53 protein-coding genes and 1 riboswitch (2 of these 54 cut by a window edge) are annotated in these 56,783 nt (G+C 61.3%); of the genes, 39 read left to right on the top strand and 14 right to left on the bottom strand.

Annotated elements, in window-relative coordinates; genetic code table 11:
- The 3 genes in view from AC0IYH_RS17990 to araH are tightly spaced (at most 9 nt apart) and all read left to right on the top strand, a layout consistent with a single transcriptional unit that may run on beyond the window.
- Positions 1 to 638, top strand: partial view of a substrate-binding domain-containing protein gene (locus AC0IYH_RS17990; RefSeq protein ID WP_116630127.1) — the 3' portion only. Its footprint begins 349 nt before the window's first position; only the last 638 of its 987 coding nucleotides appear in the window; its start codon lies off the left edge, out of view; it ends in the stop codon at positions 636 to 638.
- The gene (gene araG, locus AC0IYH_RS17985) at positions 635 to 2,137 is read left to right on the top strand and encodes an L-arabinose ABC transporter ATP-binding protein AraG (protein WP_471835527.1); all 1,503 of its coding nucleotides are present in this window, start codon (positions 635 to 637) and stop codon (positions 2,135 to 2,137) included. Before AC0IYH_RS17990 ends, araG begins: the two co-directional genes overlap by 4 nt.
- A 9-nt stretch (positions 2,138 to 2,146) precedes the next feature.
- Positions 2,147 to 3,115, top strand: coding sequence for an L-arabinose ABC transporter permease AraH (gene araH, locus AC0IYH_RS17980; protein WP_471835525.1), 969 nt, complete (start codon positions 2,147 to 2,149; stop codon positions 3,113 to 3,115).
- Between the two features lie 115 nt (positions 3,116 to 3,230).
- Here the strand turns inward: araH and AC0IYH_RS17975 are convergent, their stop codons facing one another.
- The gene (locus AC0IYH_RS17975) at positions 3,231 to 4,379 is read right to left on the bottom strand and encodes an aldose epimerase family protein (protein WP_471835523.1); all 1,149 of its coding nucleotides are present in this window, start codon (positions 4,377 to 4,379) and stop codon (positions 3,231 to 3,233) included.
- Positions 4,380 to 4,517: 138 nt separating this feature from the next.
- On the opposite strand from AC0IYH_RS17975, the gene AC0IYH_RS17970 reads away from it, so the two are divergent.
- Complete coding sequence (locus AC0IYH_RS17970; protein WP_122772690.1) at positions 4,518 to 5,285, top strand: SDR family oxidoreductase; 768 nt, start codon at positions 4,518 to 4,520, stop codon at positions 5,283 to 5,285.
- 72 nt (positions 5,286 to 5,357) lie between these two features.
- Here the strand turns inward: AC0IYH_RS17970 and AC0IYH_RS17965 are convergent, their stop codons facing one another.
- Positions 5,358 to 5,954: a glutathione S-transferase family protein gene (locus tag AC0IYH_RS17965; RefSeq protein WP_471835521.1), complete on the bottom strand. Its 597-nt coding sequence runs from the start codon at positions 5,952 to 5,954 to the stop codon at positions 5,358 to 5,360.
- 38 nt (positions 5,955 to 5,992) lie between these two features.
- A complete protein-coding gene (gene mug, locus AC0IYH_RS17960) occupies positions 5,993 to 6,505 on the bottom strand; it encodes a G/U mismatch-specific DNA glycosylase (protein ID WP_471835519.1) in 513 nt (170 codons plus the stop codon).
- Between the two features lie 79 nt (positions 6,506 to 6,584).
- On the opposite strand from mug, the gene yghU reads away from it, so the two are divergent.
- The gene (yghU, locus tag AC0IYH_RS17955; RefSeq protein WP_471835517.1) at positions 6,585 to 7,430 is read left to right on the top strand and encodes a glutathione-dependent disulfide-bond oxidoreductase; all 846 of its coding nucleotides are present in this window, start codon (positions 6,585 to 6,587) and stop codon (positions 7,428 to 7,430) included.
- Between the two features lie 333 nt (positions 7,431 to 7,763).
- Here yghU and AC0IYH_RS17950 read toward each other — a convergent pair whose 3' ends face one another.
- Genes AC0IYH_RS17950 through AC0IYH_RS17940 form a run of 3 tightly spaced genes read right to left on the bottom strand, consistent with a single transcriptional unit; the run spans position 7,764 to position 10,490 of the window.
- The gene (locus AC0IYH_RS17950; protein WP_116630135.1) at positions 7,764 to 8,690 is read right to left on the bottom strand and encodes a sugar ABC transporter substrate-binding protein; all 927 of its coding nucleotides are present in this window, start codon (positions 8,688 to 8,690) and stop codon (positions 7,764 to 7,766) included.
- A 19-nt stretch (positions 8,691 to 8,709) separates the two neighbouring features.
- Positions 8,710 to 9,489 carry a TIM barrel protein gene (locus AC0IYH_RS17945; RefSeq protein WP_471835515.1) on the bottom strand — a complete coding sequence of 260 codons (780 nt, stop codon included), beginning with the start codon at positions 9,487 to 9,489 and terminating at the stop codon, positions 8,710 to 8,712.
- Positions 9,486 to 10,490 carry a Gfo/Idh/MocA family oxidoreductase gene (locus AC0IYH_RS17940; RefSeq protein ID WP_471835513.1) on the bottom strand — a complete coding sequence of 335 codons (1,005 nt, stop codon included), beginning with the start codon at positions 10,488 to 10,490 and terminating at the stop codon, positions 9,486 to 9,488. The genes AC0IYH_RS17945 and AC0IYH_RS17940 overlap by 4 nt, the downstream gene beginning before the upstream one ends.
- A gap of 184 nt (positions 10,491 to 10,674) precedes the next feature.
- Between AC0IYH_RS17940 and AC0IYH_RS17935 the strand changes: the two genes are divergently transcribed.
- Positions 10,675 to 12,648 (top strand): sigma-54 interaction domain-containing protein, encoded by a 1,974-nt coding sequence (locus tag AC0IYH_RS17935; RefSeq protein ID WP_471835511.1) that lies wholly within the window; start codon positions 10,675 to 10,677, stop codon positions 12,646 to 12,648.
- Positions 12,649 to 12,765: 117 nt separating this feature from the next.
- On the opposite strand, the gene AC0IYH_RS17930 is transcribed toward AC0IYH_RS17935, so the two are convergent.
- Positions 12,766 to 13,815, bottom strand: a complete 1,050-nt coding sequence (locus AC0IYH_RS17930) for a LacI family DNA-binding transcriptional regulator (RefSeq protein WP_471835509.1) — start codon at positions 13,813 to 13,815, stop codon at positions 12,766 to 12,768.
- Positions 13,816 to 13,978: 163 nt separating this feature from the next.
- Between AC0IYH_RS17930 and AC0IYH_RS17925 the strand changes: the two genes are divergently transcribed.
- From AC0IYH_RS17925 to AC0IYH_RS17910, 4 genes are read left to right on the top strand one after another with little or no spacing between them, the layout of a single operon-like run.
- Positions 13,979 to 15,073, top strand: coding sequence for a fatty acid desaturase family protein (locus tag AC0IYH_RS17925; protein WP_471835507.1), 1,095 nt, complete (start codon positions 13,979 to 13,981; stop codon positions 15,071 to 15,073).
- Between the two features lie 27 nt (positions 15,074 to 15,100).
- On the top strand, positions 15,101 to 15,421 hold the full coding sequence (locus AC0IYH_RS17920) for a MocE family 2Fe-2S type ferredoxin (protein ID WP_017134582.1): 321 nt from the start codon (positions 15,101 to 15,103) through the stop codon (positions 15,419 to 15,421).
- 2 nt (positions 15,422 to 15,423) lie between these two features.
- Complete coding sequence (locus AC0IYH_RS17915) at positions 15,424 to 16,623, top strand: NAD(P)/FAD-dependent oxidoreductase (protein ID WP_471835505.1); 1,200 nt, start codon at positions 15,424 to 15,426, stop codon at positions 16,621 to 16,623.
- A 1-nt stretch (position 16,624) separates the two neighbouring features.
- Positions 16,625 to 17,446 carry a sugar phosphate isomerase/epimerase family protein gene (locus tag AC0IYH_RS17910; RefSeq protein WP_471835503.1) on the top strand — a complete coding sequence of 274 codons (822 nt, stop codon included), beginning with the start codon at positions 16,625 to 16,627 and terminating at the stop codon, positions 17,444 to 17,446.
- Positions 17,447 to 17,457: 11 nt separating this feature from the next.
- Here AC0IYH_RS17910 and AC0IYH_RS17905 read toward each other — a convergent pair whose 3' ends face one another.
- Entirely contained in the window at positions 17,458 to 18,330 is an 873-nt protein-coding gene (locus tag AC0IYH_RS17905) for an undecaprenyl-diphosphate phosphatase (RefSeq protein WP_116630143.1), read from the bottom strand.
- Between the two features lie 180 nt (positions 18,331 to 18,510).
- On the opposite strand from AC0IYH_RS17905, the gene AC0IYH_RS17900 reads away from it, so the two are divergent.
- The gene (locus AC0IYH_RS17900; RefSeq protein ID WP_116630171.1) at positions 18,511 to 19,017 is read left to right on the top strand and encodes a GNAT family N-acetyltransferase; all 507 of its coding nucleotides are present in this window, start codon (positions 18,511 to 18,513) and stop codon (positions 19,015 to 19,017) included.
- On the opposite strand, the gene AC0IYH_RS17895 is transcribed toward AC0IYH_RS17900, so the two are convergent.
- Positions 18,995 to 19,939, bottom strand: coding sequence for a GlxA family transcriptional regulator (locus AC0IYH_RS17895; protein ID WP_122772702.1), 945 nt, complete (start codon positions 19,937 to 19,939; stop codon positions 18,995 to 18,997). The genes AC0IYH_RS17900 and AC0IYH_RS17895 overlap by 23 nt on opposite strands.
- 172 nt (positions 19,940 to 20,111) lie before the next feature.
- On the opposite strand from AC0IYH_RS17895, the gene AC0IYH_RS17890 reads away from it, so the two are divergent.
- From AC0IYH_RS17890 to AC0IYH_RS17880, 3 genes are all read left to right on the top strand, one after another.
- Entirely contained in the window at positions 20,112 to 20,720 is a 609-nt protein-coding gene (locus tag AC0IYH_RS17890) for a TetR/AcrR family transcriptional regulator (RefSeq protein WP_471835501.1), read from the top strand.
- A 15-nt stretch (positions 20,721 to 20,735) separates the two neighbouring features.
- Positions 20,736 to 21,413, top strand: coding sequence for a type 1 glutamine amidotransferase domain-containing protein (locus AC0IYH_RS17885; protein ID WP_116630146.1), 678 nt, complete (start codon positions 20,736 to 20,738; stop codon positions 21,411 to 21,413).
- Between the two features lie 79 nt (positions 21,414 to 21,492).
- Positions 21,493 to 22,614 carry an alkene reductase gene (locus tag AC0IYH_RS17880; protein ID WP_122772704.1) on the top strand — a complete coding sequence of 374 codons (1,122 nt, stop codon included), beginning with the start codon at positions 21,493 to 21,495 and terminating at the stop codon, positions 22,612 to 22,614.
- 115 nt (positions 22,615 to 22,729) lie between these two features.
- Here the strand turns inward: AC0IYH_RS17880 and AC0IYH_RS17875 are convergent, their stop codons facing one another.
- Both AC0IYH_RS17875 and AC0IYH_RS17870 read right to left on the bottom strand, forming a co-directional pair.
- Positions 22,730 to 23,728: an NAD(P)H-quinone oxidoreductase gene (locus AC0IYH_RS17875; protein ID WP_122772705.1), complete on the bottom strand. Its 999-nt coding sequence runs from the start codon at positions 23,726 to 23,728 to the stop codon at positions 22,730 to 22,732.
- On the bottom strand, positions 23,725 to 24,951 hold the full coding sequence (locus tag AC0IYH_RS17870) for a YbfB/YjiJ family MFS transporter (RefSeq protein WP_471835498.1): 1,227 nt from the start codon (positions 24,949 to 24,951) through the stop codon (positions 23,725 to 23,727). Before AC0IYH_RS17870 ends, AC0IYH_RS17875 begins: the two co-directional genes overlap by 4 nt.
- A 112-nt stretch (positions 24,952 to 25,063) precedes the next feature.
- Between AC0IYH_RS17870 and AC0IYH_RS17865 the strand changes: the two genes are divergently transcribed.
- Both AC0IYH_RS17865 and AC0IYH_RS17860 read left to right on the top strand, forming a co-directional pair.
- Positions 25,064 to 25,939, top strand: a complete 876-nt coding sequence (locus AC0IYH_RS17865; protein WP_122772707.1) for a LysR family transcriptional regulator — start codon at positions 25,064 to 25,066, stop codon at positions 25,937 to 25,939.
- Positions 25,940 to 26,020: 81 nt separating this feature from the next.
- Positions 26,021 to 26,407 (top strand): DoxX family protein, encoded by a 387-nt coding sequence (locus tag AC0IYH_RS17860; protein WP_116630151.1) that lies wholly within the window; start codon positions 26,021 to 26,023, stop codon positions 26,405 to 26,407.
- Between the two features lie 56 nt (positions 26,408 to 26,463).
- On the opposite strand, the gene AC0IYH_RS17855 is transcribed toward AC0IYH_RS17860, so the two are convergent.
- Positions 26,464 to 27,282, bottom strand: coding sequence for an alpha/beta fold hydrolase (locus tag AC0IYH_RS17855; RefSeq protein WP_471835496.1), 819 nt, complete (start codon positions 27,280 to 27,282; stop codon positions 26,464 to 26,466).
- A 148-nt stretch (positions 27,283 to 27,430) separates the two neighbouring features.
- Here AC0IYH_RS17855 and AC0IYH_RS17850 point away from each other — a divergent pair, with 148 nt between their 5' ends.
- Positions 27,431 to 28,498 (top strand): NAD(P)-dependent alcohol dehydrogenase, encoded by a 1,068-nt coding sequence (locus AC0IYH_RS17850; RefSeq protein ID WP_116630153.1) that lies wholly within the window; start codon positions 27,431 to 27,433, stop codon positions 28,496 to 28,498.
- Positions 28,499 to 28,574: 76 nt separating this feature from the next.
- Here AC0IYH_RS17850 and mntP read toward each other — a convergent pair whose 3' ends face one another.
- Positions 28,575 to 29,138, bottom strand: a complete 564-nt coding sequence (mntP, locus tag AC0IYH_RS17845) for a manganese efflux pump MntP (RefSeq protein ID WP_471835494.1) — start codon at positions 29,136 to 29,138, stop codon at positions 28,575 to 28,577.
- 10 nt (positions 29,139 to 29,148) lie between these two features.
- Positions 29,149 to 29,317: riboswitch (yybP-ykoY riboswitch) on the bottom strand.
- A 39-nt stretch (positions 29,318 to 29,356) separates the two neighbouring features.
- On the bottom strand, positions 29,357 to 29,656 hold the full coding sequence (locus AC0IYH_RS17840; RefSeq protein ID WP_116630155.1) for a hypothetical protein: 300 nt from the start codon (positions 29,654 to 29,656) through the stop codon (positions 29,357 to 29,359).
- Between the two features lie 223 nt (positions 29,657 to 29,879).
- Here AC0IYH_RS17840 and AC0IYH_RS17835 point away from each other — a divergent pair, with 223 nt between their 5' ends.
- The 22 genes from AC0IYH_RS17835 to tssA form a co-directional block, all read left to right on the top strand.
- Positions 29,880 to 30,518, top strand: coding sequence for a secretin and TonB N-terminal domain-containing protein (locus tag AC0IYH_RS17835; protein ID WP_471835492.1), 639 nt, complete (start codon positions 29,880 to 29,882; stop codon positions 30,516 to 30,518).
- A complete protein-coding gene (locus AC0IYH_RS17830) occupies positions 30,515 to 31,060 on the top strand; it encodes an RNA polymerase sigma factor (protein WP_122772712.1) in 546 nt (181 codons plus the stop codon). Before AC0IYH_RS17835 ends, AC0IYH_RS17830 begins: the two co-directional genes overlap by 4 nt.
- Positions 31,061 to 31,097: 37 nt before the next feature.
- Entirely contained in the window at positions 31,098 to 32,024 is a 927-nt protein-coding gene (locus tag AC0IYH_RS17825) for a FecR family protein (RefSeq protein WP_471835490.1), read from the top strand.
- A 491-nt stretch (positions 32,025 to 32,515) separates the two neighbouring features.
- Entirely contained in the window at positions 32,516 to 33,019 is a 504-nt protein-coding gene (gene tssB / locus AC0IYH_RS17820) for a type VI secretion system contractile sheath small subunit (protein WP_471835488.1), read from the top strand.
- Positions 33,020 to 33,053: 34 nt separating this feature from the next.
- Positions 33,054 to 34,592 (top strand): type VI secretion system contractile sheath large subunit, encoded by a 1,539-nt coding sequence (gene tssC / locus AC0IYH_RS17815; protein WP_471835486.1) that lies wholly within the window; start codon positions 33,054 to 33,056, stop codon positions 34,590 to 34,592.
- A gap of 23 nt (positions 34,593 to 34,615) precedes the next feature.
- Positions 34,616 to 35,971, top strand: a complete 1,356-nt coding sequence (tssK, locus tag AC0IYH_RS17810; RefSeq protein ID WP_471835484.1) for a type VI secretion system baseplate subunit TssK — start codon at positions 34,616 to 34,618, stop codon at positions 35,969 to 35,971.
- Entirely contained in the window at positions 35,968 to 36,621 is a 654-nt protein-coding gene (tssL, locus tag AC0IYH_RS17805; protein WP_471835482.1) for a type VI secretion system protein TssL, short form, read from the top strand. Before tssK ends, tssL begins: the two co-directional genes overlap by 4 nt.
- A gap of 104 nt (positions 36,622 to 36,725) precedes the next feature.
- A complete protein-coding gene (locus AC0IYH_RS17800; protein WP_471835480.1) occupies positions 36,726 to 38,318 on the top strand; it encodes an OmpA family protein in 1,593 nt (530 codons plus the stop codon).
- A 26-nt stretch (positions 38,319 to 38,344) separates the two neighbouring features.
- The gene (locus AC0IYH_RS17795) at positions 38,345 to 38,836 is read left to right on the top strand and encodes an Hcp family type VI secretion system effector (protein WP_116630165.1); all 492 of its coding nucleotides are present in this window, start codon (positions 38,345 to 38,347) and stop codon (positions 38,834 to 38,836) included.
- An 80-nt stretch (positions 38,837 to 38,916) separates the two neighbouring features.
- Positions 38,917 to 41,559 (top strand): type VI secretion system ATPase TssH, encoded by a 2,643-nt coding sequence (gene tssH / locus AC0IYH_RS17790; protein ID WP_471835478.1) that lies wholly within the window; start codon positions 38,917 to 38,919, stop codon positions 41,557 to 41,559.
- 2 nt (positions 41,560 to 41,561) lie between these two features.
- Positions 41,562 to 44,912, top strand: a complete 3,351-nt coding sequence (locus tag AC0IYH_RS17785) for a type VI secretion system Vgr family protein (RefSeq protein ID WP_471835476.1) — start codon at positions 41,562 to 41,564, stop codon at positions 44,910 to 44,912.
- 9 nt (positions 44,913 to 44,921) lie between these two features.
- Entirely contained in the window at positions 44,922 to 45,467 is a 546-nt protein-coding gene (locus tag AC0IYH_RS17780) for a hypothetical protein (RefSeq protein WP_471835474.1), read from the top strand.
- A complete protein-coding gene (locus tag AC0IYH_RS17775; protein WP_471835473.1) occupies positions 45,464 to 47,560 on the top strand; it encodes a lipase family protein in 2,097 nt (698 codons plus the stop codon). The genes AC0IYH_RS17780 and AC0IYH_RS17775 overlap by 4 nt, the downstream gene beginning before the upstream one ends.
- Positions 47,561 to 47,682: 122 nt before the next feature.
- The gene (locus AC0IYH_RS17770; RefSeq protein WP_471835471.1) at positions 47,683 to 48,462 is read left to right on the top strand and encodes a hypothetical protein; all 780 of its coding nucleotides are present in this window, start codon (positions 47,683 to 47,685) and stop codon (positions 48,460 to 48,462) included.
- Between the two features lie 65 nt (positions 48,463 to 48,527).
- Positions 48,528 to 49,274: a hypothetical protein gene (locus AC0IYH_RS17765; protein ID WP_471835562.1), complete on the top strand. Its 747-nt coding sequence runs from the start codon at positions 48,528 to 48,530 to the stop codon at positions 49,272 to 49,274.
- Positions 49,271 to 50,086, top strand: a complete 816-nt coding sequence (locus AC0IYH_RS17760; protein WP_471835469.1) for a hypothetical protein — start codon at positions 49,271 to 49,273, stop codon at positions 50,084 to 50,086. Before AC0IYH_RS17765 ends, AC0IYH_RS17760 begins: the two co-directional genes overlap by 4 nt.
- A 65-nt stretch (positions 50,087 to 50,151) precedes the next feature.
- Positions 50,152 to 50,907 (top strand): hypothetical protein, encoded by a 756-nt coding sequence (locus tag AC0IYH_RS17755; protein WP_471835467.1) that lies wholly within the window; start codon positions 50,152 to 50,154, stop codon positions 50,905 to 50,907.
- 251 nt (positions 50,908 to 51,158) lie between these two features.
- The gene (locus tag AC0IYH_RS17750; protein ID WP_471835560.1) at positions 51,159 to 51,365 is read left to right on the top strand and encodes a YceK/YidQ family lipoprotein; all 207 of its coding nucleotides are present in this window, start codon (positions 51,159 to 51,161) and stop codon (positions 51,363 to 51,365) included.
- 125 nt (positions 51,366 to 51,490) lie between these two features.
- Positions 51,491 to 51,757, top strand: coding sequence for a PAAR domain-containing protein (locus AC0IYH_RS17745; protein WP_471835466.1), 267 nt, complete (start codon positions 51,491 to 51,493; stop codon positions 51,755 to 51,757).
- A 2-nt stretch (positions 51,758 to 51,759) separates the two neighbouring features.
- Positions 51,760 to 52,920 carry a hypothetical protein gene (locus AC0IYH_RS17740; protein WP_471835464.1) on the top strand — a complete coding sequence of 387 codons (1,161 nt, stop codon included), beginning with the start codon at positions 51,760 to 51,762 and terminating at the stop codon, positions 52,918 to 52,920.
- Between the two features lie 260 nt (positions 52,921 to 53,180).
- Complete coding sequence (locus AC0IYH_RS17735; RefSeq protein WP_471835462.1) at positions 53,181 to 56,225, top strand: ImcF-related family protein; 3,045 nt, start codon at positions 53,181 to 53,183, stop codon at positions 56,223 to 56,225.
- Positions 56,222 to 56,783 carry the start of a type VI secretion system protein TssA gene (tssA, locus tag AC0IYH_RS17730; protein ID WP_471835460.1) on the top strand. The gene runs 1,007 nt beyond the window's last position, so only the first 562 of its 1,569 coding nucleotides appear in the window; its start codon is at positions 56,222 to 56,224; its stop codon lies beyond the right edge, outside the window. Before AC0IYH_RS17735 ends, tssA begins: the two co-directional genes overlap by 4 nt.

Genomic DNA, 56,783 nt, shown 5'->3' with positions numbered 1-56,783 from the left:
ATGCCAAGGGCGCCTTCATGGAAGACGTGCCGTACCTGGGCATGGCCGCCTTTGAAGTGGGCCAGAAGCAGGGCGCGGCCATGGCTGCAGAGGCGAAAAAACGCGGCTGGGACTGGAAGGAAACCTACGCGGTGATCAACACCTTCAACGAACTCGACACCGGCAAGAAGCGCACCGACGGCTCGGTCAAATCCCTCGAAGACGCAGGCTTCCCCAAGGACCACATCCTGTTCACCGCCGCCAAGACCCTTGACGTACCGGGCAGCATGGACGCCACCAACTCGGCGCTGGTCAAGCTGCCCAGCGGCGCGAAAAACCTGATCATCGGCGGCATGAACGACAACACCGTGCTCGGCGGCGTGCGCGCTACCGAAAGCGCCGGCTTCAAGGCCGCCAACGTGATCGGCATCGGCATCAATGGCACCGACGCCATCGGCGAACTGAAAAAACCCAACAGCGGCTTCTTCGGCTCGATGCTGCCTAGCCCGCATATCGAGGGCTACAACACCGCGCTGATGATGTACGAGTGGGTCACCAAAGGCACCGAACCACCGAAGTACACCGCGATGGATGAAGTGACCCTGATCACCCGCGAGAACTTCAAGGAAGAACTGACCAAAATCGGTCTGTGGCAATGACCGCCGCCGCCCTGCGTTTTGACGGCATCGGCAAGACGTTTCCCGGGGTCAAGGCGCTGGACGGCATCAGCTTCAGCGCCCATCCGGGCCAGGTGCACGCCCTGATGGGCGAGAACGGCGCGGGCAAGTCGACGCTGCTGAAGATTCTTGGTGGCGCCTACATTCCGTCGAGTGGCAGCGTGCAGATCGGCGCGCAGACCATGGCCTTCAAATGCGCCGCCGACAGCATCGCCAGCGGCGTCGCGGTGATCCACCAGGAGCTGCACCTGGTGCCGGAGATGACGGTGGCCGAGAACCTGTTTCTCGGACACCTGCCGTCGCGCTTCGGCGTGGTCAACCGGGGGCTGCTGCGCAAGCAGGCCCTGGCGTGCCTCAAGGGCCTGGCGGATGAAATCGACCCGGACACCAAGCTCGGGCGGCTGTCCCTCGGCCAGCGCCAACTGGTCGAAATCGCCAAGGCGCTGTCCCGTGGTGCCCAGGTGATTGCCTTCGATGAGCCGACCAGTAGCCTGTCGGCGCGGGAGATCGACCGGTTGATGGCGATCATCACGCGCCTGCGCGACGAGGGCAAAGTGGTGCTGTACGTGTCTCACCGCATGGAGGAAGTGTTCCGTATCTGCGATGCGGTCACCGTGTTCAAGGACGGCCGTTATGTGCGCACCTTCGAGGACATGGGCGCGCTGACCCATGACCAGTTGGTGACCTGCATGGTCGGTCGCGATATCCAGGACATCTATGACTATCGACCGCGTGCGCATGGCGACGTCGCGCTGAAGGTGGATGGTTTGCTCGGCCCGGGCCTGCGTGAGCCGGTCAGCTTTGACGTGCGCAAGGGCGAAATCCTCGGCCTGTTCGGGCTGGTGGGGGCAGGGCGCACGGAGCTGTTTCGTCTGCTCAGTGGCTTGGAACGTGCCAGCGCCGGCAGCCTGGAATTGTGCGGTGAAAAACTGCAGTTGCGCTCACCCCGCGATGCCATCGCCGCCGGCGTACTGCTATGCCCGGAAGACCGCAAGAAAGAAGGCATCATCCCGCTGTCCAGTGTCGCCGAGAACATCAACATCAGTGCGCGTGGCGCCCACTCGGCGTTTGGCTGGCTGCTGCGCGAGGGCTGGGAGAAGGGCAACGCCGACCGGCAGATCACGGCGATGAAAGTCAAAACCCCGAACGCGGCGCAGAAAATCATGTACCTGTCCGGCGGCAATCAGCAGAAGGCCATTCTCGGCCGTTGGCTGTCGATGCCGATGAAAGTCCTGCTGCTGGACGAGCCGACCCGCGGCATCGATATCGGCGCCAAGGCCGAGATCTACCAGATCATCCATAACCTCGCGGCCCAAGGTATTGCGGTGATTGTGGTGTCCAGCGACCTGATGGAAGTGATGGGCATTTCCGACCGCATCCTGGTGCTGTGCGAAGGCGCCATGCGTGGCGAACAAGCCCGCGAACACGCGACTGAATCCAACCTGCTGCAGCTGGCCTTGCCACGCGGCCTGGCGAACTGAGAGACGACTATGAACACCCCACACAACGCGCTGGCAACCCCGCGCAAACCCCTCGATATGCGTGCATTGCTCGACAACTGGGCCATGCTGCTGGCGGCGGTGAGTATCTTTTTGCTCTGCGCCTTGCTGATCGACAACTTCCTCTCGCCCCTGAACATGCGCGGGCTCGGCCTGGCGATTTCCACGGTGGGCATCGCCGCGTGCACCATGCTGTTCTGCCTGGCCTCGGGGCACTTCGACCTGTCAGTTGGCTCGGTGATCGCCTGCGCTGGTGTGGTCGCGGCGATTGTGATGCGCGACACTGACAGCGTGATGCTCGGCATCGGCGCGGCGCTGCTGATGGGCCTGATCGTCGGGTTGATCAACGGCATCGTGATCGCCAAGCTGCGGGTCAACGCTCTGATTACTACCCTGGCGACCATGCAGATCGTGCGCGGCCTGGCCTACATCTTTGCCAACGGCAAGGCGGTGGGTGTGTCCCAGGAGCAGTTCTTCGTGTTCGGCAACGGCCAGCTACTGGGCGTGCCGGTGCCGATCCTGATCACCATTGTGTGCTTTATGTTTTTCGGCTGGCTGCTCAACTACACCACCTACGGGCGCAACACCATGGCCATCGGCGGCAACCCGGAAGCGGCGTTGCTGGCCGGGGTGAACGTGGACCGCACCAAGATCCTGATCTTCGCCGTGCACGGCGTGATCGGTGCGTTGGCCGGGGTGATCCTGGCGTCGCGCATGACCTCGGGCCAGCCGATGATCGGCCAGGGTTTTGAGCTCACGGTGATCTCGGCGTGCGTGCTGGGCGGGGTGTCGCTGAGCGGCGGGGTGGGCATGATTCGCCACGTGATCGCCGGGGTGTTGATTCTAGCGATCATCGAGAATGCGATGAACCTGAAGAACATCGATACCTTTTACCAGTACGTGATCCGGGGTTCGATCCTGCTGCTGGCCGTGGTCATCGACCGCATGAAACAACGCTAAATTCCAACCCTGCGAAAATCCAATGTGGGAGGGGGCTTGCCCCCGATAGCGGTGGGCCAGTTACAGATTTATCAACTGACACACCCTCATCGGGGGCAAGCCCCCTCCCACAATTTTAATCAGCGGTGAACTTGAAGATGGTGTTCTGGCTGTAGGTCTGTCCCGGGTTCAGGCGGGTCGATGCAAAGGAAGATTGGTTGGGCGCATCCGGAAAATGCTGGGTCTCCAGCGTAAACCCGCTCCAGTGCTGATAAGTCTTGCCAGCCTTGCCCTTCACCGTTCCATCGAGGAAGTTGCTGGTATAGAACTGCACCCCAGGCTCGGTGGTGTATAGCTGCAAACGCCGACCGGACGCCGGGTCATGTACCTCGGCGGCGAGCTGCTTGATATCGCCCTTGGTATCCAGTGCCCAGTTGAAGTCAAATCCACCTTGCTTCGGCTCGGCGAATTTAAGCTGCGGGTGATCGTCCTTGATGTGCTGGCCGATCGGCGTGGGTTTGAGGAAATCCATCGGCGTGCCCGCCACCGGCGCCAGCTCACCAGTCGGGATCAACGTGGCATTCACCGGCGTGTAATGGCTGGCATGCAAGGTGGCGACTTGCTTGAGGATGTCGCCGTTGCCTGCGCCGGCCAGGTTGAAGTAGCTGTGGTTGGTGAGGTTGAGCACCGTGGGTTTGTCGGTAGTGGCTTTGTAGTCGATGTGCAGTTCGTTGTTGTCGTTGAGGCTGTAGGTGACTTCGGTTTTCAGGTTGCCGGGGAAGCCCATCTCACCGTCCTTGGACAGGTAACTGAGCTTCACGCCGACCGAGTCCTTGGCCTTGACCGCTTCGGCTTTCCACACGTGCTTGTCGAAGCCCTGGGCGCCGCCATGCAATGAGTTGGGACCGTCGTTGAGCGGCACCTGGAAGCGTTTGCCATCGAGTTCAAACGCGCCACCGGCCAGGCGATTGCCGAAGCGCCCGATGGTCGCGCCGAAAAACGCGGTGCCGCCCTGGTAGCCCTGCACCGTGTCGAAGCCGAGTACCACGTCTTCGACCTTGCCGTTTTTATCCGGCACCTTGAGCGACTGCAACACGCCGCCGTAGGTGATCACCGTGGCTTGCATGCCGTGGCTGTTACGCAGGATGTACTGTTCGACGGCAGTGCCGTCATTGGTTTTACCGAAGGCTTTGTGCTCGCTGCTGAGCCCTGCGGCCTGGGCGCCGCCGCTGGCGATCAGCATGGACATGGCAAGGCCCGAAAGCAGGTATCGAGGGTGCTTCATGATCGAACTTCCTTTTGTTGTTATGACTGGAATAGTTCTACTAATGTGCGATATTTTGTCGATAAGACAGCAGATTTATAGCCTTTTACCGCGTGTTTGCAAAATAAAATAAGACTATTTAAGCGAGGCGAACGTTATATGACTACTCAAGCTGCCCTTTACCCGGACCTCAAGGGCAAGACCGTGCTGATCTCCGGGGGCGCTTCGGGGATTGGTGAGTTCATGGTGCGGGCCTTCGCCGCGCAGGGTGCCAAGGTCGGTTTTGTGGACCGCGCCCAAAGCCAGGGCGAACGCCTGGCGGCGCTGTTGAGTTCCCAGGGGCATACGGTCGAGTTCGGTTATTGCGACATCACCGATGAAATTGCCTACCGCGCGGCAATCGGGCGCTTTGAGCATTCGCTCGGGCCGATCACGGTGCTGGTGAACAACGCCGCCAACGACGTGCGCCATACCCTGGAAGAGGTCGACTCGGAGCTGTTCGACAAGCTGATTTCGGTCAACCTCAAGCACGCATTTCTGGCGAGTAAGGCGGTGGCGCCGATGATGAAAAGCGCCGGTGGCGGGTCGATCATCAACCTCGGCTCGGTGGGCTGGATGATGGCGTCCGCAGGCTACCCGGTGTACGCGGCTGCCAAGGCTGCGGCCCATGGCATGACCCGTGGCTTGGCCCGGGAACTGGGGCCCAGTGGTATCCGCGTCAACACGCTGGTGCCGGGCTGGGTCATGACCGAAAAACAGCTGGCAATGTGGGTGGATGATGCCGCCCGTGAACTGATCGCCCGCAGCCAGTGCCTGCCGGGCAGTGTGTTGCCGGAACACATCGCCAATATGGCGCTGTTTTTGGCCTCGGACGCGTCGGCGATGTGTTCGGCGCAGAACTTCATTGTGGATGGCGGCTGGGTCTAACCCAAAACCTCAGCCATATGAAGATCCAATGTGGGAGGGGGCTTGCCCCCTCCCACATTTGCACTGCGGTGCTTACTCGATCGGGTAACGCTTGAAGGCGGGATGCTGCTCCAGCCTTTCGGCATGCCGCTTCAGGTTGGCAAACGCATCCGCCTTCACCACCGACGCCACAGTGAGCTGGCTGAACGACCAGGCCACGGCCGCCGTGATCGACGCCTGGGTAAGTGCCTCACTGTCAGGCAGTTGCTTGTCCAGCAGCGCATACGCCGCCAGCAATTGGCCGGTCACGCGGTCGAGCCAGGGGGCGTGCAGCTTCTCGGCCGGGCGCAGGTTGTGCTCATAGACGATCTGCACGCTTTTCTCGCAGGCCGCCAGGGCCAGGCCCAGCAGTTGCAGGTCCTTGGCCAGTGCCCTGGGTTGCTGAGGCAGCAGCTTTCTATCGGCCGGGGCCAGGGCTTCGAGGTAATTCAGGATCAGGCTCGAATCCATCAGCACCGTGCCATCGTCCAGCACCAGGGTAGGGGCCTTGACCACCGGGTTGATCTGCGCAAATTCGTCGAAGGTGCGAAACACCGACAGGGGCTCATGTTCAAAATCCACCCCATACAACTCCAGGGAAATGGCCACGCGGCGCACGTAGGGCGAGTCCAGCATGCCGATCAGTTTCATGAAGCCTCCATTGCTATCAGGACGATTGGCCCCAGAGATTAAGGCGACTCGACCGCCTCGCGCAATTGCCGATAGGCCTGCACCAATTGCTCCAGGCTGAACGCCAGGTTGCGCCCGCTGGGGTTGGGCAGCACCCACACCGCCGCGCCGCAGAGCAATTGCGTCTGCAACCCCCAGGCAATTTCACGTTGGCCAGATAGCGCGCTGTAGCCCGGCTTGCCGAGGAAGGCCACAAAGCGCGGCGCACATCGGCGGATTTTCGCCTCGAAGGCGGCCGCCGCATCGGTGAATTCATGCCGCGCCAACTCGCCTGCGCTGGCGGTGGGGCGCTCCACCACGGTGGTCAGGCCGCAGTGGTAGTGCAGCAGCGTGCGGCCGTCTTCGGGTCGGAGCTCATGGGGCGTAAAACCGGCCAGGTGCAGGGTGCGCCAGAAGCGGTTGCTGCGGTTGGCAAAGTGCAGGCCGAGGGCGGCGGAACCCTTGCCGGGGTTGATGCCGCAGAACAGCACATTCAGGTGGTCGGCGAGGATGTCTTCGAGCCGGTCGGTCATGTTGGGGGTACCTGAATGTGAGCCAATCGGTAAGATGCAGGTGAATTCGTTGATCCCAAGCGCCTCAGGAGCAGTGAGCATGACCGATTCATCCAGCTATGTCCCACCCAAGGTCTGGACCTGGGACACCGAGAGCGGCGGCACTTTCGCCAGCATCAACCGGCCCATCGCCGGCGCGACTCACGATAAGCCACTGCCGGTGGGCAAGCACCCGCTGCAGCTGTATTCCCTGGCCACGCCAAATGGGCAGAAAGTCACGATCCTGCTCGAAGAGCTGCTGGCCCTGGGGCACAGCGGCGCGGAATACGATGCGTGGCTGATCAAGATCGGCGATGGCGACCAGTTCGGCAGCGGGTTTGTTGCGGTCAATCCGAACTCGAAGATTCCGGCGTTGATGGACCACAGCGGCACTACGCCAATTCGCATTTTCGAATCGGGTGCGATCTTGCATTACCTGGCGGAGAAGTTTGGCGCGTTTTTTCCCACTGAGCCGGCGGCCCGCGCGGAGTGCCTGTCGTGGTTGTTCTGGCAGATGGGCAGCGCGCCGTACCTGGGCGGTGGGTTTGGGCATTTCTATGCGTATGCGCCGAGCAAGATGGAGTACGCGATCAATCGGTTTGCCATGGAGACCAAGCGTCAGCTGGATGTGCTGAATCAGCGCCTGGCGGTGAGTGAGTACATTGCCGGGGATGAGTACACCATCGCGGATATCGCGATTTGGCCTTGGTATGGCGGGTTGGTGAAGGGCCGGTTGTATGGTGAGTCGGCGCAGTTTCTGTCGGTGCACGAGTACAAGCATGTGCTGCGTTGGGCCGAGGCGATTGAGGCGCGGCCGGCGGTGCAGCGGGGGCGGCGGGTGAACCGGGTTTCGGGTGAGGCCCATGAGCAGTTGGCCGAGCGGCATGAGGCGAGTGATTTGGACTGAGGCCGGGGGGATGGGAACTGTGTACATATCCGTTGCTGCGGTAACGGCGGCTTGGGGTTCCGCTCTTACAGCGGGTCACTTTTGGCAAACGCCCCAAAAGTAACCAAAAGGTCTTCGCCCCACCACTCGGCACCTCGCCTAGGCTCGGCATGCCCACTCCGGCTTGAATCCGTGGGCCGCCGCGATGGGCCATCCTTGGCCCAGCGCGGCTAACCCGGCGTCCTGCCGGGTTACCCACGCTCCAAAGCCTGCGTTCGGCCAGCGTGGTTGACGGGGCGCCTCAGATCAAAATCACAAGCCAGATCAAAAGCAGGCTGCGGTGCATACTTCAGTTTATTTATAGCGCTGCTCGAAGACTGCCACCTGCTCCGGCTTGATCAACTCAAACGGCACCCACACCTCCGATTCAATCGGCTCGCCCTTGATCATCCGCACCGCCGACTCCACGGCCTTGCTCGCCTGGGCCTTGGGGTCCTGGAACACTGAGGCGGTGAGCAGGCCACGCTTGATCGCTGCCAACCCGTCCGGCAAGCCGTCGATGCCGACAATCGCCACTTCACCCTTGGCCTTGCCCGACTGCTGCAACGCCATGGCCGCGCCAATCGCCATTTCGTCGTTATTCGCCACGATCGCATCAAACTGCGTCCCCGCCAGCAGCCAGTTGCTGGTCAGGTCCATGCCTTTGCTGCGCTGCCACTCGGCACTTTGCTGCTCGACGATCTTGATCCCCGGGAAATCCTTGAGCACCTGCTTGGCGCCCTCGGTGCGGTCATGGGTGGCGTTCTGCGCAAGGTCGCCCATGATGATCGCCACGTTGCCTTTGCCTCCGAGTTTCTCGGCGAGGTAGCGCATCTGCAATTGCCCGGCCTCGATGTCGTTGGACGCCACGGTGACCACGCCTTTGGGCAAGGTGCGCTCATCCGGATGACGGTTGACGTACACCAGCGGGATTTTGCTGGCGACGGCCGCGCGGGTCATGTTGGCGGTGGCGGAGGTGTCCACCGGCAACACAATCACTGCGTCGACTTTCTGGTTGAGGAAGCCTTCGACCTGGTTGAGCTGGCGCACCACATCACCCTGGGCGTCTTCGAACTGGATCTGCACGTCCTGTTGCTTGGCGGCGGCTTCCAGGCCGCTGCGCACGTAGGTCATGAAGTTGTCGTCGACCCGCGCGATGCTCACGCCGATGCGGTAAGTGGCGAAACTCCATTGGCTGAACAGCAGTAAAAAAGCAGCAACGATCAATGATTGGCGATGCATAGGGAGGTTCCTTTTATTGTTATAGGGTGAACGCTTGGCGGAAACGCTGCAGCGCCAGCTCACTGTCGCCGCTGGCCCAGCCTTCGAGGCCGACCACGCCGCTGTAGCCCATGGCGTGCAAGGCCCGGGCAATGGCCGGGTAGTGGATTTCGCCGGTGCCGGGCTCCTTGCGCCCGGGCACGTCGGCCACCTGGATTTCGCCGATGGCGGAACCGGCGCGCTGTATCAATTCGATCAGGTTGCCTTCGCCGATTTGCGCGTGGTACAGGTCCAGGTTCATCTTCAAATGCGGGCTGCCCACGGCTTCGATCAACGCCAGGGTGTCGTCGGCACGGGCGAACGGCACGCCGGGATGGTCGACCTCGGTGTTGAGGTTTTCCAGCAGGAAGACGCGGCCGGCGTCTTCCCCCAGGCGGGCGATTTTTTCCAGGGTCTTGCACGCGCTCAGCCACATGCGTCCGGTGGTCTGGCTGACCGGCTGCACTGGCAGGCCGCCGTCGCCCAGGCCGGTGCCGTGCAGGTTGAGGCTGGGGCAGTTCAGGCGCTCGGCAACGCCCAGGGACTCGCGAGCGGTTTCGAGCAGTTGGCGGATGCCGTCGGGGTCGGTGAGGGTGCCGCTGATGTAGCCGGTCATCGAGGTAAAATCTGCACCGGTGGCGGCGAGGGCGCTGATGTCCTTGGTGGTCCAGTCCCAGATTTCGGCGCTGAAGCCGAGTGCATGAATGCGTTTGACCCGCTCGATAATCGGCAGGTCGAGAAACACCATCTCGGCACTGATCGCCAGTTTGAACGGGCTCATACCGCCACCGCCTGGCCGGTTTCGAACGAGGTGATGCACGCACGTGCAATTGCCAGCGCTGCGCGGGCATCTTCGCCGCTGGCCAGGGGCTTGGCGCCGGTGCGCAGGCAGTCGGCGAAGTGGTTGAGTTCGGCGATGTAGGCGTCGCGCAGCAGGTCGGTGTCCAGGCGCTGGGTGTCGGCCTGGATGCCCGGGGCCAGGTAGCGCACCAGGTCGCTATCCTGCACGCCGCCCATGGTCAGCATGCCGGCGCTGCCAAACACTTCGCCGCGCACGTCGTAGCCATACACGGCCTGGAAGTTGGCCTCGGCGGTGGCAATCGCGCCGTTGTCAAAGCGGATCGTGACCACGGCGGTGTCGAGGAAGCCTTTGCGTTTGTATTCAGGTGCGATCAGCGCGTCGGCCATCACGTGCACCTGCACCGCTTCGGCACCGGGGTTGAGGTAGCGCAGCGTATCGAAGTCGTGGATCAGGGTTTCGAGGAAGATCACCCATTGCGGCGAGTTGGCCGGGTTGTTCAGCGCCGGATCACGGGTCAGCGAGCGCAGCAGTTGCGGGGTGCCGATACGGCCGGCGACTACATCGAGGTGGGCGGTGCGAAAGCTCTTGGCGAAACGCCGGTTGAACCCGACCTGCAACGGCACGCGGGCATCGGCGGCGGCCGCGATGGCGCGGTCGGCTTCATCGAGGGTGATGGCCATGGGTTTTTCGCAGAAGATCCCTTTGCCGGCGCGGGCGGCGCTGATCACCAGCTCGGCGTGGCTGCGAGCCGGGGCGGCGATGAGTACGCCGTCGATATCCGGGTCATCGAGCAATTGCTGCGGGTCGGTGTAGACCTTGGTCACGCCCAGTTCCGCCGCCAGGCGTGCGGCCTGGCCGGGGGTCGGGTCGGCGATGGCGGCAAGGCAGGCGCCGGGAATGTGCCGCGCGGCGGTCAGGCCGTGGAAGCTGCCCATGCGGCCAGCACCGATCAAGCCCAGGCGGATGTTCTGTGTACTCATGCAATGACCCCTTTTTATTGTTGGCCCCAGGACAGTCCTGGTGGGTAAAGGGGTAAGAGCAATCACTGTGCCAATTTATAACTTATTGATAGTTAAGGGTTTATAGCTATCGCATAAACAATAAGTGTTCATTCTGATGACATGTCTATACTGACATGTCAAAAACGTGAACATGGATACCCGCATGAGCTTGGCGTTCAGTGTGCAAGATCTCGATTACCTCACGGCTCTGGGCCCGGCGTCGCTGAACGAAGGCCCGGTGGCCACGTTGGAGCAGGCCTGGCGCGCGTGCCTGGCCGGTCATCTCGAACGCCCGGCCGAGGTGCGCCAGGTGATCTGGGAATCCTGGCGGCGCAGCGTCGACGCAGCCATCGACCCGGACGACAGCCACTACCGCTTCGTCGCCCCAGAGACCCTGGCGGCGACCCTCGCCAGCCACCGCGTGCTGATCGAAGCTGCGGCGCAAGTCATGCATGGCTTGCTGGCCTACAACCCGCGCGGCCATATCAACCTCACCGATGCCGACGGCACCACCTTGTATTTCTGCGGGCTGGACATCACCCCCATCGGCAGCCGTTTGCTGGAGTCGGTGCAGGGCACCAATTGCACCGGCCTGGCCCTGGCCGAAGACCGCCTGGTGTACGTGCTGGCCGAAGAAAACTTCGCCAGCGGCCTGCGCCAGCGCCGCATGCACTGCGCCGCCGCGCCGATCAAGAATGCCCAGGGCGAAACCGTGGCGATGCTGACACTGACTGCCGAACCCGGCTGGTTTCACTTCCACACCCTCGGCACCGTGCAGGCCGCCGCCGATGCGGTCTCGCGGCAAATGGCCCTGCAGGCTTTACTGGCAGAACAGCAAACCGTGCTCGAAGTCCTCAACGAAGGCCTGGTGGTGCTGGATGAGCGCGGCTGCATCAAGGCCCTCAACCGTTATGCCCGGCAGCTGTTTCGCGTCGGCCTGGAGCTGCTCGGCAGCCCGTTCCAGCAACTGGCCCGCAGCGAATTGAGCGACGCGTTGCTGCTGCGCAGCCGTGAGGCGGTGCGTGACCTCGACTGCACCTTCCACCTGCATGACCGCACGCAACTCGCCTGCCTGGTCTCGGTGTGCCCGCTGGAGCAGGGCGGGGTGATCGTGTCGCTGCGCGAAAACCGGCGGATTCGCGAGATCACCCGGCGCATCATCAGCACCCAGGCGCGCTACACCTTCGAGACCATCCAGGGCACGTCGAGGGCGATCCAGGACGCATTGCACCTGGGGCGCATCGCCAGTCGCAGTGAATCCACCACCTTGATCCTCGGTGAAAGCGGCACCGGCAAAGAGCTGTTCGCCCAGGCCATCCACAACGCCAGCGACCGCGCCAACGGCCCGTTTGTGGCGGTCAACTGCGGCGCAATCCCCCGCGACCTGGTGCAAAGCGAACTGTTCGGGCATGTCGAGGGCGCGTTCACCGGCTCGGCCCGAGGCGGCTCGGCGGGCAAGTTCGAACTGGCCGATGGCGGTACGATTTTCCTGGATGAAATCGGTGATATGTCCTTCGACGCCCAGGTGAGTTTGCTGCGCGTGTTGCAGGAGGGCGAAATCACCCGAGTCGGCGCGAAAAGCTCGCGGCCCGTGGACGTGCGCATCATCGCCGCGACCCACCGCAACCTCAGCCAGGCGGTGGCCGAGGGCGCCTTCCGCGAAGACCTCTATTACCGCCTCAACGTGCTCAACCTGACCGTGCCGCCCCTGCGCATGCGCCGCGAAGACATCCCGCTGCTGGCGCGGCACTTCCTTGCGCGCTGTGCCCGCTCGCTGCGTAAAGCGGTGCAGGGTTTTACCCCGCAGGCGCTGGAATTGTTAACCGCCTACGCCTGGCCGGGCAATGTGCGCGAGCTGGAAAATGCCATCGAACGGGCGACCAACCTGGCCACCAGCGAACTGATCCAGCCGAGCGATCTACCCCTGGACGCCAGGCCTCGCGCACCGGCGCCTGCTTACGAACCACAACCCGCCCAGGACCTGAGCAGCCATGAGATGCACGCGATCGTTGCGGCGCTTAGAAATACCGGCGGCAATATTCGCTTGGCCGCGCGACAACTTAACGTGTCGCGCGGCGGGCTGTACAACAAGATGAGCCGGTTTGGGCTGAGTGCCGGGGATTTTCGCGGCGGCTGAAGTGGTTCAAAAATGTGCGAGGGGCTTGCCCCCCGATGAGGGTGTGTCAGCCGATATATGTGTGACTGACACACCGCTATCGGGGGCAAGCCCCCTCCCACAATTGATCTCTATCGGTCAGGGGCATATGTTTTCTGATGTGACGATTTGCGGTGGTATATGTACTCGATGTCGCACTGGGTCAAAGCCTTCTGCCCGCTGCAATTCCACCAGCAACTCCACCAACGCCACCGCCGTCTGGCGCGGTTGCGAATCCATCACCACATCAATCAACCCCTGGGCCAGCGCCTGGCGCGACAGCTCGGTGGACTCCTGCAAAATGCAGCACAACGCCGGCCGCTTGGGCAGTTGCGCCAGGGCGCTGATCACGCCGTCGCCGCCGCCGCCGACCACGCACAGGCCGCGCAGGTCGGTGTGGCGGGTGAGCAGGTCGAGGGTGGCTTCTTCGGTGATATCGCAGTTGTCGAGGTTGATCAGCGGGTCCAGCGGTTTAAGCCCCGGCGCGTGTTCGGCGAGGTAGCTGTGCAGGCCTTCGACCCGCGCCTGATGGCCGAGGAAACGGTGGCCGCCGAGCAGAATCCCGACGCTGCCTTTGCGCGCGCCACAGGTGCGCGCCAGCAGCCAGCCCATGGTGCGCCCGACCACGTTGTTGTCCTGGCCCACATAGGGCTCGGCGGCTTGCTCATGAATATCCGACAGCAGGGCCACCACCGGCACCCCGGCCTCGCGGATTTGCGCGAGGGTGGCGTTGATCAGCGGATGGGCGAAGCTGACCACCGCCAGTGCGTCGCACTGCACGGCCAACTGCTCGATCTGCGCGACGATGGCGCTGGGCGTGCGGTCAACGATGTATTCGAATTGGCAGCTCAGGTTGGCCGTGGCGTGCTGCTGCGCGGCTGCGCTGATCGACTGCGCGAGGTTGGCGTAGAACGCCTGCGCCGTGCCCAGCAGCAAGATGCCGAAGCGGTAGGTGGGCCGGCGTTCACGTATGCGCTGGCCGATCAGCCGCGCGGCAAAGTAACCCACGGCTTCGGCGGCCTGGAACACCTGTTCGGCGGTATCCGGGTTGACCGGTGCGCGGGCGTTCAAAACCCGGTCGACGGTGGCCACGCTGAGGCCCGCATGGGCGGCCACGGTGGCGATGGTCGGGCGTTTATTATTGTTCATCACAAGCCCCTTGAAGCGTGTTGATAGAAAACTATCAAGCCCCGCTGGGCCTGGATGATAGCTTGATAGGGAATGGATTCAAGGCCTTGAGGGTGATTTAGCCGCGCTCTATCGTTGGTTTCGCAAAGCACCCGAAACTACCCGCTTGCGGAGAACAATAACAATGCCTGAACACACCGCTCATACCGCCCGGCGCGACTACAGCCTTACCGGCCCCGAAGCCGCGCGCGCCGCCGAAAAAGGCCTGGTCTCGGCCAACTGGTACCAGTCGCCGATTTCCCGTAAACGCATGAAAGAACTGATGCAGCGTCGCGACGGCCCGGCCTTGCTCGACACCGCCATCTGGGTGCTGGCCCTGCTCGCCACCGGCTTTGGCGGCGTTTGGTTCTGGGGCTCCTGGGCCTGCGTGCCGTTCTTCATCGCCTACGGCGTGCTCTACGGCACCGCGTCCAACCCGCGCTGGCACGAAACCGGCCACGGCACCGCGTTCAAGACCCGCTGGATGAATGACGCGCTGTACCAGGTCGCCAGCTTCATGTGCATCTTCGAACCCCACGTGTGGCGCTGGAGCCACGCCCGTCATCACACCGACACCATCGTGGTCGGCCGCGACCCGGAAATCGTCGAGCCGCGCCCGCCGAGCTTTTTGATGATGTGCCTCAGCGTGTTCAACCTGCCCCTGGCCTGGAAAACGTTCAGCGGCGTGGCGCGCCATGCCATCGGCAAAATGAGTGCCCAGGAAGCGGATTTCATCCCCGAATCCGAATGGCCCAAGGTGTTCCGCGCCGCACGCATCTGGGTCGGCATCTACGCGGTGATCATCGGCACCGCCTTGTACCTGCACAGCTGGTTGCCGCTGATGCTGGTGGGGCTGCCGAGCATCTATGGCGCCTGGCTCGGTTATGTGTTCGGCCTCACCCAGCATGTGGGCCTGGCTGAAGATGTGCTGGACCACCGCAGCAACTGCCGCACCATCTACATGAACCGCGTGTTGCGCTTTATCTACATGGACATGAACTACCACCTCGAACACCACATGTACCCAATGGTGCCGTACCACGCCCTGGCGCAGCTGCACGAAGAAATCCGCGGCGACTGCCCGCCGCCCTACGCCAATATTTTCGAGGCGTACAAGGAAATCTTGCCGACCATCTGGAAGCAGCGCAGCGACCCGTCTTATTTCGTCCAGCGCCCGATTCGCTCCCATGCAGAATCGGCTGCCAATGCCCCGCTGCATGCAGAACCCACTGCCGGCTGACCCCACTCCATAACAAGAGAAACCGCCATGAACGATCAATGGATCGACGTCTGCGCCGTGGGCGAAATAGACGAAGAAGATGTGTTGCGCTTCGACCACGGGCCCCACACCTACGCGGTGTACCGCTCGGCCGAGAATGAATTTTTCGCCACCGCCGGGCTGTGCACCCACGAAAAAATTCACCTCGCTGACGGCCTGGTGATGGACCACGTGATCGAGTGCCCCAAGCACAACGGGCGCTTTGATTACCGCTCCGGCAAAGCCCTGGGCGCGCCGGTGTGCGTCAACCTTAAAACCTACCCGGTACGGGTCGAAGCGGGGCGGGTTTTGCTCGCCGTCACGGCTTGATGATGAACCAGCCTCTGATCATCGTCGGCGCCGGCCATGCCGGTGGCCGTGCCGCACTGACCCTGCGCGAAGAAGGCTACGCCGGGCGATTGATCCTGATCGGTGACGAGCCGCACTTGCCCTACGAACGGCCGCCACTGTCCAAGGGTCTGTTGCAGGGCAGCATCGACCTGGCCGGCTGCAGCCTGTGCGACAGCGCACGGCTGGCCGAGCTGGGCATCGAACATATCGCCGGCAACCCGGTCAGCCAGCTGGACCCGGCGCAGCATCGCCTGCAATTGGCCGATGGCCAGTGGCTGGGCTATGCCGGTTTGCTGCTGGCCACCGGCGGCAGGGCGCGACGATTGCCCCAGGAGCAGGCGAATGTGCGGTACCTGCGCACCCACGATGAAGCCCTGGCGCTGAAAAGCGCATTACGCCCTGGCGCACGGCTGGTGGTGGTCGGCGGTGGGTTTATCGGCCTGGAAGTGGCGGCCACCGCGCGCAGCCTCGGCTGTGCGGTGACCTTGCTGGAAGCCGGGCCACGCCTGGCGGGCCGGGTGCTGCCGGCGGTCATCAGTGACGCGCTGCTGGCCCTGCACCGCGAGCAGGGCGTGGACGTGCGCTTGAACGCGGCGCTGGAATGCATCCACGCAGACGCCGTGCAGCTGATCGACGGCGAACGCTTGCCCTGCGACCTGGTGGTGGTTGGCATCGGCATGCAGCCCAACCTCGAACTGGCCCAGGCGGCGGGCTTGGACACCGGGCAGGGCATCCGCGTCGACGCGCAGTTGCGCACCAGCGTGGCGGATATTTTTGCCGCGGGGGATGTGTGCGAGTTTCGCCTCGGCGGTGTTTACCAGCGCCAGGAAACCTGGCGAAACGCCGAAGCCCAGGGCCGGCATGCAGCGTTGAACCTGCTGGGGCGCGAATTGCCCTTCGAGGCGCTCCCCGGTTTCTGGTCCGACCAATACGATTGGGGCGTGCAGACCGTCGGCGTGATCACCGCGCTGACCGTCAGCCGCGCCTTGCCCGGCGGCGGCCTGCTGCTGTTCTACCTCGATGCCGAACACCGCCTGCAAGGCGCCTGCGGCTGGGCGCCGGGCAACAGCGTGGCCAAGGACATCAAGCTCTGCGAACGGCTGATCAGCGCCGCCATCGCGCTGCCCAGCGCTAGCCTCGCCGACCCCGAGCTGTCCCTTAAACAACTGCTGCGAGGCTGATATGCGCGAATTCCTGGTGTTCCAATCCCTGTGGGCCATGCAAACCGAACCCGGCCCGCTTGAAGCACAGCTTGACCGAATTGCCGCCGCCGGCTTTGACGGCATCACCGACCATTACTGGAAACCGGCGGATGTGTCGCGGCTGCACGCGGCTGCCCATGCCCGCGGCTTGCAGATCGAAGGCCAGCTATTCCCACAGACGGTGGACGATCTGGCCGCCGCGCTGGATGTGATCAGCCGCTACGGCTGCCACCACCTCACCCTGCAAGCCGATGTACGCCCGCGCACCCAGGCCGAGGCGGCCAGGCTGGTCGAGGGTTGGCAACGGCTGGCCGAGCAGGTGGACTTCCCGGTGCTGCTGGAAACCCACCGTTATCGCCTCACCAATGACCTGCTGTTTACCCTCGATTTGCTGGCGCAGATGCCCGATCTGAAACTGCTGGCCGACCTGTCCCACTACGTGGTCGGCCGCGAGCTGCCCGAGCCCGGTGCCGCCGAGGACGACGAGCAGATCCGCACCATCCTGCGCCATAGCTGGGGCTTCCACGGCCGGGTGGCCAGCAGCGAGCAGGTGCAAGTCTCGCTGGCGTTCCCCCAGCACCAGGCCTGGATCGAACGCTTTACCGGCTGGTGGCGCTACGGCATCCAGGACTGGCTGGCCCGCGCCGACGCCACACAAAGCCTGTCGTTCACCTGCGAACTGGGCCCGCCGCCCTATGCGATCACTGGCCCAGATGGCCGCGAGATCAGTGATCGCTGGGCCGAAGCCTTGAAGCTGCAGGCACTGATCCGCAACGTGTGGCATGAGTTAAAGCACGCATAACAGTGGGCTTGTCAGGTCAGGAGCCCAGTGCTCACCGCCACAATCAGGAACACCCCCAGCAGCGCGCGGTAGATCACGAACGGCCAGGTGGAGAATCGCTCCAGAAACTTCATCAGGCCCCAGATCGCAAAAAATGCCGAGACGCTCGCCACCACCAGGCCAAACAACAGATGTGGCCAGGCGTGGGCGGGCAGGTCGGTGTGCAACAGCACCCACAGCTCCTTCAGGCCGGCGAGGGCGATGGCCGGCAGGCCCAGCAGGAATGAAAAACGTGCGGCCTCTTCGCGTTTGAAGTTGAGAAACAGCGCCGCCGTCAGCGTCGAGCCGGAACGCGATACGCCAGGAATCAACGCGCCGATCTGCGCAATGCCGACGATCAACGCATCGCGCAGGCGCATCTGGCCCATGGCCCGTGTATGCCGGGCGCGCAGCTCGGCAACGGCCAGCAACACCGCCATCACCACGCAGGCAATACCGATCACCATCAGGCCGCGCAACGGCGAGTTGCAGGTGTTCAAGGTCGAGGACAGGGCCAGGCCGGCGATGCAGATCGGGATCGTCGCCAGCACAATCGCCACCGCCAGCTTGAACCAGGGGTCGTTGTAGTCGCCCCGGCGCACCGCGCCGATGCTGCCCGTGGTCACTTGGCGTACATCGCGCCAGAAGTAACTGACCACCGCCGCCAGCGCCGCCAACTGCATCGCTGCGGAAAACGCCGAGCCGGGATCCTGCCAGCCGAGCAGGGCGGGTACCACACGCATGTGGGCGGTGGACGACACCGGCAACAGCTCGGTAATGCCCTGGATCACGCCCAGGATAAAAATCTGCAGGTAATCCAGGGAGGCGAAGCCCACATCCAGGCCGGCGGAACAGACGTTGGTCAAAGTGCATGTCCTTGAGGGAAAAGGCGGAGATGGGCGAAGTTTATTCGAAATGTTTCAAGGTTTCGGCCAGGGCAATCGCTATCTGCAATCCGTTCAGCGAGTAGAAAGGTTCAGCCTTCCATTGGCTTGCTCGGCACTTTTGTGAACAATGGCGCCCTGCGTTTTTCCACCGAGAGCCCCATGCCTGAAACCACCGTCGAATTGATCCAGACCGGCCCCGAAGACGCCGAGCTGATCCGCAATCTCTACCAGTACTACGCCTACGAGTCCTCGGACTGGGAACAGGAAGATGTCGAGGCGGACGGCCGTTTCTACATCCACGACGAGCACCTGAACCGCTACTGGCAAGACCCGCACTGGAGCGCCAACCTGCTGCTGGTCGACGGCTATATCGCCGGCTTCCTGCTGATTGAAGACAGCGAGCTGCCGGGCATCAATGCCCTGGAGCTGGCCGACCTGTTTATCCTCAAGCGCTACCGGCGCAAAGGCATCGGCCGCGCCATCGCCACGCAGGTGCTGTGCAGCGGCGAGGCCGATTGGCTGGTGCGTTTTTATGATCAGGACGAAGCGTCCCAGGCGTTCTGGCGCACCGTGCTGGATAACCTGCCGCGCCCGGTGCAGGCGCTGGAACTGGGCGACGATGCGCAGTTGGTGACTTACCGGATCACGCGAGTGGCGCTGCATTAAACGCCTGTTGCATGGCCTGGGGCGGCTGGCCGAACGCGCGCAGGAAGGCCTGGCGCATGCGCTCGCGGTCGCCGAAGCCGGTTTCGCGGGCCACCACTTCCACTGGGTGGCGGCTGGTTTCCATCATCGCCCGCGCGGCTTCCACCCTCAGTGACTCGATGGCCTTGGCCGGGGTTTGCCCGGTTTCCTCGCGAAACACCCGGCTGAACTGGCGCGGGCTGAGCCGGGCGACATCGGCCAAGGCTTCCACCGACAAATCATGGGTGAGGTTTTCGCGGGCGTAGGCCAGGGCCAGTTGCACGCGGTCGGACTTGGGGTCCAGCTCCAGCAGGGCCGACAGCTGCGACTGCTCGCTGCCACGACGCTGGGCAATCACCAGCTTGCGCGCAATGCGCCGGGCGAGGTCGCCGCCCAGGTCGTTCTCGACCATGGCCAGCGCCAGGTCGACCCCGGCGCTCATGCCGGCACCGGTCCACACCTGGCCGTCGACCACAAACAGTTTGTCTTCTTCCAGGCGGATGTGCGGGTAACGCTTGTGGAACGCCGGTGCGTGAATCCAGTGGGTGGTGGCGCGCTTGCCCTCCAGCAACCCGGCCTCTGCCAGCACGAAAATGCCCATGCACAACGAGGCGATCCGCCGCGACTGTACAGACGCGGCCTTGACCAGTTCCAGCAGGTTGGCCTCGGGCAGGCGGAATTCCAGGTAGCCGCTGACGATCAGCGTGTCATAGCCCTCGGGCCGAATCGGCGTGGTATTCACCGAGAAGCCCTGGGAGGTCATCACCGCGCCGCCGCTTTCCGACACCAGGTGAAACTCGTAGGCCGGCTCGCCCCGCAGCAGGTTCGCGCACTCGAACACCGAGCCCAGGCTGAGGCTCAGGGATTGGAAGTTCGGGTAAACCATCAGCGCAACGCTGTGCATCGCATGTCTCCAGGGGCGTAGGAGGGGGGATTGTCGGCGGCTGCCAGGAAAACGGCAACCGACTTTGCGCCATGTCCGGAATCCTTGCGGATATGACATTGTGGGGAGTTGCCCCGGCTCCTAACATTCACCCAACGAACTAGACGACTGGTCTAATCGGACGGAGTGAAGCATGAACAGTGAAACCAAAAGCGCGCGGCAGACCATCCTGGACACGGCGCAGATAATTGTCGGCCGTAAGGGGTTTTCTGCGGTGGGCCTGAACGAAATCCTGCAGGCCGCCGATGTGCCCAAAGGTTCGTTCTATCACTACTTCACCTCCAAAGATGCGTTTGGCGTGGTGTTGCTCGACAGCTACTTCGACCACTACGTGCACGGCATGGAGCAGCTGTTCAACCAGCCTGGGCTAACCCAGTGCGCCAAGTTGATGCGCTATTGGCAATGCTGGATCGACAACCAGACCGACTGCACCGACGCGGGCAAATGCCTTGCCGTCAAACTCGGCGCGGAGGTGTCAGACCTTTCAGAGCCGATGCGCCTGGCGCTGCAGCGCGGCACTTCACGCACCATCGCCTTGCTTGCCGTGGCCATGCAGCGCGGCATCGAAGACGGCTCGTTGATGTTGCAACACCCGCCGCGAGCCCTGGCGCAGCAGCTGTACGCCCTGTGGCTGGGCGCCAGCGTCATGAGCAAGATCACCCGAACACCGGCGCCTTTTGACGAGGCGCTGGCACTGACCCGACACCTGTTGGGCAGCCCTGAACACACTGACAATCACTGATCGAGGCACTGGAACATGAAAGTATTAATGGTACTCACCTCTCACGACCAGCTTGGCGACACCGGCCGCAAGACCGGCTTCTGGCTCGAAGAATTTGCGGCTCCCTATTACGCGTTCAAGGACGCCGGCGCCGAAGTGGTGCTGGCATCCCCGGCCGGCGGCCAGCCGCCGCTGGACCCGGTCAGTGACCTGCCGGACTTCCAGACCGAGCAAACCCACCGTTTCGCCGCCGACCCGGCTGCGCAGCAGGCCCTGGCCAGCACCGTGAAGCTGGACACGCTCAACGCCGATGCCTTCGACACCGTGTTCTACCCAGGCGGCCACGGCCCGCTGTGGGACCTGGCGGAGTCGCCGACCTCCATCGCGCTGATCGAAGCCTTCGAGCGCGCCGGCAAGCCGATCGGCTTTGTGTGCCATGCGCCGGGCGCCTTGCGCCACGTTAAAGCCGTCAACGGTGACCCGTTGATTAAAGGCCGCCGCGTGACCGGGTTCTCCAACTCGGAAGAAGCCGCCGTGGAGTTGACCGATGTGGTGCCGTTCCTGATTGAAGATGAATTCATCAAGTTGGGTGGCAAGTATGAGAAGGGCGCTGATTGGCAATCCTTCGTTATTGTCGATGGCTTGTTGGTCACCGGGCAAAACCCTGGCAGCTCCAGCGATGTGGCCAAGGCCCTGCTGAAACTCACCGCTTAAGTTAATTAAACCCGTTATTGGTTGGCGACTCGCAAGAGTCGCCAGCGTTTTTGCTCGTCCTGAATTTGGAGTTTCTACTATGACTGACAGTGTATTAAGTACCTCGGTAACACTGGGTCACCACACCTTGAACAACCGTATTGTGCTGCCGCCGTTGACCCGTCAACGCAGCGCGCAACCCGGTGATATCGCCACCGACTTGATGGCCGAGTATTACCGCCAGCGCGCGAGTGCCGGTTTCATGGTCAGCGAAGGCACGCAGATCGAGCCACGCGGCCAGGGCTATGCCTGGACGCCAGGCATCTACACCCCGGCGCAGATCGATGGCTGGCGCAAAGTCACTGATGCGGTGCATGCCGACGGCGGGGTGATCTTTGCCCAGCTGTGGCACGTGGGGCGTGTGTCCCATAACGCCTTGCAGCCGGACGGCGCAGTACCGGTCGCACCCTCGGCGCTACCGGCCTTGCAGGCCAAGGCGTTTATTCAGACCGGGCCGGGCGTGGGCGAACTGATGCAGCCGCCGGTGCCGCGCGCCTTGAGCACCGCCGAGGTCAAGCAATTGGTCGGGCAGTACGCCCAGGCGGCCCGCAATGCCCTGGATGCAGGGTTTGATGGGGTGGAGATTCACTCGGCCAACGGTTACCTGGTCAACCAGTTCATCTCGGCCCATTCCAACCAGCGCGACGACGAATACGGCGGCTCACTGGACAACCGCCTGCGCTTTCTGCGCGAAATCGTCGAAGCGGTGAGTGCCGTGGTCGGCCCGGAGCGACTTGGCGTGCGCTTTTCGCCGTTGTTCACTGGCACCGACCAGGACCGCGTGTACATCGGCCTGGTGGAAGAAGACCCGCATCACACCTACATCGAGGCGATCAAAGTGTTGGAAGCGGCGGGCATCGCCTACGTCTCCATCGCCGAAGCCGATTGGGACAACGCGCCCGACCTGCCCGAAACCTTCCGCCGCGCGGTGCGTGACACGTTCAGCGGGCGCATTATCTACGCCGGTCGCTACACCGCCGAGCGTGGTGCCCGGTTGGTAGACGCCGGGTTGGCAGACTTGATCGCATTCGGGCGGCCATTCATTGCCAACCCGGACCTGCCACAGCGCATCTTCAACGGCTGGCCGTTGAACCCGCTGCGGGTAGAGGGGATGTATGGCGGAGGAGAGGCGGGCTACACCGACTATCCAGCGCACAGGTAACCCATGTGGGAGGGGGCTTGCTCCCGATGGCGGTGTATCAGTCACAGCATCATGGACTGACCCACTGCTATCGGGGTCAAGCCCCCTCCCACATTTGATTTGTGGTGCCTGCAGATTACTCCACTCGCAACACAATCTTGCCGATGTGATCCCCGCCTTCCATTCGCGCATGGGCCTGGGCCGCGTCGGTGTATTCGTACACCTTGTCGATCATCGGCAGGCAACGCCCGGCGGCCAGCACCGGCCAGATGTACTCGCGCAGTTGCTCGGCAATCGCGGCTTTTTCTTCCTGGGTACGGGCGCGCAGCAGCGAGCCGGTGATCACCGCGCGTTTGCCGAGGATGGTCAACAGGTCGACGTCATTGGCCTTGGCGCCGCCAAGGAACCCCAGCATCACCAGGTGCCCGTCCATGGCCAGGGCCTTGAGGTTGTTGTTGAGGTACGAGCCCCCCATGATGTCGAGAATCACATCCACGCCGTGGCCGTCGGTCTGCTGGGCGATGACTTCGGCGAAGTCCTGCTCGCGATAATTGATCGGCTCGGCGCCCAGCCCGGCAATGGCTGCGCATTTGTCGGCGCTGCCGGCGGTGGCGAAAGCCTGGATGCCGAACTCGCGGCACAGCATCAGCGCGGTAGTGCCGATGCCGCTGGTGCCGCCGTGGATCAGCACGCGCTGGCCGGTGTGGGCGTCACCGAGGCCGAACAGGTTGGCCCATACGGTGAAAAAGGTTTCCGGCACGGCGGCCGCCTGAATCCAGTCCATGCCTTCGGGAATCGGCAAGGCCTGGCCGGCCGGTACGCTGCAAAATTGCGCATAGCCGCCGCCATTGGTCAGCGCGCAAACCCGGTCGCCGAGTTTGAACGCCGAGACACCATCGCCCAGCGCCGCCACTTCGCCCGCCACCTCCAGGCCCGGGTAGGGGCTCATGCCGGGTTTCATCGGGTACTTGCCGGCGCGCTGCAAGGCGTCGGGGCGGTTGACCCCGGCGGCGTGCACGCGAATCAGGATCTCGCCGGGGCCCGCCACCGGCACGTCGGCGCGGCGTGGTTGCAGCACTTCGGGGCCGCCGGGGGTGGTGATTTCGATCAGGGTCATTTCTTTAGGAAGCGTCATTTGAGATTACCTGCAACGATGAGCGTATGGGTTGGGACCCTAGCGAGTGGGCGGCGGTTCAGCAAGAGCATGCCGAGTTCCAGCGCCAGTGCGACCACAATAGCGCCAGCCGCAATCATGAACAGCACAGCATGCTGGCCGCCGCTGCTGTTGAACAGGGCCGAGTAGGCAAAGCCCGACAGCGCCTGGAAGGTGGCGAAGGACACGGTGGCGCGGCTCCACGCCACTTGTTGCTGATGATGGTTGGGCAGCAATTCATGCACCCGCGCCAGGGCCAGCGGCACGATGCCCGGCGGGAACGAACCGAGGATCACCGCCAGCACGGCGAGCGCGGTAAACGAACCGGCAAACGGCAGCAAACCAACGGCCATCGCTTGCACCACCAACACCAGGCGAATGCTCCAGCGTGCGCCGAGCTTGTCGGCCAGGAAACCATAAGTCACCGGCCCCACAATCGCCCCCAGGCCATACATCACCCAGATCATCGCGCCGACATGCGCGCCGTCTCCCAGGCCACGGGCCACGTAATCCACCAGGAACACCATGGCCGGCACCAGGCCCGCCGCCATAAACGCGTACTGGGCAAACAACAGGTACACACCGGCCGGAGTCGGCGACGCGCTGCCCGCTGGCGCCGCAGCCTCATGCACGCTGCCGGTAGGCCAGGCAAACCAACTGGCGGCGGTGAGCACCACGGCCAGCAGGCCGAGGCCGAACCAGGTCTGTTGCAGGCCAAGGCTCAACAACGGCGGCACCAGGGTGCCCGAGGCGGCAATGCCCAGGCCGATGCCGAGGAAGATCGCGCCGCTGGCCAGGCCACGGCGTTCCGCCGGCACATGGGGCAGCACGGTGGCGGCCACCAGCACCATGATCGCGCCACCGGCGATGCCCGACAGCAGGCGCCAGGCGAAGAACCACACCACCGACAACGGGAAACCACAGGCAAAAAACGCCAGCGTCACCGCCACCATCATGAAGCGCAGCGCAGTCTTGTTGGAGCTGCGTTGGGCGAGGGGCCGGCCGATCAGCGCGCCGATCAGGTAACCCACCAGGTTGGCGGCGCCGAGGTACACCACGTCGCTGGCGGAAAACCACTGCGCCTGGATCAAACTCGGGATCAACGGCGTGTAGGCAAAGCGCGCCAGGCCGATGCTGACCAGGCTGGCGCAAAGGCCGGCGAAGATGGGCAGCCAGACCGCGCTGCGTGTTTGAGTGTTTTGCATGATGGCTGTCCTGGGTATTTTTCTCTGGCGCCCAGCATATCCGCGATTGTTGATGCAATAATGCAGCGATTACACGGCGCTCTGATGCATATACGCAGCATAAGGAATCAACATGAATTGGGACGATGCACGGGTGTTCCTGGCGGTGTGCCGCGAGTCCACCCTGCGCGGTGCGGCACGGGTGCTGGGGGTGGACCAGGCCACCGTTGGCCGACGCGTCAATGCGCTGGAAAAATCCCTCGGTGCGACCTTGTTTCTGCGCACCTCCGAGGGCTACGCGCTGACCGCCGTGGGCGAAGCCGCGCTGCGTTCGGTGGAGAAAATGGAACGCTCGGCCCTCGACCTGGAGCGCCAGATCCAGGGCCTGGACGAGCGCCTCACCGGCATCGTGCGCGTCAGCACCACCGACTCCCTGGCCATCGATTTCATGATCCCGGCGATTGCCCGTCTGCATGAACAGCACCCCGACGTGCGCGTGCAGCTTGATGCATCCACGCAGTTCCTCAGCCTGGCCAAGCGTGAAACCGACATCGCCGTGCGCAACACCCGGCCCGACAACCCCGACCTGATCGCCCGGCGCATCGCGCGCTGGCCAGTGGGTTTGTTTGCCTCACGGGCCTACGTCGACCGCCATGGCATCCCCGAGCCCGGCAGCCTGTTTGAAGGCCACGACCTGGTGGTCTACCAGCCTTACCTGCAAACCCAGAAGGACATGACCCTGGTGTCCGAACCCTTGGGGCGCGGGCGGATTGTAGCTGCATTGAGTTCGAGCCTGCTGGTGCGCCGCTCCATCGCTGCCGGCATCGGCATTGGCGAAATCCCCATCTACACCGGCGAACGCGACGGCCTGGTGCGCCTGTGGCCGCAGCGCACGCGGCCACTGCCCTACGACGTGTGGCTGGTGACCCACGCCGACCTGCGCCACACCGCGCGGGTGCGGGTGGTGATCGATGAAATTGTCGCCGGGTTTGCCGGCACGGGGGAGTGAGGTCAGCACACGGTTGCAAGCGTGCGTACGTCCAAGGGAACAGACTCGCGGTTGGTGATTTTCTAAGGACGCAGGCAATTTATGAACGAATCAAGAAACCAGAACCTGGGGCTGCTGTTTCTGCGGGTCAGCGGGGCGCTGTTTTTGCTATGGGTGCACGGCTTGCCCAAATTGCTCAACTACAGCGAGCAGTTGAAGCTGATCGAAGACCCGTTCCACCTCGGTGCGCATGTCACCTTGCTGCTGGCGATTTTTGCCGAGGTGTTGTGCCCGCTGCTGATCATCACCGGGGTGTTGGTGCGTCTGGCATGCCTGCCGATCCTGGCGGTGCTGTTGATCGCGATGGTGGTGGTGCACCCGGAGTGGACGTTGTTTGAAGGGCAGTTCGGCTGGTTGCTGCTGATCATCTTCACCAGCGTGTTGATTGCCGGGCCGGGGCGCTTGAGCCTTGGCCAACGTTTCTCCTGAGCAAAAAAAAGGCCGGGCAAGCCCGGCCAAACAAGGAGAGGGGTGCTTCAGCTGCTTCAGCGGCTGAGGAACGCCAGCAGGTCTTCGTTCAAGGCCTGCGCATGGGTCACGGCAAAGCCGTGGGGCGCATCCTTGTAGACCTTGAGTTCAGCGCCCTTGATCATCTCGGCCGCGACTTTACCGGTGGTTTCGAACGGTACGATCTGGTCGCCATCGCCGTGGATCACCAGGGTTGGTACGTCGATCTTGGCCATGTCCGGGCGGAAGTCGGTTTCGTCGAATGCAGTTACGCAGTCGATGGTGGATTTGAGCGAGGCTTGCAGGGCAATTTGCAGGGTCTGCGTCAGCACGCCTGCGGAAACCACCTGGCGTTTATTGATGCCGAAGAATGGCGTGTTGAAGTCGGCGATAAATTGCGCACGGTCTTTCAACAGGCCCGCCTTGATGCCTTCAAACACTTCGGCAGGCACACCCTGCGGATAATCGGGTTTCTGACCCATGACCGGCGTGACCGCGCCCAGCAACACCAGGCCGGCAACCCGCGCGCTGCCGTGGCGGGCAATGTAGCGGGCCACGTCGCCGCCACCCATGGAGAAGCCCACCAGGGTCACGTCCTTGAGGTCCAGATGCTCGATCAACTGCGCGATGTCGTCGGCGAAGGTGTTGTAGTCATTGCCGGTCCAGGGTTGGTCCGAACGGCCAAAACCACGGCGGTCGAACGCGATGGTGCGGTAGCCGCGGCTGCTCAGGTATTCCATCTGGTATTCCCACATGTCGGCATCCAGCGGCCAGCCGTGGCTGAACAGCACGGGCTTGCCGCTGCCCCAATCCTTGAAGTAGATCTGGGTACCGTCTTTTGCAACAAATGTGCTCATGGAAAACTCCTGGGTGAGGGGGCAAAAAGACTCCAGCTCACTATTGCGCCAAACCGGACGAAGGGCTTGTACGGGTGTGCTCGGTTGAACGGTTCAGCGTCTATGCTGGTCCATTGACTTCTACCGTCAGATCACACAGGTGAACGAAATGGCCAAGACTTACAGCTACGCCGCCCAGAACGCCAAGGATTCCCTCAAGCCCTATACCTTCGAGCGCCGCGCGCCAGGGGCTGACGACGTACAGATCGATATCCTCTATTGCGGCGTCTGCCACTCCGACCTGCACACCGCACGCAACGAGTGGCACAACACCCTGTACCCCTCGGTGCCCGGCCACGAAATCGTCGGCCGTGTGACGGCAGTGGGCGGCAACGTGAAGAAATTCAAGGTCGGTGACCTGGCTGGCGTGGGTTGTATGGTCGACAGCTGCCAACACTGCCCATCCTGCGCCGAGGGCGAGGAGCAATACTGCGAGAACGGCTTTACCGGTACCTACAACGGCCCGGTGTTCGGCGGTGAAAACACCTTTGGCGGCTACTCGGACAGCATCGTGGTCAAGGAAAAATTCGTGCTGCGCATCTCCCACGACGATTCCAACCTGGCCGCCGTGGCGCCGTTGCTGTGCGCGGGCATCACCACCTACTCGCCGCTGCACCACTGGAAGGTTGGCCCTGGCAAAAAGGTCGGTGTGGTCGGGCTGGGTGGCCTGGGGCATATGGCGGTGAAGATCGCCCATGCCATGGGCGCACATGTGACGCTGTTCACCACCTCACCGAACAAGCGTGAAGACGGCCTGCGCCTGGGCGCCGACCAGGTGGTGGTGTCCAAGAACGCGGATGAAATGGCCAAGGTCGCCAACAGCCTGGACTTCATCCTCAACACCGTCGCTGCGCCGCACAACCTCGACGCCTTCCTCAACCTGCTCAAGCGCGACGGCACCATGACCCTGGTCGGCGCGCCCGACAGCCCGCATCCGTCGCCGGCGGTGTTCGGCTTGATCTTCAAGCGCCGCAGCCTGGCCGGCTCGTTGATCGGCGGCATTCAGGAAACCCAGGACATGCTCGACTTCTGCGCCAAGCACGGGATTGTCTCGGATGTGGAGATGATCGATATCCAGGGCATCAATGAAGCGTATGAGCGGATGCTCAAGGGTGATGTGAAGTACCGGTTTGTGATCGATATGGACAGTCTGAAAAAGGAAAGCCACGCAGCCTGAGTCCACATTCCCCAAAACACTGAGGGACCCTGTGGGAGGGGGCTTGCCCCCTCCCACATTTGCTCTCGGTTGTTCTTTAGGCCGAGAGATGCTCATAAAGAATCGTCGCACCCACCAGCATCAACACCACACCCCCCACCATCTCGGCACGCTTGCCCACCACCGTGCCCAGCACCCGGCCGAGCATCATGCCAAGGGTCACCATGGTCATGGTCGCCAGGCCAATGGCCGCCGAGGCCACCAGGATATTCACGTCGACAAACGCCAGGCCCACGCCCACCGCCAGCGCGTCGATGCTGGTGGCAAAAGCGGTAACGGCGAGGATCATGAAGGAATGCTGGGTCGGCTTTTCGGCTTCCTCATCGTCAGCCTTGAGCCCGTTCCAGATCATGTGCATACCCAGGGCGACCAGTAGGGTAAAGGCGATCCAGTGGTCCCAGTTTTCCACCCAGCGGGTGGCGGCATGGCCGATGGCCCAGCCGATCATCGGCGTGATGGCTTCGATCACGCCAAAAATCAGGCCCGCGCGCAGGGCTTGGGTCAGGCGTGGTTTATGCAGGCTGGAGCCTTTGCCGATGGCCGCCGCAAAGGCGTCGGTAGACATGGCCAAGGCCAGGAGAATCAGGGAAATAGGGTTCACGGTCAGGCTTCCAGTCGGGCTATGGGACACAACGACACCACCACACGCCCGACTTCAGGCATGGAGGTGTCGCTGGTCTCACCAACCAAACGGTGTTCGTACCACGGCAGGTTGCCGAATATGTTGATACGAACGCTTCTGCACGGGTCAGAAGCCGGTTACTCCCCAACGAGGAGGGCGATCATAGGTGGGCGCAGATGAAAATTTTGTCAAACCGCTCATGGCCGCTGCGGCTTCACCGACGTGCCGAAGGTATTGCCCATGCGCACGCTGGTGGCCGCCGGCGTGGCCAGGCCCACTTTGTTCGGCTGGCGTTTTTCCACGCCGAGGTTCTGCGCCTCGCGGTTTTTTTGCGCGGCCTTGGTTGCATTCGAGTCATTGCCCATCTGCTGGCTCAGGCAACCATAGTCGGGCGCCTTGTAGCCATCCACCGAGACTTCCGTGCAGTTGTCGGCATGGGCGGCGAAGGGCAGGGCGGCGCACAGCAACAGGCTGGCGAGGGTCGGTAGCAGCTTCATCGGAGCCTCCTGGCTGGCCCGGGGGAGAGGGGCCGTTAGGCTTTGAAGTCTAGTGCAGCGGGCCTCCCGTCACCGTGATGTTTTTTTTGCTATCACCGTAACATCAGGTTCATAAACTGGCCTCAGGATGACGGTTTTCTAGGGCGCGTCGGCCGTGCAGCGATGCAGAGCAGGGGGTGAACAGGGGGCCTGGCGGCGCGCCGTATGCGCCCTGGTCTTGCTGTTGCTGCTCAGCGCTGCCGGGGCGGTACGGGCGGAGTCAGCGCCGCTGGTGTTGAACCTGCCGGCGCAGGACCTGGAACACGCCCTGCAAGCCTATAGCCGCGCCACCGGCATGGCGGTGCTGGTCGACCGCGAGTTGACCCGAGGCCGGCGCTCCATCGGTGTGCGCGGGCGCTTTACGGCGCAAGAGGCACTGGCGATGTTGCTGACCGGGAGTGGCCTGATGGCGCGTTATGCACGCAGCGATGCGTTTACCTTGCAGACCCCCGAGGTCAGCCCGCCACCCGCTACTCGGGGCGCGGCGGCACGGCACGCGGCGCGCATCAACAACAGCTACGCCACGGCCTTGCAGCAGGCAATCGAAGCCAGCCTGTGCCGCTCGCCCCTGACCCGCCCCGGCAGTTTTCGCGCGCTGGTGCAGGTCTGGGTCAACCCATTGGGTGTGATCGAACACAGCCGGCTGGTCAGCTCCACCGGCGATGAACAACGCGATGAAGCACTGGTACGCAGCCTGGGCACGGCGCGGGTGGATCGCCCGGCGCCAAGCTCACTGCGCCAGCCGGTGACTTTACTTCTGATGCCCGACACCACAGGAATACGCATGGAATGCACAGCAGCAAAAGGAGCCTGGGGCGGATGAAAAATACCGGGCACAGTACGATGGTCAGCCTGTTCCTGGCCTCCTACGACGACTTCAAGGTGCGTTTGCGCAAGCGCCTGGGTTCGGAGGACCTGGCCAACGACGTCCTGCACGAAACCTACCTGCGGGTCGATCGCATGGACGTGCCGCCAAACCTGGCGCAACCCAACGCCTACCTCTACCGCATGGCCCTGAACATCGCCGCCGACCGTCGCCAGGCCGATGCGCGTTTGCTCACCGGCAGCGAAGTGGAAGAGTTGCTGCAAAGCGCCGACGAAGCCCAGGACCCCTCGCGGGTGGTGGGCGGCCAGAAAGAAATCCAGTCCCTGGTCAAGGCCCTCTACGAGCTGCCGGCACGCCGCCGAAAAATCCTGATTGCCGCGCGCCTGGAAGAGGCGCCGCACCTGGAAATCTCCCAGCGTTTCGGGATTTCCACGCGCATGGTCGAGAAGGAAATCAAGGCCGCCCTGGGCCACTGCGCCAAGCGCCTGGAAAGAAAAGTGATCCAGCGGTTCGGTCCCGGGGCCGGAAAACCGTCTTAATGTCGAGTCCCTGATAAATCCGTGAGTATGTGCGCGCTTGAACATTTTTAACCTCTCCACCGCCCGGCAAACCGCCGCCAGCCCCGTGCACGATGAGGCCCGCGACTGGCTGCTCCTGCTGACCTCGGGCCGTGCCACCGTTGCCGACGCCAAGGCCTTGCAGGCCTGGCGCGCGCAAAGTGCCGAACACGCCCAGGCGTTCGAGCAGGCCAAGGCGTTATGGCAGCAATTGGCGCCGGCTGCCGAGCAGGTGGCGCAGCCCCGTGCGTTTGGCCGGCGGGCTTTCCTCGGCGGCGCGATTGCAGCGTCGGCGGCCGTGGTGATGGTACGCGTGGGTGCCCCTGGCGGCTTTGCCGGCCTTACGGCGGACTATCGCACCGAAGTCGGCGAGCAGCGGCAAGTGCTGCTGAGCGAAGGGGTCAGCCTGGAACTCAATACTCAAACGCGCGTCAGCCGCGTGGGGCAGGGGATCGAACTGCTTGAAGGCGAAGTTGAAGTGCTTGCCCATGTTGTGCAACCGCTCAAGGTGTTGGCCGGCGCCGGCTGGGTGAGCGCTGGGGAGGCGCGGTTCAATCTGCGTAATACCGATAACAAGGTGTGCGTGACCTGCATCGAGGGCACGCTGTCGGTGGATGTCGCCGGGCGCAGTGTGCGGCTCGAGGGCGGGCGCCAGTTGACCTACAGCGCCGCTGGGGTGGGTGAACCGGTGGTGGTGGACACCCAGGCGGTGGTGGCCTGGCGTGAGCAGATCCTGGTCTTCAATAACGCCACGCTGGCAACCGTGGTGGATGAGATCAATCGCTATCGGCCGGGGATGCTGGTGTTGCTTAACAAGCAACTGGGGCAGCGGCGGGTGCAGGCGCGGTTCAGCTTGCAGCAGCTGGCGGGCGTGGCGTTGTTGATTCGGGATGCCTATGGGGCCAAGTGCACGGAGCTGCCGGGCGGGGTGGTTTTGTTGAGTTAGGCTTCGGTTTACGGTTACCCAGCGCTGCATGGATCGTCCCCGCTATTACCCCTCATGCGCGCGTCGCGTATGCAGTTCAGAGCTTCAGTGACAAGTCGGCGACTTCAATACGTTGAAGTCGCCTTTTGTGCTGTCCCAATCCAGCTAGATACATGATGTTTAATATAAATATAAACTTGTTGTTTTGAATGTTCTTTTACTTGGAGAAAAGTCCGTCTTTAATACTTCTTTTTAATGTAAGGCTAATCCCATGACGGTCAGCGTGGTTGTCACCTCAAGGGGAAAATTGTAGGACGTGTCTTCAAACTGCCGCTGAAAGCTCCCCATCGCAATGTAGAGGCTAGTAAGGATTATCTGAAATAGTTCATTGTGTTTTGGAAGGAAGTGAACGCCCCTTATGTTGTGGAAGCGCTTCATACCTCTAATTAAATGGGATTTACAGACGACGGCGGGTTGGCTGGTGAGCAGCGGGCCCGCCGGAGGGGAGCGTTATGGCGTCAAACAGTTTCCAAAACGAAGTGCCCAAGGCACGGGTTAATATCAAGCTCGACCTGCATACCGGCGGGGCTCAGAAAAAGGTCGAACTACCGCTCAAACTGATGGTGATCGGCGACTACAGCAACGGCAAAGAGCAGCGCCCGCTGTCTGAACGCGACAAGGTCGACATCAATAAAAACAACTTCGACAGCGTGCTGGGCGAGTTCTCGCCTAGCCTGAAGCTAGCCGTCAATAACACCTTGGCGGGTGACGCGTCGGATACATCGGTCGAGTTGAATTTCCAGAGCATTAAAGACTTTGCGCCCGAACAGGTGGCGCGGCAGATTCCGCAACTGCGCGCCTTGCTGGCCATGCGCAATCTGTTGCGTGATCTCAAATCGAACCTGCTGGATAACGTGACCTTCCGCCATGAGTTGGAGCGCATCCTCAAGGATGACGCGCTCAGTGACGAGTTACGCGCCGAGTTGGCTGCTTTGGCGCCTGAAGAGCAACGCTAATTCATATCGGTCGTATCAGAAGGGAAGTTTAAACATGTCTATAGAAAGTTCGAGCGTGCAATCGCACGGCGCTACAGTGTTGCCTGCCGAAAGTCTTGGTGTATATGGCGCGCTGTTCAGCAAGATTAACTTAAGCCCTGTTACCACGTTGGGTGGCATCGAGGTATTTCAAAACTCGGAAGCACTCTCCGAGGTGTCTGCCGATGAGCGCGTAACGGCTGCGGTCAGTGTGTTTTTGAAGTTGCTTAAACAGTCGCCGCAAAAAGTCGAACGTTTGGATAAAGTTCTGCTGGACGAACATATCGCCTCATTGGATATGCAGATCAGCCGCCAGCTTGACGCAGTCATGCACCACCCGGATTTCCAGCGTGTCGAGTCGACCTGGCGCGGCGTGAAGTCGCTGATCGACCAGACCGACTTCCGCCAGAATGTGCGCATCGAGTTGCTGGATATCAGCAAGGATCACCTGGTGCAGGACTTCGAGGACGCCCCCGAAATCGCCCAAAGCGGCTTGTACCTGCACACCTACACCCAGGAATACGACACCCCCGGCGGTGAGCCGATTGCTGCGGCCATCTCCAACTATGAATTCGACCGCAGCCCACAGGACATCGCGCTGCTGCGCAATATTTCCAAAGTGGCAGCGGCGGCCCATATGCCGTTTGTGGGTTCGGTAGGGCCGGCGTTCTTCGGCAAGGACACCATGGAAGAAGTGGCCGCGATCAAGGATATCGGCAACTACTTCGACCGCGCCGAGTACATCAAGTGGAAGGCCTTCCGTGACAGCGACGACGCACGCTATATCGGCCTGACCATGCCGCGCGTGTTGGGCCGGCTGCCTTACGGGCCAGACACCATCCCGGTACGCAGTTTCAACTACATCGAAAGCGTCAAGGGCCCGGACCACGCCAAGTACCTGTGGACCAACGCTTCGTTTGCCTTTGCGGCGAACATGGTCAAAAGCTTCATCACCAATGGCTGGTGCGTGCAGATTCGCGGGCCGCAATCAGGGGGCGCGGTGACTGAATTGCCGATCCACTTGTACGACCTTGGCACTGGCAACCAGGTCAAGATCCCCTCGGAAGTGATGATCCCGGAAACCCGCGAGTTTGAATTCGCCAACCTCGGTTTTATCCCGCTTTCGTACTACAAGAACCGCGACTACGCGTGTTTCTTCTCGGCCAACTCCGCGCAAAAACCGGCGCTGTATGACACGCCCGACGCCACCGCCAACAGTCGGATCAACGCGCGCCTGCCCTACATCTTCCTGCTCTCACGCATCGCCCATTACCTGAAGCTGATCCAGCGCGAAAACATTGGCACCACCAAGGACCGTCGCCTGCTGGAACTGGAGCTGAACAAATGGATCGGCGGCCTGGTGACCGAGATGACCGACCCCGGCGATGATTTGCAGGCCTCGCACCCGTTGCGTGACGCCAAGGTCACGGTGGAAGACATCGAGGACAACCCCGGCTTCTTCCGCGTCAAGTTGTATGCGGTGCCGCACTTCCAGGTCGAGGGCATGGACGTGAACCTGTCGCTGGTTTCGCAAATGCCCAAGGCCAAGGCCTAAGCCACTTCTCAGGGAATGACGTGATGAAAATCGACCGCCCCCTGTGGGCAGCGGGAGCCTTGCTGTCGCCGCAACAATTCCAGCAGCAGGCGCGCTGGGAGGCTTGGACCAACGAAAGCCTGGCGCATCTGTCGCAAGTACACCCGTGGGGTGTGCTGGGGGTCGGGTTCGACATGGACGCCTTGCGCCTGGGGAAACTCAAGGCCACCCAAATGCGTGTACGCATGCCCGATGGCACCTTGGTGGACACCGATCAGGTAGATCGCCTGCCGCCTGCATTGGAGCTGGCGCAATTGCTGGTCGAAGCTGATCAGCAAGCGATCTTGCACCTGGCCTTGCCGCTGGAGCAGGCCAATGGCAACAATTGCCTGTTCGACGGCGGGCGAGCTGATCGCCCCCTGCGTTATCGCCAGGCCTGGCGTGAAGTCCAGGATATTTATGCCGACGAGACGCAGTCGATCGGTGTGCTCGAACACGCCCTGAGCCTGCGCCTGGACACGGATGACAACGCCGACTACCTGACCTGCCCGGTCGCACGCCTGGTGCGTGACGGGCAGGGCGCCTGGGCTCTCGACCCGGCCTATGTGCCGCCGCTGTTGAGTTTCGCTGCGCATCCGGGGTTGTTGAACCAGCTGGACAACCTGCTGACGCAGCTCTCCGCCAAGCGGCAACGGCTGATGGGCATGCGCCGCGAAAGCAATCAGCGCATGGCCGACTTTGCGGTGGCGGATGTGTCGCTGTTCTGGTTGCTCAACGCGTTGAACACCTATCAGCCGGTATTGGCGGATCTCAAGGCGTTTCCCGCGCGGCACCCGGAGCAGGTCTACCAGCAACTGATCAAGCTGGCCGGCAGCCTGCTGACGTTTTCGCTGGAACACGATATCGACAGGATTCCGGCCTACCGGCATGAACACCTGGAAGCCGTATTCCCGCCATTGATGCATACCCTCTCGCTGCTGCTGGAAGCCAGCCTGCCGTCGCGGGTGATTGCCTTGGTGCTGGAAGAACACGGCGCCAATCGCTGGCAGGTCACGCTGAATGACCCGCGCTTGCGCGAGCGTGATGGGGCTGATTTTTACCTGTCGGTGCGTTGCCGTCTGCCGGCCGCGCAGTTGCAGGACCAATTCCCGCGCCTGTGCAAGATCGGCACGCCCGACGACGTCAACCACCTGGTCAACGTCGCACTCGATGGCGTGCCGTTGCAGTCCCTCAGCCATGTGCCGGCGGCGATTCCGTTACGCCTGGAAAACCAGTATTTCGCGCTCGGTCTCAGCCACCCCAAGGGCCAGGCCATGCTGGATGAAGGCGTCTGTGCGTTCTATGTGCCAAGTACCTTGGCCGACGTGAAGCTTGAACTGTTTGCGGTATTGCGCTCATGAACCCGCTGGATATCGATGCACTGTTGCAAGACACCTATCTGCTGGTGGTTGAGTTGCGCCAGGGCGCCAGCGTGCAGAACGGCCGCGAACTGATGCAACTGTGCGTGGGGCAGGTTGAGCTGGTGCGGCAGGCGCTCAAGCAGGCGGGCCTCAGCCAGCGCAACGTGGAGCGTATCAGCCACGCGCAATGTGCGTTGCTGGATGAAGCCGTGCTCACGTCCGCCAACGCAGACGCACGGGACTTATGGGCCAGCGAGCCGTTACAGGCCAGGTTTTTCAATCGCCATCAGGCGGGCGAATTTCTGTACGAGGACATGCGCGAAGTGTTGCGCGAGCCTGCGCCCGATCGGCATGTAATGACGGTCTTTCAACGGATATTGATGTTGGGGTTTCGTGGCCGTTACCGAGAGCTGAGTGATCCCGAGCGTGAGCAATTATTGGTTGCCCTCGGCGCCCGGGTCACGCCCCTTGGTATCAGTCAGCATCTGGTAACGCAGGCGGGACGAGTCAACTGGATTGCACGGGTGACCTGGCTGCGTTCACCGCTGATGCATGTTGTGGCGGTGGCGGCATTGCTGACAGCCACGTGGTGGGGGTTGGATCACCTGTTGAGCGGCACGATTGGCTCGCTCTTGCCTGGGCAGGGATGAAGATGAGCGTTCATTTGCGCCGAATCCTTTACCTGTGGACGGGGGCACTGGCTCTCGCGTTGCTGGTCATCGTTCCACTCGAACTGTGGATGCGAGTCTCTGGCATGTTGGCCGTAACGGGTTGTGTTGCGCTGGCCTGGGTTTTGTCTGGGCGCCGTGCCATTCAACAACGTGAGTTGTTTGCCGACAGCCCGGCTTTGCCTGCGGCTGCATTTCGTGGCCCTGTCGTGTTGGTCTGCGGCGACGGCTTGACTGGCCTGTTTGGTCCGCTTCCTGCTGAACAGATGGCCCTGCGCGTGACCGTACAAGGTTGCTATGTCCGTGTCCCCAGCCTGGACCAACTGCCCGCTGTCACCGATGGCATCCTGGCCCAGCGCCCTGACTGGGGCGCGCAACTCAGTGTGATGTTCTGCGTCAACCCGGGCGAACACAGCGACGGTGCCGTGCTCGCTGGGCAGGTGCGTGCTTTCAGCCACCAGCTGGGCTTGGCGCGCAAACGTGGCCTGGCGTTGCCGCTGTTGCTGGTGAGCTACCTGCAAACCCAGGGGGACGAGCCGTGGTTCAGTTGGGACAACGGCCAGCCCGACGCCCGTGTGCGTAACGCGGGCGCTTGCGTCAGTTTGCGTGAGTGGCAGCAGCACAGCGCAGATTCATCCACACAAGCGGCGCGGATGCACGCGAGTGTACAGCTCGCCAGCGTCGTGGCCTGGCTGTATGACGCGGTGCTGCCACACAGCTCTTCCAGCCTGGCTGCGGTCTGCGCAGTCAAGTTGGTACCGGCATTGCCAAATACCGTGCAGGGCAATCTATGGCAGCAATGGTTGCGTAGCAGGGTTGCACTGGCCGACACCCGACCGCGGGTGGCGGATGCGACCCTGCCGTTCCCGGACCCTCTACTCAACCTGCTTGCGCGTGGCCCGCGGCGCGCGCCGCTACAACGGGCAAGCATCGCTGCGCTGTGGTTATTCGCCGTTGCCGGTGTCGCTGCGCTCGGCAGCTCGGCGTGGCAGAACACTTTGTTGCTGCGCCAGATCAATGACGATATGCGCCGCTATGCCGCCATTCCCCAGCCAACCCAGCGTGAGCAGCGCGAGTTTATCTGGCGTGAAGAGGCCATGACCGTGCTTCGCCAGGACGCCCGCCGTCTGGATTCTTACTACCGATACGGTGCGCCCCTGGCCCTCGGCTTGGGTTTGTACCGTGGAGAACGCCTGCGTGCGCCGGTGCTGGCTGTGTTGGCCGCACATGTCGAGCCTGCGCCGACCGCCGCGCCCGTACGCAGTGCCGGCACGGTACGGCTGGATAGCCTGTCGCTGTTTGCCACCGGCAGTGCCGAGCTTAAGCCGGGCTCCACCAAGGTCCTGATCAATGCGCTGGTTGGCATCAAGGCCCAGCCGGGCTGGCTGATTGTGATCGCCGGGCACACCGACGCCACCGGCGACGCGCACAAAAACCTGCAGTTATCCCGCGCTCGCGCCGCTGCCGTGCACGCCTGGATGCAGCAGATGGGCGGCATTCCCGACAGCTGTTTCGCGGTGCAGGGCTTCGGCGCCAGCCAACCGATCAACACCAATGACACCGAGGCGGGGCGTGCTGCCAACCGCCGCGTTGATATCCGTCTGGTACCTGAGGCAGGGGCGTGCGCGCTCTCCACAGCGCCGGACAGGCAACCCCCTGTCGCATCCCGCGACATTTAAATTTCCAAGAAAAGGAGCTTCAACCCATGGCAATTCCTGTTTACCTCTGGCTGCAAGACGACGGTGGCGCAAACATCAAAGGCTCGGTGGACGTGCAAAAGCGCGAAGGCAGCATCGAAGTTATTGCCCAGGACCACAGCCTGTACATCCCCACCGACAACAACACCGGCAAATTGACCGGCACACGCGTACACACCCCGTTTCTGTTTTCCAAGGAAATCGATGCGTCCAGCCCTTACCTTTACAAGGCCGTGACCACCGGGCAAACCCTCAAGAGTGCCGAGTTCAAGTGGTACCGCATTGATGATGCGGGGCAGGAAGTCGAGTACTTCGTCACCACGCTGGAAAACGTCAAGGTGGTGAAAGTCGCGCCAAAAATGCACGACGTCAAAGACCCAAGCAAAGAAAAACACAACCACCTGGAGCAGATCGAGCTGCGCTACGAGAAGGTCACCTGGACCTACAAGGACGGCAACATCATCCACTCCGACTCGTGGAATGAACGCCAAAGCGCTTGATGCGCGTGGGGCAGCAGGCGCGTGTTTGCCTGCTGCTTCTGGTTCCAACACTCGAAGATCCAGAACAAGGATGTAACCGTATGGCACAGAACTCCACCCGCTTGCTTCGTCGCCTCAACCCCTACTGCGCCCAGGCGTTAAGTGCGGCGGCCACCTTGTGCCAAAGCCGCGCGCACGCGCACATCAGCATTGAACACTGGCTGCTAAAACTGCTGGAGCAGGGCGAGGGCGACCTGACCCTGATCGGTCGCCGTTACGAATGGGATATGGACGCCCTCTGGCATGGCCTGCTTGACCATCTCGATAGCCTGCCGCGCAGCGTGCAAGGTAAACCGCAGCTGTGCGCCAAACTGCAACAGCTTATAAAAAATGCGTGGATGCGGGCTTCCCTGGACGGCAATAACAACACGCTGCGCTCGGCCCACCTGCTCGGTGCGCTGTTGGAAACGCCGAACCTGCTGGTGTGCGACGCCGCATGGCCATTGTTCAGTATCAGCGATACCCAGTTACAACGGTTGTTTGAGTTGCTTGATCAACATTCCGAAGAACGCCCGCAACTGCAGCAAGAAGCGGCACTCGAGTGCATCGAAGTGCCCGCCGCATCCAGCACTGAATCGTCCGAAGCCCTGAAAATCACCCTGGACCGGTTCACCCACGACGTGACCGCCAAAGCCTGGGCAGGGCAGATCGATCCGGTGTTCGGCCGCGACGACGAGATTCGCCAGGTCATCGATATTCTCAGCCGTCGACGCAAGAACAACCCGATTCTGGTGGGCGAGCCCGGCGTCGGTAAGACCGCGCTGGTCGAAGGCCTGGCCTTGCGCATCGTCGAAGGCAGCGTGCCCGACAGCCTCAAGCAGGTCAGCGTGCGCATTCTGGACCTGGGCTTATTGCAGGCCGGCGCCGGGGTAAAAGGCGAATTCGAACAACGCCTGAAAAACGTCATCGAAGCCGTACAACTGTCACCCAACCCGATTCTGCTGTTTATCGATGAAGCCCACACGCTGATCGGCGCCGGCAACCAGGCCGGCGGTGCGGATGCCGCCAACCTGCTCAAACCCGCCCTGGCCCGTGGCGAATTGCGCACCATCGCCGCCACCACCTGGAGCGAATACAAGCAGTATTTCGAACGTGATGCGGCCCTGGAACGACGCTTCCAGAGGGTCAAGGTCGATGAACCGGATGATGCGACTGCCTGCCTGATGCTGCGCGGCCTCAAGGCGCGTTACGCCAAACATCACGGCGTGCACATCCAGGACGCGGCGGTGCAGGCCGCCGTGACCCTCTCGCGCCGCTACCTCACCGGCCGCCAACTGCCGGACAAAGCAATCGACCTGCTCGACACCGCCAGCGCCCGAGTGCGCATGAGCCTGGACTGCGAGCCCCAGGCGCTCGTCCGCCTGCGCGCTCGGCAAGTTGCCTTGGACCTGGAGGGCCAGGCGTTGGAGCAGGATCAGCAGTTCGGTGACGACAGCGCCGAGGATCGCCTGACGGCAATTGCCGCACAACACGCCGAGCTGCACCGCCAATCCCTCGATTTGGAAGACCGATACCAACACGAACTTGACCTGACCCAACAACTGATTGAAGCGCGCCAGGCGCAGCCGCTGCAACGGGAGACCTGCGCAGCGTTGCAGCGACAATTGAGCGATATCCAGCAGCCATTGCTATCACTCGACGTCGACGCCCGCAGCGTGGCCGAAGTCATCGCCGACTGGACCGGCATCCCCCTGGGCAGCCTGCTCAAGGACGAACAAGCCAGTCTGCTCGAATTGGAACACCAACTCGCCGAGCAAGTGATCGGCCAAGCCCCTGCGCTCAGGGCCCTGGCCCAACGCCTGCGTGCCGCCAAGACCGGCCTCACCGACGACAAAGCCCCACTGGGCGTGTTCCTGCTGGTCGGCACCAGCGGCGTCGGCAAAACCGAAACCGCCCTGGCCCTGGCCGACAAACTGTTCGGCGGCGAAAAGTCGCTGATCACCCTCAACCTGTCGGAGTACCAGGAAGCCCACACCGTCAGCCAACTCAAAGGCTCGCCGCCCGGTTACGTGGGCTACGGCCAGGGCGGCGTGCTCACCGAAGCCGTGCGCCAACGCCCCTACAGCGTGGTGCTGCTCGATGAAGTCGAAAAGGCGCATCGCGACGTACTCAACCTGTTTTACCAAGTCTTCGACCGCGGCTGCATGCGCGACGGCGAAGGGCGCCAAATCGACTTTCGCAACACCGTCATTCTCATGACCTCCAACCTCGGCAGCGATCAACTGCAAACCTGCCTGCAAGAGCGTCCCGACGCGCCCGACAGCATCCTGCACGAACTGCTGCGCCCGATCCTGCGTGAACACTTCCAACCGGCCTTGCTCGCGCGTTTCCAAACCCTGATCTACCGCCCACTGCAAGCCGACGCATTGCAGAGCATCGTCGCCATCAAACTCGCCCAGGTGGCCAAGCGCTTGCAGCGCCACTACGGCCTGGATTGCCAGATCGACGCCGTCCTCAACCAAGCCTTGGTCGCCGCCTGCCTGCTACCCGACACCGGCGCGCGCAACATCGACAGCCTGCTTAACCAGCAGATCCTGCCCGTGCTGAGCCAGCAATTGCTGCAACGCCAGGCCGCGCGCCTGAAAACCCTCGGCGTGACGCTGGGTTATAGCGAGACGGAGGGTGTGCTGCTGCATTTCACCGATGTACCCGAGACGGCCCGGCCCGTTGCGATGGAGGTATGAGCATGCTTGATGGATTGCGGACTTTCTTCGACCACAGCCGCCACACCCTGAGTGTGCGCAAGGTCGAAGCCCGGCTCGATGTCTTGGCCTTCACGGGCGAAGAACACCTCAGCCAGCCCTACAGCTACACCGTGGAATTCACCAGCACCGAGCGTGACCTGGCGGCAGATTCCTTGCTCGGCCAGGACGCCCGTTTCAGCCTGCACGCCGCAGCGCCAAAAAAACGTTCGTTTCTGGACCTTAGTGCAGAGGAAATCAAACCGCTGCGCACCCTGTATGGCGTGGTCACCGGCTTCACACGCAACTCCGGCTCCAGCGACCAGGCCAGTTATGCCGTCACTTTGCAGCCGCGCCTGGCGCTACTGGCGCGCGGTCGGCAGTACCGCATCTACCAGCACCAATCCGTGCCGGAAATCGTCGAAAGCATCCTGCGTAACCGCCACGGCTTCCTTGGCCAGGACTTCCTGTTCAGCCTGAAACGCGACTACCCCCGGCGCGAACAGGTGATGCAATACGGCGAAAGCGACCTGGACTTTATCGCCCGCCTGCTGGCCGAGGTCGGCATCTGGTACCGCTTCACCGCTGACGACCGCCTGGGTATCGACGTGGTCGAGTTCTGCGACGATCAACGCCTCTATCAGTTCGGCCTTGAGCTGCCATTGCGCCCGCAGTCCGGGCTCGGCAGCACTGGGCAGGACGGAGTGTGGCAACTGCAATCGAGCCACGCGGTGGTCGAGAAGCAGGTGCATATCCGCGCCTACCAGCACCGCGACGCCCGCGCCGACCTGAGCGGCGAAATCGACCAGACACGCGGCGCCACCACCACCTACGGCGAGGCTTACCACTACGCCGAACCCTATAGCGCGCTTGGCGACCGCTTGGATCAGGACGAACGCCTGCTAAGCGAAAGCGGCTACTTTTATGCCCGCCTGCGTCACGAGCGCTATCTCAACGAGCAAACCCGACTCAGCGGCATCAGCAGCAGTGCGATTCTGGTACCGGGGCAGGTGCTCAAAGTGTCCGGCGGTGCGCCTGAGGCCTTCACGCTCGGCGCAGTAATCACCGGGCTGACCACCACGGCCGCGCGCGACAGCAGTTTCATCGCCACTTTCAAGGCGATGCCCTATTCGGAAAGCGTGTGCTTTCGCCCGCCGCTCAAGGCCAAACCGCAAATCGCCGGCACCGTCCCGGCCCGCGTCACCAGTTCGCGGGTCAACGACCCGTATGCGCATATCGACCTGGAAGGCCGCTACCGCGTCAACTTCCTGTTCGACCGCGACAGCTGGAAAACCGGCCAGGAAAGCGTCTGGCTCCGCCTGGCCCGCCCGTACGCCGGCGACACCCACGGCCTGCACCTGCCGCTGATAGCCGGCACCGAAGTCGCCATCGCCTTCGAACAAGGCGACCCGGACCGCCCCTACATCGCCCATGCCCTGCACGACAGCCGGCATGTGGACCACGTGACCATGCGCAACGACAAACGCAACGTGCTGCGTACCCCGGCGAACAACAAGCTGCGCATGGATGACCAGCGTGGGCAGGAGCACGTCAAGCTCAGTACCGAGCATGGCGGCAAGAGCCAGCTGAACCTGGGGCATTTGGTCGATGCCGAGCGCAATAAACGTGGGGAGGGTTTTGAGCTGCGCACTGACGGTTGGGGGGCGATCCGAGGGGGTAAAGGGCTTTTTATCAGTGCCGATGAGCAGGTTAAGGCCGGCGGTGAGCAGCTCGATATGGACGCCGCCATTCAGCAGTTGCAAGGCGCACTATCACTGGCGCGCTCCCTGGCTCAGGCAGCGCGTAAGGCTGAAGTGACACCTGGTGATCTCAATAGCCAGCTGGGTCTACTTGAGGCCCTCACGGGGTTGGCGCAACCGGGAGCACTGTTGCATGCCCCGGCGGGTATCGGCGTACTCAGCCCTAAAGCCATATGCCTGGCTTCCGGCACAGAAAGCGTCGGCATCATGGCCGCCCATAACGCCGACATCGGTGCCGGGCGCGACATCACCGCAACCGCCGAGGGAGGGGTCAGCGTCTTGGCGCAAAGTGCCGACCTGCAACTCAAGGCGGCGCACGGCAAGGTCGAACTGCACGCTCAGGCCAGCGACGTTGACGTTCAAGCCCAGGCCGACATCAACATCGAGAGCGTCGATGGCCGTATCCAGATCAGTGCCCCGCAAGAGCTGGTACTTAACTGTGGAGGTGCCTATATCCGCTTGAAGGACGGCGATATAGAGCTGGGGGCGCCTGGCAACATCTACCTTAAAGCTACGGATGTGCACAAGTTCGGCAGTAACCGGCTCGAGACTCCGGCATCACCGTTGCCTGCAGGTTATGCGGGTGGGTACAGCCTGAAAGATGCAGCTCAGGTACCAATGCCATTCACCCGTTATCAAATAACCACTGAGCAAGGTGAAATTTTCAACGGCACCACGGACAAGGATGGCTTGACCATGAGTGTCCATACCTTGGTGCCGGGAGACTTGAAGATAGAATTGCCGCAAGCAGTCATCTATGACGAGCAGCTGCGTTTGATTGGCCCGAGTGGTGAACAGGTAAACACTGTTCAGTATTCCGCCACTCTGGCGGACGGTACTACGTTTGAGGGCGTAACAGACGCACAAGGTTATACGCAACGTATTGTGACCAAGGCGCCAACTCAAATAACTCAAGTAGCACTTTCACCGCCAGAAAATGCAGAGGGAGTTTGTTGTGCCGCCAGTCATGCACAAGCCGCGTTAGTGATTGATTTGGTTTCAAGTAATATTTTTACCAACGATACGAATGTCGATAACTCGATAAGGGATGTTCCTCTTCCCAAAGGCAAGAAGCGTTCGCTGACACCGGGAGAAATCGCGATGGCAGGCACGATATTCCGGGACGCTGTGAATTACAGCAAAGTGAAGGTGCATCACGGTGGTTGGTGGTTGTTTGCAGGTATGCAAAATACGGCGGTAACACCGAATGGGGAGATGTATTACCCGGCGAGTACCGAGTACTACCGGGACGATTTCTCCGATACGGCTTCCGATAGAGACAAAGCGTTGTTCATGCATGAGATGACGCATGTATGGCAGTACCAACTGGGTTATCCGGTGAAGCGCAAGGGCCTGACGGTCACCAGTCGCGGCGCGGCTGCTTATCGCTACACCTTGTATGAAGAGGGAGTGATTGCTGATTACAACATGGAGCAGCAAGGCGAAATTATCTCGGATTATTATTTGATTTGTGTGGTGGGCAACCCGCGCGGCGTGTGGAATCGAGCCAATAGCAACAAGAGCCCGCAACTGCTGGCGACGACACTTGAGTACCTGCTTCAAAATCCTGCTGACACAGCACATCTTCCACGTTGAGAGGGATATATGAACTATGTATTTTCTTTGGTCATCCTTCCATGGCTGATAGTTGAAAGTGTTTATGCAACTTCATTTGGGCTTAGAGAGGTGGGCGTTGTGGTTTCGATCAATGACAAGCCCGCTCTTTGTTTGCCTGAATATGCAAAAAGTGATTTTGCCGTGGGGTGGGTATCGCTAACAGAAAGCTATCGGAAAAATCCACCCGCGTGGGGGGCGTCCCTTTTGCCAGGAGTTAAACCGCTGGCGTTGAAGCCCGGCGGTTGTATGGTTTTTGAAGATGTGCCGGAGGGATATGAACCCGATACTTATGAGGTGAGCGCGGGTCCTTTGAAACTTGAAGTTAATCGGACTTATATATTCAGCCTAAGTAATGCTTATAGCCCCAGGGACAGCTACGACGCCACGTTCTGCGTAAACAAAACCGCTACAGGCACCCTTGAATACCTTCAATACACCCGGCTGGCGGATGGCAGCCAGATCACGCCTGCGTGTGATGGCAAACGTAACGGCGTTTTTTCAGTTCAAGGCGTAACAGGAGCTGGCGATAAATGAACAGTCCACACCACCGCACCGATACGCTCAACCCCCGTAAAGACTTTATTGTCGGCAAACAGAAACAGCATTGGGTCGAATTCCAATTACTGGACGAACAGGGCGAACCGCTGGCGAATATCCCTTATCGCGCGGTTAACGACGCCACGCGAGCGGCGTGCGCCCCAGAGTGCGCCGGCCAAAGCGATGCCCAGGGCGTGATCCGCCTGGAGGGCCTGCACCCGCTGGCAGTGACCTTATTGCTGTCGGCCAATCCGCTGGCCGAGGTACTTAAAACCCGACGCTTGCGCGCGCTGCGTGCCGAATTGCCGGTGTCGTCGCCGTTGCAGCCCTACCGCTATGACCCGCCGCCAACGGGGTTCTCGCCCATCGAGAAACGAGCCTTGGCGGACGGGCACCGTTATCACTATCTGCGTATCGGGCAGTTGTGCGATCAAAAGCCCGATTTTGAACCGCCCCTGGCAGACCCGAGTCATCTCCCGCCGTTCCACTTTCCGGACAAGGCATTCAGTGGGTTTACGCTCGGTTTCGAGGCGCTGAATCGCCGGCATGTGCTGGAAGTCTGTCCCTTCCGAGCCTGGTCGTTGATCCTGCATCACCAGCCTGAATACAGCATGGCCAATGCCTATAACCTTGGCTTGATGGCCAACCTCTCCTACAGCACTGTCACCCAGGCGGTGTTGGAGCAACGCCCTAGCACCGACGCCAGTACCATCGCAGGCTCGGTGGAGGAGTTCTTTTTCCGCCAGTGCCTGGACCTGTCGCGCACGCCGATCATGATCGACGGCAAGGGCACATGCCTGCCGGCGCTGGTGGTCGACGTGCCTTTTGACCAGCGCTACACCACAGCGGTGATGCTCGATTCGCTGACCGCCGAGCGCCCGCCGGCGGGCTCCGGGATACCGCTGCTGACCATCGAAAATACCCAGCTGTTCTATTGCATCAACCAGACCCAGGTGCTCGTGGCCTGGCGCGGGACCCAGGAGCTCACGGACTGGTTCACCGACGCCCTGTATCGCCCTATGCCGGCCGATGGCAGTGGGTGTGATTTGAAGACGGCGTGCACGCCGCTGACGGAGGTGGGCAGTGTGCATTACGGGTTTTTGCAGGCGTTTGAGGTGGCTAAGGTTTTGTTTCCTAAACGCTTCGCTGAGATTCGGGAGGCGTTAGCTAATAGGAAGTTATTTATTTGTGGACATAGCTTGGGTGGCGCATTAGCACTGATCCACTCAGCTGAACAAAAAGACCGCAATCCTCTGCTCTACACCTACGGGATGCCCCGCACCTTCACTGCAAAAGCACTGGAGCGCCTAAAAGCATTTACCCACTTCCGCCATGTAAACGACGCGGACATGATCACCAGCGTACCGCCCGAGGCCGAGTTGGATAACTGGATGTACAAGGCCCTCGGCCCATTGGGCGGCAGCTTGGGCTACGTCTGGTCCGTGGGTGAACTGATGGCGGGCAAGTTGGTGAGCTTTGGCGACCCCTATTGGCATCACGGCCAGATCGCCATGTTCTACCGCGCGGACCAGCATGTGGAGTCCAAGGACACCCGCTACTCTGCCGCGCACAGAAAAGAAGCCGAGGGCCACTTCTATCGCAGCACTATTCTCAAGCGTCTGCCGCACAGCACCCGCATCTACCTGGTGCCGAGCTTGAGCGATGAGTTGAGCCGCTTCGCCGAGGAAGACCAGAGGGCCCTGATTCGCGCATTGAATCAGCAAAACCTGGCGCGCTTTTTTCCATCCCACACCAACCCCCAGCGCAGTAACCATCGCAGCGACCCGAGGGATCACTCGATGGTCGACGCCTATCTGCCATTTTTGCATAACCAGTTGCTGGAACTGAGCGACCCCGAGCGTCCACTGGAACGCAAGGCGCAACGGGCGAAGTTCCAACAGCAGATGCACACGCAAGGGGTGCCCGAAGCAGAAAGGCATCGCAACGAACAGTTCCTTGCCCTGCAGCTTTTGTTACCCATGGCGTTGCGTACCACGCGGGGGATGGAAGGCGGCCCCGAGGCCTTGCAGCGTTTCAGTCGTGAGCGCGAATTCGGCGTGTTGATCGAGATTACCCAGGCGCGCGCCTGATCAACCGGATGGCCACGGCCCAACTCACCTAAGTAGCCACAGGGGAATAGTTGAACCATGAACACTTCAAACCAAACGTTGCCCACACTCAAATTCGCCGCCCAGCATCGAGGCCATAGCCTATGAACGTTCATTTAATCCGCACGAGCGGCGTTGCGTTACTGCTATTCAGCCTCAACGGCTGCGCCCAGAACCAAGCCTTTTCCCCTGCACCGGGCGGCGAGGAGGTCAGCATCAAGGTAAAGGTCCCGCAGAATCTTGCAGCGGACCCAATGCGGGTGATGTATCGCTCGGACAAATGCCCTGTCAAACGCTCCGGTGCGGACTGGAGTACCTATGAGGAGGACGGTTACTTGTCCACTACGGTACTCCCGCAACAGCAAGGGCAGAGTGATATATATGAAGTGAAACTGCCCGTTAACGGCGCTGGCAGATGCCAGTGGAAACTGAGCAACGTGACCTTCGGAGTCACCTATGGCAACACGACCCACTTTGGAGAGAATGTAAGAGGGGGACCAGGGGGAGGGATTATTGTGATGTTCGATCATCGCCTGCCACAACAACGTTCAGCTTTTCAGCCAACGATAGAGGTTGATGGTGATGTACTGATCAGGACGGGCTATTACCCTTGGGTTAACGAGCAGTTTATTGGTAAGCATGAAAAGGTGGCTTGGTTGGTCGGCTCGGGGGAAATTTATTTATATTACCGTGCCCCAAAAGCTCGACAGGTGACGTTCGAACCATTGCTATACGCCGATCATGTTGTTTATTCGGTAGGGCCGAAGGTGCATAAAAAGGGCAATCGCAACCGATACACCTATTCCGATGGCAGTGTTGTGATGGGCGGCAGCGACCCCAGTTTCAAGAAGCTTCAAGCCATCCGCCTGGGGCAATCACAATGATTACTTTGTGGAAGGTCCGCAGCTCCTTACAGGAGCACATACAGCCCGTTACCCAAACATGCGGCGTGCTCTTGCTGCTGTTCAGCCTCAACGGTTGCGCCCAGAACCAGGCGTTTACGCCGGCACCGGATGGCGAGCAAGTCACCATCACAGTAAAGGTCCCGCAGAACCTTGCGGCGGAACCCATACGGGTGATGTACCGCTCGGAGAAATGCCCCATAAAACGCTCCGGGGCAGACTGGAGCACCTATGAAGTGGACGGTTACTTATCCACTACGGTTCAGCCGCAACAGCAGGGGCAGAGCGATCTTTATGAAGCAAAGTTACCCATCAACGGCGCAGGCAAATGCCAGTGGCGACTCAGCAATGTGACGTTTGGCGTTACGTATGCCAACACAACACATTTTGGAGAGAACGTTAAGGCTGGCCCCGGGGGCGGAGTGATTGTGATGTTTGATCACCATTTGCCACAACAACGTTCTGTTTTTCAGCCTACGATAGAGGTCGATGGAGACGTGGTGGTCAGGAAGGATTACTACCCCAGGATCAACGAACAATTTATTGGCACGCACGAAAAGCTCGTTTGGTTATTCGGAGAAGGAGAAATTTATCTGTATTACCGCGCCACAAAGGCACGGAAAGTAGCGTTTGAGCCAATGCTACATGCCGATTATGTGTTGTATTCGGTGGAGCCGAAAGTGCAGAACGAAGGCTATAGCCGCTACACATATCCCGATGGCACTGTTGTAAGCGATGGTCGTAACCCCAGCTTCAAAAAGCTTGAAGCCATCCGCCTGGGGCAATCACAATGATTACTTTGTGGAAGGTCCGCAGCTCCTTACAGGAGCACATACAGCCCGTTACCCAAACATGCGGCGTGCTATTGCTGCTGTTCAGCCTCAACGGTTGCGCCCAGAACCAGGCGTTCACGCCGGCACCGGATGGCGAGCAAGTCACCATCACAGTAAAGGTCCCGCAGAACCTTGCGGCGGAACCCATGCGGGTGATGTACCGCTCGGAGAAGTGCCCAATCAAACGCTCCGGTTCCGACTGGTCTAGTTATGAAGAGGACGGTTACTTGTCCACTACGGTCCAGCCGCAACAGCAGGGGCAGAGCGATCTTTATGAAGCGAAGTTACCTATCAACGGCGAAGGTAGATGTCAGTGGCAACTGAGCAATGTGACTTTTGGCATCACCTACAGCAACACGTCCCATTTCGGTGAAAATGTCAGGGGAGCGCCAGGAGGCGGGGTTATCGTGATGTTTGACCAGCGTCTGCCACAGCGACGTTCTGTTTTTCAGCCGACGATAAAAATCGATGGTGACGTGATAATCAGGAAGGACTACTACCCGTGGGTTAATGAACAATTTATTGGTAACCATGAAAAGGTCGCTCGGCTATTCGGTGAAGGTGAAAGCTATTTGTATTACCGCGCTCCGGCTGCTAGGGCGGTGATGTTTGAGCCGCTGTTGCATGCCAACTACGTGCTGTATTCGGTAGAACCGAAGGTGCAAAACGAGGGCTTCAGTCGCTACACATACCCCGACGGCAGCGTAGTGTCTGATGGCCGTGACCCAAGCTTCAAGAAGTTACAAGCCATCCGCCTGGGGCAATCACAATGATCACTTTGTGGAAGGTCCGCACCCCCTTACAGAAGCACATACACCCCGTTACCCAAACGTGCGGCGTGCTCTTGCTGCTGTTCAGCCTCAACGGTTGCGCCCAGAACCAGGCGTTCACGCCGGCACCGGATGGCGAGCAAGTCACCATCACCGTAAAGGTCCCGCAGAACCTTGCGGCGGAACCCATGCGGGCGACGTACCGCTCGGAGAAGTGCACGATAAAACGTTCCGGTCCCGACTGGTCTAGTTATGAAGAGGACGGTTACTTGTCCACTACGGTTCAGCCGCTACAGCAGGGACAGAGCGATCTTTATGAAGCGAAATTACCCATCAATGGCGCAGGCGGATGTCAGTGGCGACTCAGCAACGTGACCTTTGGTGTTACGTATGCCAACACAACACATTTTGGGGAGAACGTTAAGGCTGGCCCTGGGGGGGGAGTGATTGTGATGTTTGATAAACACCTACCACAACAACGTTCCGCTTTTCAGCCAACGATAGAAGTCGGCGGTGACTTAGTGGTCAGGAAAGATTATTACCCCCGAGTTAGTGAGAATTTTATTGGTGGATATAAAAAAATGGCTTGGCTAGTCGGCGAGGGTGAAATTTATTTGTATTACCGTGCCCTAAATGCTCGAAAGGTTAAGTTTGAACCAATGCTACATGCCGACTACGTCGTTCATTCCGTTGCACCAAAGGTGCATAAAGTGGGGGATTATCCTCAACTTACCTACCCTGATGGCACCGTTACTGCGACTGGTAATAAACCAAGCTTCAAAAAGCTTCAAGCCATCCGCCTGTCAAAAGAGAAAGGCCAATGAGAAAAGTCACACGATCAGCTTCAGATCTTTACCCTTGATGACGCCTTGTCTCAAATAGAGATAAAAGCCCGTCATACCTGCTTGTAGGGAATTTCCCGCAGTTAGATCTGGGCATTGTCGCGGGCGCTATTCAGTCTCGAGCTAAAAATAGGGTTCAGTGCGGAGGTATTTAAGTGAGTCGTTATAAGTGCTGTCTATTAGGGCTTGTTTTCCCTTTGCTCACAGGCTGTGGTTCATTGGGTGCGACCATTATGAATGGGCCGCAGTGCCCTTATCAGGGTGTTCATCTGGATTTTCATGCGATAACCGATTGGCAGACAATTCTGATTACAAAGGGTTTTATTATTCCGTTAATTATCATTGATCTACCTTCATCTTTCGTTGTCGACACGTTTTCTCTTGCGGCTGCTCTCGAAGCAGATAACGGTCATGCCCGTTGTCCGCGAGACTATTCCTAACGCTCAGTACTGGGCCGTTGAAAGTGCGACTGCGATTTCAGATTGTTGACCAAAATTATTGCTCTGGTAGAGAGCGATCCTTTTATGCCTATCTCTTAATGGGCAAGTTATTGGGAGTAAATAAAATGTTTCAAGGTTTTGTTCTGTTGGGTGATAAAACCACCCACGGTGGAGAAGTAACGTCTGCTTCATCCACCACCTTCGTCAACGGCAAGCCTGTCGCATTGGTCGGCGACGAAGTGCATTGCCCGTTGCCAGGGCATGGCGTTAACCGGATTGTGGAAGGTTGCCCGGACTGGTCCGAGGGCAACCGCGCGATGGTGGTCAATGGCTGCCACTGCGAATGCGGTTGCCAGGTCATTTCCAGCGCGCCCGATTGCGGGGTGGCCTAGCCATGGGCTGGGATCGACAGGCACCCAAAGTCGTAGACGTTCCAGAACCGCCTGTGCTGGGTCGTTGGTTGTTGGCGGCAGTCATGGCGGTACTGATCTGCGCACTGCTGTTTTTACTGCATGCCTCCCAACAGGTGCCGTTGCTGCTTACGCTCAATATCTGGGCGCTTGCCGGTTCGCCGTTGCTGGTCTGGGTTCTGGCGTTCGGCGCGCGTGCCTATGCCCATGGGTGTGCGCTGAGCCGTTTTCAGTTCCTGGAAGAAGAGGCGCAAATTGCCCAGCACTCCTGGCAGGCCTGGGCGCAGCGCTACCTGGGCGTGGTTGCCGGTTGTGTAGTGCTGCCTGATCAAGTGTCTGCGAGCATATTGACTTCGCCCGGCGTTGACGTGCTTTCCCGAACAGGGCAAGCGCGGCGTATTTTGGATTTACCGGCGCAGACGCAACGGGCCTGCGCCGGTTTGCAGATTCTGATCCCGGCAGTGGTGCCGGCACTGCAGGCATTGCCCATGGGGCAGGCGTTACGGGTCACGCTGCTGAGTGACGTCGACCCCAGCGACTACGATGCTCTACGTAATGCCTGGCAACAAACCTGGAACCTCACGCTGGACCGGCCGATGCCCGCAACGCTCAACCTGGCGGGCGAACTGTCGTGCCAGTGGGTCGACGACACGTTGAAGGCCGCCAGCGCTACCGTCGAGTTGATCCTGGTACTACAGGTGCACGGCAAGGACGCGTACTCCGACGGGCTTGCCGCCCTGTTGCTATGCCCGGACAGCCTGGCAAGCGCCCTGGAACTGCCTATCGCCGCTGGCTTGTTGCGCCCAATGCCATTGAACATCGAGGCGCTGGACCGCGAGTTGCCGTTATTCCTGCAAACCCAATCCAGCGCCTGCCGGGCAACCGGCCTACTGGCCGACACCGTCTGCTGGAAGCCCCTTACCGGAAAATTGCTCGCCGTCGCTGGCGCCCAAGGCGCGGCACTCAACGCGACACAGCAGTGGTTTCAGGAAGGTGTTTGCGGGCGCTCGGGGCCACTCGGTCACTGGCTGGTGATTGCCCTTGGCGTGGAAGTGGTGCGGCATCAGCGCCAGCCTTTGTTGGTGTTGACGCGAGAGCACTCGCAGCACTGGATCAGCACGCTTACCACAGGAGAGTTGGCATGAAGGTATGGAGTCATTCATGGCGCCGAGCGGGGGCAGCGATTTGGATCGTTACACTGGTAGCCGCACTCGGTTGGGCGATCTGGCGGTATGGCGACCAGGTCGGGCTGGCTGAAAATCAGCCTAAGCTGTTGGCTTTTTTGCTGATCATCACCCTCGCAATGGCAGGCAATCTGTTGCCACGCTTATTGGTGCAGCTCAAACGTCAAAACCACCGCGAGCAGGGGCGGGTGGATAAGGTTTACCCCCCACAGGATGCTCGCATGCGCTCGCCGCGTCAGTCGAGTGTGGTGCTCTCCCAGCTACGCAACCACCTACGCAAAACCCACGGTCCCCTCTGGCGCCGCAAAGTCCGCTTGCTCCTGGTCATTGGCGAAGCCGCCGAAATCAATGCCATCGCCCCCACGCTGGCGGATCAGCAGTGGTTGGAAGGCCAAGGCACTGTGCTGCTATGGGGCGGTAGTACCCAGGCTTCGGTGGATGAGTCATTCCTCAAACAATGGCGCGGTTTGAGCCGTGGGCGTGCACTGGACGGCGTCGTCTGGGCACTCAACGCCACCCAGGCCGCCGATGATGCCGCGTTGGGCGCTGGCCTGTACCAGTTGCAACGCCTGGCTCGTAGCCTGCACTGGCAATTGCCGCTGCACCTCTGGCAGGTCTGTCACAGCCCATGGTCGCAAGACAGCCGTAAGGTGCAGCCGGTGGGCTGCCTGATGCCCGGGCGCTTCTCGGCGACGGGGTTGGAAAATGCCCTGGCTCGCCTGGTTGAGCCGTTGCGCCGCGAGGGTTTGGCGCAGATCAATACGGCGATGCAGCATGATTTTTTGCTGCGCCTGTCCCGGGATTTGCAGGCTGAGGGCATTGCCCGTTGGCGTCATACGCTGGCGCCATTGTTCGGTAGTTTTACCGTTGGTGTGCTGCTGCGTGGGGTGTGGTTCAGCCTGCCTGTACGGTCCACTGAACATGATTCGAAAAATCATTGGCCGGTGACGACGGTGTGGAACGGCGTACTCGGTGATAGCCCCTACAGACGTCGATTGGGCTGGAATGCACCGCGCGTGGTCTATGCAATGACAATGGGGTTGGCTTTGCTTTGGACGGCGGGCTTGCTGCTGTCATTCGCTACCCACCGTGTACAGATCGCCCAAGTGCAGACCTCGTTGGCGGCGTTGCAGCAGGCGGGAAGTCGCGACGAACAACTGCTTGCGCTTAACGAGCTGGTGCGCGAATTGGCGCGCCTGGATTACCGCGCTGAACATGGCGCGCCCTGGTATCAGCGCTTTGGCCTCAATCAGAATCAAGACCTGCTGGCTACATTGTGGCCGCACTATGTCGACGCCAATAACCGCCTGATCCGCGACCCTGCCGCAGCCCAGTTGCAACGCCAACTCAACGCGTTGATCAGCCTGCCACCCGGCAGCGAGCAACGAGCCGAACGAGCCCAGGAGGCCCACGCGCAACTGAAGGCCTACCTGATGATGGCGAACCCGCAAAGGGCAGACGCAACGTTTCTGAACAAGGCCAAACCGCTGCGCGACGGCCTGTCGCCGAGCCTTTGGCAGTTCTATAGCGAACATCTGGCCACCCACCCAGCCTGGGCCATCACGCCCGACCCAAGGCTGGTCGCCCAGGCCCGACGGATCCTGCTCAACCAGCTAGGCCAACGCAACGCCGAAACCACCCTGTATCAGCAACTCCTCGACACCGCCGCCCATCAATACCCTGAGCTGTACCTGCACACCCTGCTCGGTGAAACCGCTGCCCAGGCGCTGTTCAACACCGACGCGAGCGTGCCCGGCGTGTTCACCCGCCAGGCCTGGGAAGGGCAGGTACGCCAGGCCATCGACGACATCGCCGAGGCGCGCCGTGAGGAAATCGACTGGGTACTCAGCGACAACCAGGCGGATATCGCCAGCGAGTTGACTGCAGATGAACTCCGCGAGCGCCTCACCGAACGTTACTTCCAGGATTACGCCAGCGCCTGGCTGAGCTTTCTCAACAGCCTGCGCTGGCAAGAGGCAAGCAGCCTTGACGAAGTTATTGACCAGCTAACGCTGATGAGCGACGTACGCCAATCCCCGCTGATTGCGTTGATGAACACCGTGGCCTATCAAGGCCAGGCCGGTACTCGCCCCCAGGCCCTGGCCGACTCGCTGGTGAAGTCGGCGCAAAAGCTGATCGGGCAGGACAAGGCTCCAGTGATCGACCAGAGGATCGACCTTCCCAGCAGCCCATTGGACGCCACCTTCGGCCCGCTGTTGGCGTTACTCGGCAAAGGCCCCGAGGGCAAGACCGCCGCCGATAGCCTGAGCCTGCAAGCCTTTTTGAACCGTGTAACCCGCGTACGCCTGAAGTTGCAGCAAGTCAGCAGCGCACCGGATCCGCTGGAAATGACCCAGGCCCTGGCGCAGACCGTGTTCCAGGGCCGCAGCATCGACCTGACCGACACCCAATCCTACGGCAGCCTGATGGCCGCAAGCTTGGGCGCGCAGTGGAGCACGGTGGCGCAAACGCTGTTCGTGCAGCCGCTGGAGCACGCCTGGCAACGGGTGTTGCAACCCTCGGCCGCAGGAATCAACAGCCAATGGCAACGCTCGATCGTCAGCCCTTGGAACGATGCCTTTGCCAGCCGTTATCCCTTTGCGGCCACCGCCAGCGACACCTCTTTGCCGATGCTGGGGCAGATGATCCGTGCGGACTCCGGGCGCATCGAGCAGTTTTTACAGCGGCAACTGAGCGGCGTGTTGCGCAAGGAGGGTAACCGTTGGGTGGCCGACCCGCGCCACAGCCAGGGGCTGCGTTTCAACCCGCAATTTCTGACTGCCATCAACCAACTCAGCGACCTGGCCGATTTGCTCTACACCGACGGTGGCATGGGCTTGAGCTTCGAGCTGCAAGGCAAGGCCGTGCGCGATGTGGTGCAAACCACCTTCATCCTCAATGGTGATAAACACCACTATTTCAACCAGAGGGAAAGCTGGCAGCGCTTCAACTGGCCGGGGCGCAGCGACTATCCCGGTGCGAGCCTGAGCTGGACCAGCGTGCACACCGGCGAACGGCTGTTCGGCGACTACCCCGGCACCTGGGGCCTGATCCGTCTGCTGGAAAAAGCCCAGGTCACGCCCTTGGATGACGGCGACAGCCGCTACCGCATGGTGCTCAAGGCGCCCGACGGTTTGAGCCTGGTGTGGCACTTGCGTACCGAGCTGGATGCGGGGCCATTGGCGTTGCTCAAATTAAGAAGCTTCAAGCTGCCCCAGCAGATATTTCTCAGCGAGTACGTCGCTGAAAACGGGGGGGTCCAATGAGCCTGCGCGCCTTGATCGCCCGTTGCCTGGGAGAACGTGATGCAGTGTCTGTCGCCCGTGAACAGGCCGCCCAATGGCAACCCTGGCTGGAGCCCATCAGCGCCGAGTCCCCGGTCGGTGAAGACCCCGGCTACGACGATGATTTCCAGCGCATGCGCGAAGAGGTCAACAAGCTCTCGGGCGCGGACGCCGAGCAGGTGGCGCTGTTGGCCGAGAAGCTGCTGACCCACAGCTGCAAGGACCTGCGCGTCGCCACCTACTACCTGTGGGCGCGCCTGCACCAGCGCGGCGAAGTCGGTCTGGCCGATGGCCTCAGCTTGCTGGCGGCACTGGTGGAGGGTTTTGCCGACGCGGTGCTGCCCGTCCGCCCCAACAGCCGCAAGATGGCCCTGGAGTGGTTGGCCAGCGGCAAGGTGCTGGACACGCTGTCGTTGTACCCGGAAGTGGTCAAGGCCGAGGCTGAGCGCACCGCAGCGGCACTCGCCTGGTTGGAGCGCGGGCTGAACCTGTGGCCGCAGGAGCAACGCCCGGACCTGGCGCCGCTGTATGCCGCCCTGG

Source organism: Pseudomonas sp. AC463 (assembly GCF_979253585.1).
The sequence above is the reverse complement of the archived record's forward strand: the minus strand, read 5'-3'. Positions and strand labels throughout refer to the sequence as shown.

Coding starts and splice junctions, on each gene's coding strand:
- tssH (WP_471835478.1), top strand. CDS start 38,917: ATGGCACAGAACTCCACCCGCTTGCTTCGTCGCCTCAACCCCTACTGC.
- AC0IYH_RS17890 (WP_471835501.1), top strand. CDS start 20,112: ATGAACAGTGAAACCAAAAGCGCGCGGCAGACCATCCTGGACACGGCG.
- AC0IYH_RS17950 (WP_116630135.1), bottom strand. CDS start 8,690: ATGCATCGCCAATCATTGATCGTTGCTGCTTTTTTACTGCTGTTCAGC.
- AC0IYH_RS17800 (WP_471835480.1), top strand. CDS start 36,726: ATGTTGGCCGTAACGGGTTGTGTTGCGCTGGCCTGGGTTTTGTCTGGG.
- AC0IYH_RS17975 (WP_471835523.1), bottom strand. CDS start 4,379: ATGAAGCACCCTCGATACCTGCTTTCGGGCCTTGCCATGTCCATGCTG.
- AC0IYH_RS17770 (WP_471835471.1), top strand. CDS start 47,683: ATGAACGTTCATTTAATCCGCACGAGCGGCGTTGCGTTACTGCTATTC.
- AC0IYH_RS17795 (WP_116630165.1), top strand. CDS start 38,345: ATGGCAATTCCTGTTTACCTCTGGCTGCAAGACGACGGTGGCGCAAAC.
- mug (WP_471835519.1), bottom strand. CDS start 6,505: ATGACCGACCGGCTCGAAGACATCCTCGCCGACCACCTGAATGTGCTG.
- AC0IYH_RS17745 (WP_471835466.1), top strand. CDS start 51,491: ATGTTTCAAGGTTTTGTTCTGTTGGGTGATAAAACCACCCACGGTGGA.
- AC0IYH_RS17880 (WP_122772704.1), top strand. CDS start 21,493: ATGACTGACAGTGTATTAAGTACCTCGGTAACACTGGGTCACCACACC.
- AC0IYH_RS17860 (WP_116630151.1), top strand. CDS start 26,021: ATGAACGAATCAAGAAACCAGAACCTGGGGCTGCTGTTTCTGCGGGTC.
- araG (WP_471835527.1), top strand. CDS start 635: ATGACCGCCGCCGCCCTGCGTTTTGACGGCATCGGCAAGACGTTTCCC.
- AC0IYH_RS17945 (WP_471835515.1), bottom strand. CDS start 9,489: ATGAGCCCGTTCAAACTGGCGATCAGTGCCGAGATGGTGTTTCTCGAC.
- tssK (WP_471835484.1), top strand. CDS start 34,616: ATGAAAATCGACCGCCCCCTGTGGGCAGCGGGAGCCTTGCTGTCGCCG.
- AC0IYH_RS17875 (WP_122772705.1), bottom strand. CDS start 23,728: ATGACGCTTCCTAAAGAAATGACCCTGATCGAAATCACCACCCCCGGC.
- AC0IYH_RS17965 (WP_471835521.1), bottom strand. CDS start 5,954: ATGAAACTGATCGGCATGCTGGACTCGCCCTACGTGCGCCGCGTGGCC.
- AC0IYH_RS17940 (WP_471835513.1), bottom strand. CDS start 10,490: ATGAGTACACAGAACATCCGCCTGGGCTTGATCGGTGCTGGCCGCATG.
- AC0IYH_RS17970 (WP_122772690.1), top strand. CDS start 4,518: ATGACTACTCAAGCTGCCCTTTACCCGGACCTCAAGGGCAAGACCGTG.
- AC0IYH_RS17760 (WP_471835469.1), top strand. CDS start 49,271: ATGATTACTTTGTGGAAGGTCCGCAGCTCCTTACAGGAGCACATACAG.
- araH (WP_471835525.1), top strand. CDS start 2,147: ATGAACACCCCACACAACGCGCTGGCAACCCCGCGCAAACCCCTCGAT.
- AC0IYH_RS17865 (WP_122772707.1), top strand. CDS start 25,064: ATGAATTGGGACGATGCACGGGTGTTCCTGGCGGTGTGCCGCGAGTCC.
- AC0IYH_RS17740 (WP_471835464.1), top strand. CDS start 51,760: ATGGGCTGGGATCGACAGGCACCCAAAGTCGTAGACGTTCCAGAACCG.
- AC0IYH_RS17840 (WP_116630155.1), bottom strand. CDS start 29,656: ATGAAGCTGCTACCGACCCTCGCCAGCCTGTTGCTGTGCGCCGCCCTG.
- AC0IYH_RS17895 (WP_122772702.1), bottom strand. CDS start 19,939: ATGCACAGCGTTGCGCTGATGGTTTACCCGAACTTCCAATCCCTGAGC.
- tssB (WP_471835488.1), top strand. CDS start 32,516: ATGGCGTCAAACAGTTTCCAAAACGAAGTGCCCAAGGCACGGGTTAAT.
- AC0IYH_RS17775 (WP_471835473.1), top strand. CDS start 45,464: ATGAACAGTCCACACCACCGCACCGATACGCTCAACCCCCGTAAAGAC.
- AC0IYH_RS17780 (WP_471835474.1), top strand. CDS start 44,922: ATGAACTATGTATTTTCTTTGGTCATCCTTCCATGGCTGATAGTTGAA.
- yghU (WP_471835517.1), top strand. CDS start 6,585: ATGACCGATTCATCCAGCTATGTCCCACCCAAGGTCTGGACCTGGGAC.
- tssC (WP_471835486.1), top strand. CDS start 33,054: ATGTCTATAGAAAGTTCGAGCGTGCAATCGCACGGCGCTACAGTGTTG.
- AC0IYH_RS17910 (WP_471835503.1), top strand. CDS start 16,625: ATGCGCGAATTCCTGGTGTTCCAATCCCTGTGGGCCATGCAAACCGAA.
- AC0IYH_RS17900 (WP_116630171.1), top strand. CDS start 18,511: ATGCCTGAAACCACCGTCGAATTGATCCAGACCGGCCCCGAAGACGCC.
- AC0IYH_RS17855 (WP_471835496.1), bottom strand. CDS start 27,282: ATGAGCACATTTGTTGCAAAAGACGGTACCCAGATCTACTTCAAGGAT.
- AC0IYH_RS17850 (WP_116630153.1), top strand. CDS start 27,431: ATGGCCAAGACTTACAGCTACGCCGCCCAGAACGCCAAGGATTCCCTC.
- AC0IYH_RS17920 (WP_017134582.1), top strand. CDS start 15,101: ATGAACGATCAATGGATCGACGTCTGCGCCGTGGGCGAAATAGACGAA.
- AC0IYH_RS17870 (WP_471835498.1), bottom strand. CDS start 24,951: ATGCAAAACACTCAAACACGCAGCGCGGTCTGGCTGCCCATCTTCGCC.
- AC0IYH_RS17935 (WP_471835511.1), top strand. CDS start 10,675: ATGAGCTTGGCGTTCAGTGTGCAAGATCTCGATTACCTCACGGCTCTG.
- AC0IYH_RS17750 (WP_471835560.1), top strand. CDS start 51,159: ATGAATGGGCCGCAGTGCCCTTATCAGGGTGTTCATCTGGATTTTCAT.
- AC0IYH_RS17885 (WP_116630146.1), top strand. CDS start 20,736: ATGAAAGTATTAATGGTACTCACCTCTCACGACCAGCTTGGCGACACC.
- AC0IYH_RS17930 (WP_471835509.1), bottom strand. CDS start 13,815: ATGAACAATAATAAACGCCCGACCATCGCCACCGTGGCCGCCCATGCG.
- AC0IYH_RS17785 (WP_471835476.1), top strand. CDS start 41,562: ATGCTTGATGGATTGCGGACTTTCTTCGACCACAGCCGCCACACCCTG.
- AC0IYH_RS17735 (WP_471835462.1), top strand. CDS start 53,181: ATGCGCTCGCCGCGTCAGTCGAGTGTGGTGCTCTCCCAGCTACGCAAC.
- tssL (WP_471835482.1), top strand. CDS start 35,968: ATGAACCCGCTGGATATCGATGCACTGTTGCAAGACACCTATCTGCTG.
- AC0IYH_RS17915 (WP_471835505.1), top strand. CDS start 15,424: ATGAACCAGCCTCTGATCATCGTCGGCGCCGGCCATGCCGGTGGCCGT.
- AC0IYH_RS17830 (WP_122772712.1), top strand. CDS start 30,515: ATGAAAAATACCGGGCACAGTACGATGGTCAGCCTGTTCCTGGCCTCC.
- AC0IYH_RS17925 (WP_471835507.1), top strand. CDS start 13,979: ATGCCTGAACACACCGCTCATACCGCCCGGCGCGACTACAGCCTTACC.